Source organism: Campylobacter concisus (assembly GCF_002913225.1).
In the GTDB taxonomy this organism is placed as follows: Bacteria; Campylobacterota; Campylobacteria; order Campylobacterales; family Campylobacteraceae; genus Campylobacter_A; species Campylobacter_A concisus_J.
In genome coordinates this window covers 1-57671 of record NZ_PPAW01000040.1, presented here as the reverse complement: position 1 = coordinate 57671, position 57671 = coordinate 1, and the positions used below count along the sequence as shown (strand labels likewise).

The following is a 57671-nucleotide window of genomic DNA, read 5'->3' as shown; positions in this document are numbered from 1 at the left end:
TAACAAGCGATCTTGGTACAAAAGCTGCCGAGCTAGCTATAAAGCGCTCAGGACTTGAAAAATCACAAATCGACGCGGTAATCTGCGCTACGATATCTCCAGATCATCTTTGCATGCCTTCAACCGCTTGTAAGATAGCTGCAAATTTGGATTTAAATTTTGGCATCACAGCTTTTGACATAAGTGCGGCTTGCACTGGCTTTATCTATCTTTTAGAGCTTGCAAATTCCCTTGTTACAAGTGGTGCTAAGAAAAATGTTTTGATCATAGGAGCTGAAAAACTAAGCTCGATGATCGACTACACAGATAGAAGCACTTGCATACTTTTTGGTGACGGAGCTGGTGCTGCTGTGATAAGTGCGAGCGAAGAAAACGAGATCATTGACATCCACACTGCAAGCGACGGCAGACAGGCTGAGCTTTTGATAACTCCAGGATGTGGTAGTGCATTTCCAGCTAGCGAAGAGACGCTAAAAAATAGGCTAAATTTCATCCACATGAGTGGAAATGAGGTCTTTAAGATAGCAGTTCAAACGCTTAGCAAAAGCGTGATAGAAATTTTACATGCAAACAAAATGCAAAGCGAAGATATCGACTTTTTCATACCTCATCAAGCAAATATCAGGATAATAGATGCTGTAAAAAATAGGCTAAATTTCACCGACGAGCAGTGCGTTTTGACAGTTGCAAAATACGGCAACACAAGCTCTGCTTCGATTCCGATGGCGATGAATGATGCTTACGAGGATGGACGCATTAAAAATGGTTCAGTTTTACTTCTTGACGCATTTGGTGGCGGCTTTACTTGGGGTTCAGCGATACTAAAATTTGGCGGAAAAAATTTTAGCGATCTGTAATCAGCCGCTTTTTCACCCAAAACTCTAAATTTAATAAAATTTCTACAACACCCTCTATAAATTTTTAAAAATTTCCATTCATTTTTAAATGCATATTAAAATTACAATGTTTTAAATTTTCAGATCTATTTAATTAGAATTTAAATTTTTATGGATATAATTTCGCAATCAATAAAATTTATTATTAAGGAGAAAATATGTTAGTAACAAAAAAAGCACCTGACTTTACAGCTGCAGCAGTTTTAGGAAACAATCAAATCGTAAATGATTTCAACCTTTACAAAAACATCGGCGAAAAAGGCGCTGTTGTATTTTTCTACCCAATGGACTTTACATTCGTTTGCCCAAGCGAGATCATCGCGTTTGATAAAAGATATGACGAGTTCAAGTCACGCGGTATCGAAGTTATCGCAGTTTCTTGTGACAACCAGTTCTCACACTTTGCATGGAAAGAGACCCCAGTAAACAAAGGCGGTATCGGTAAAGTTCGCTTCCCAATCGTAGCTGACATGACAAAATCAATCGCTCGTGGCTTTGACGTACTTCTAGAAGACGCTGGCGTAGCACTTCGCGGATCATTCCTACTTGACAAAGACGGCACAGTTCGCCACGCAGTTATAAACGACCTACCACTTGGCAGAAACATCGACGAAATGATCAGAATGGTAGATACTATGTTATTTACAAATGAGCACGGCGAAGTTTGCCCAGCTGGCTGGCACAAAGGTGATTCTGGTATGAAACCAAGCACTGAAGGTGTTGCTGACTACCTTTCACACAACGAAAGCAAACTATAATTATTCAAATTTCTAGGCAACTTTGCCTAGAAATTCTCTCTCTACACAAATTTAAATATTTTTTTAATATAACTTTATATATGATAGCAATGTTTTAATAAATAACCTTTTTTGGAGACCCCATGGAGTTTAAGGGCAGGCAAGAACTTGTCGAAAATTGCGAGGATTGCATACTTGGTTTAAGAGCTAAATTTATAGATGAGGGCATCAAATTTTGCAGACAATTAACCCTTGTAGTACCGCACGAGCAGATGAAAATTTGCCTTGAGAGCATCTTTGACGCGCTACTCATTCAAAAACCAAATGCCACACAAATTCGCGACGACTTAAACAGCCTAATACCAAAACTAAACGCAAAAGACGACCTTATAAATTTCCTACTTTTAAATTTGACACTAAATTTTAGTCACGCCTGCGACGATGCAGTCTATGTGGGCTACTTTGTAAATGCCGTCTCAAGGTTGAAAGAAATTTTATATAACGCCGAAAATCATCAAGAGACCACAGTAAAAGAGATGATCGATACTGGCTCATTTTTCTACGAAGATCCGATCAACACATTTACACGCATGAAAAATGCCAAGGTCCGTCCTGAATTTTTAAATTTATACGACGGACTAAATATAAAATACGAAGCCGAAATTTTAGAGGTTAAAGAAGATAGCGTCGTTTTCCGCGTAGATATGATGCAAATTTTAGCTATGAAGCAAGATGGCAAGGGCTTTATCCTGCCAAATAGCTTCTTCTCAAAGCAACTTCGCGCCGACATCATCGACTACAATATCGCCGATAAAAGCGTCACTCTTTCAAATTTCTCGCGCACAGCGACCATGCACGCAAACAAGAGAAAATTTCAGCGCGTCTTACCAAACCGCTTTACCAAAATTTCTCTAAAAGGTGAGCAAGGTAAGCTTGAAGGTAGTCTTTACGACATCTCAGAGGGCGGCATAAGTATATTAAGCTCACAAGCTACAAATTTCAAAGACGGCGAAGAGTTGGAGGCAAATTTTGACATCTTACTCTCACCAAATGAAGTAAAAAACGTCTCCTTAAAGCTAAAACTTGTCACAGAGCTAGCATACAAGGGCTACATCAGATACTGCATGCAGCTAGTTGATGATGACAAAACGATAAAAGACTTCACGCAAAAACGCGTCAAAGAGACACTTGACGAGCTTCGCTCACGCATAAATTTATACGAATAAGGCAATCAGTGAAAACCATACAAGAGAATTTAAAACTTTTTTACATCGGACTAAAAGATAAAGAGCCATTTTTTTATAAAAACAAGGACTTAACCACTCACGCAGCCATTATCGGCATGACAGGTAGTGGCAAAACAGGCCTTGGTATCACGCTTTTAGAAGAGGCCTGCATAGACAACATCCCCTCTATCATCATCGATCCAAAGGGCGATATCACAAATTTAGCCCTCACCTTTCCGCAGATGAGAGCGGAGGATTTTTTACCTTATGTCGATGAAGCAGAGGCTGCAAATAAAGGTCAAAGCGTAGAGGAATTTGCCGCCACTCAGGCCGAGCTTTGGAGAAACGGCATAGAGTCTAGCTTTCAAGACCTCGAGCGAGTAAAAATTTTAAAAGATAGCGCTAGCTTTAATATCTACACGCCAAAAAGCTCAGCTGGTATAGGTGTGGCGCTAGTTAGCGACTTTGCCTGCCCAAATATTAGTGACGAAGAAATTTTTAGCAACTATATAAACTCACTCGCAGCGTCGGTGCTATCGCTTATTGGCATGAGTTCTGAGGATATGAGCTCAAAAGAGCAGCTGCTAATATCCACTATTTTTGAGAGCAAATTTAAAGAGCAAAAAGACGTCAGCATCGAAGAGCTTATCAATTTCATAGCAAATCCGCCGTTTAAAAAGATAGGCGTTTTTGATGTGGATACCTTCTATCCAAGCAGTGAGCGTCTAAAGCTTGCCATGAAGATCAACGCACTCATCGCAAGCCCAAGCTTTAAAGGCTGGACGCAGGGCGTTAGACTAGAAATTTCAAAGATGCTTTTTGACGAAAACGGCAAAGCAAAGTGCAATATCTTTACAATCTCGCACCTAAATGACGCTGAGAGAATGTTTTTTGTCACCCTTTTACTAAACGAGGTCATCGCGTGGATGCGCGGCACAGAGGGCACTAGCTCACTTAGAGCGATCCTATATATGGATGAAATTTTTGGCTTTTTTCCGCCAAACGCAAATCCGCCGTCAAAAACGCCTATGCTCACGCTCTTAAAACAAGCTCGTGCGTTTGGTTTAGGCTGCATTTTAAGCACACAAAACCCGGTCGATCTTGACTACAAAGGCCTTAGCAACATCGGCACTTGGTTCATCGGCCGCCTCCAGACAGCGCAGGACAAAGCCCGCGTGATCGACGGCCTAAGCGGCATCGCAGGTTCAAGCTTAGATAAAGCCTCACTTGAAAATCTCATATCAAATTTAGCCAAAAGAAATTTCTTACTTAAAAATATAAATGAAGACGGCTTAAACGTCATCTCCACTCGCTGGGCGCTTAGCTATCTAAAAGGTCCACTCAGCCGTGAGCAAATTTCAAATTTGATGAAAGATAAAAAAGAAAATTTAAGCAGCCAAAGCGTAGACAAAAGCGAGATGAAATTTAGCGCAAAACCTATCATCTCAAGTGCGATCACACAGCTTTATACCAGCTCAAAAAGCCTCACGCCAAATTTACTAGCAAGTGCAAAGGTGAGAATTTATGACGCCAAAAAAGGCATTGATAGCATTTGCGAGGTGAGCTACCTTTATGAGCTTGATGAAGATGACAAAGAGCCAAACTGGAGCGAAGCTAGCGAAGGCATGCGCGTTGATGCAAGCGAAAATGAGCCAAGCGGTGCAAGCTTTGCAGCTGTGCCAAATTTCATAACGAGCGCTAAAAATTTTGACGCTTTAGAAAAAGAATTTAAAGAGTTTTTATATAGAAATTTCAAATTTAACACCTTTGAGGCGATGGGAATTTACTCAAAAGAAAACGAGTCAAAAGAGGAGTTTTTCATAAGGCTTCAGGATAAGTGCAACGAAATTTTAGAGGAGCAAACCGCAAAGCTCACGGCTAAATTTGAAAAAGAGCAAAAGAGCTTGCAAGATAAGCTAAATAAAGCCCTTGCAAAGCTTGATAAAGAGCAAAAAGATATGACAGCAAGCGGCCTTGACGCAGCTATAAATATAGGCGCAAGCATATTTGGAGCGATATTTGGCAACAAGCTCTTATCTCGCCAAAACGCCGGCAAGATCGCATCAAGTGCCAGAAGCGCAAACAAGGTCTTAAAAGAGCGAAGCGACGTCAAGCTTAGCGAGCAAAGCGTAAATGATATAAATTTAGCCATAAGCGAGCTTGAAGAGAAATTTGCACAAGAGTGCGACGCGCTAAAAGAGGCAAATGATATTAAAAATATCACGATAAACGAAACGCAAATTTCACCAAAGAAAAGCGACATCTACGACGAAAAAGTCGTGCTTTTGTGGAGATGATTTATAAAAAAATTAGAATTTTTTTAATATCATTTCTCTTTAAATTTAAAAGGTAAAATATGCAAAATTTAATACTTTATGCCGTTAGTTACTTGCTTGGTAGCATCCCATCAGGGCTCATACTAGCAAAAATTTTTGGACATGTTGATATAAAAAAAGAGGGCAGCAAAAGCATAGGCGCGACAAATGTTTTAAGAGTTTTAAAGCAAACAAATCCAAAACTAGCCAAAAAACTGGCCATTTTAACCGTAGTTTGTGACGTGTTAAAGGGCGTTTTACCACTCATCGTAGCCTCTTTGCTTGGAGCTAGCCAAAGCGTGCTTTGGACGATGGCGGTTTTAAGTGTGGCAGGACATTGTTTTTCTATATTTTTAGGCTTTCAAGGTGGCAAAGGCGTGGCAACTGGGGCTGGCGTGCTCGCATTTTTCTTGCCAGTTGAGATAATAATCGCTCTTGTCGTTTGGTTTTTGGTCGGTAAATTTTTAAAGATAAGCTCTCTAGCATCACTTTGCGCGCTGATAGCTCTCATCGCATCAAGCTTCATCATCCACCCAGAACTTGATGAAATTTACACTCACGCGCCGATCCTTATCATCGCATTTTTGGTAGTTTATAAGCACATACCAAATATCGTTCGCCTGCTTTCAGGCAAGGAGCAAAAAGTAGTATGAAAAGTGAAATAACAACGATTATTAAGGATTACAAATTTCAAACCGTCATCGGGATGTTTGACTTTGAGCGAGTTGCAAAGCAAGAAGTAAAAGTGAGCTTAGAATTTCGCTCAACTAGCTTGATTGATTATGTTTTGGTGGCTGATTTTATAAAAGAATTTTACAATGAAATGAAATTTCAAAGTGTAGAAGAGTCACTAGAAGCAACCTGCAAAGCGCTAAAAGAGAGGTTTAGCTCGCTTACTAGCTTGGATATGGAGATTTTAAAAACCGAGATTTTACCAAATGCAATTGTCGGTGCAAAAATCAGCACTGTTTTTTAAAAATTTATTAAAGTATCTTGAAATATTTCTTAATTTATGATACAATCGACCATAAATTTTAGTTTAAGGAAAAGAAATGCGTATTTTAATAGTAGAAGACGAAGTAACGCTAAATAAGACGATTGCTGAGGGGTTGCAAGAGTTTGGTTATCAGACAGATAGCTCTGAAAATTTCAAAGACGCTGAGTACTACATCGGCATCAGAAACTACGACCTAGTTTTGACTGACTGGATGCTTCAAGATGGTGACGGTGTCGATCTTATAAACATCATAAAACATAAATCTCCACGCACCTCAGTCGTAGTTCTTTCTGCAAAAGACGACAAAGAGAGCGAGATAAAAGCACTTAGAGCTGGCGCTGATGACTACATCAAAAAGCCATTTGATTTTGACATTTTAGTAGCTAGACTTGAGGCTAGACTACGCTTTGGCGGTACAAATATCATCAAGATAGACGAGCTTATCATCAATCCTGACGAAGAGAAGATCACATATCTTGGCCGCGATATCGAGCTAAAAGGTAAGCCATTTGAGGTATTAACTCACCTTGCAAGACACTCAGATCAGATCGTATCTAAAGAGCAACTACTTGACGCTATCTGGGAAGAGCCAGAGCTTGTAACTCCAAACGTTATCGAGGTTGCTATCAACCAAATCCGCCAAAAAATGGACAAACCGCTAAATATTTCGACAATAGAAACTGTTAGAAGACGCGGATATAGATTTTGCTTTCCCAAAAAAGCTTAAGAAATAGATTTATACTGCAATTAGCATCTGGTGCGATGATGCTAATTGCCGTTGTTTCGGTGATGCTCTATCACTACATAAGAGTCACCGTTTTTCAAAGTGTAGTTAGCGAGCTAAACCAGCAAGCCATATCTTACAAAAACAATCCTCAAAATTTCAATCCTAACAATCTAAAAACTTTTACTATAGAAACCCCAAACAAAACTCTAGCCACCATAAAAGCAGGCGAGCTTAAAGGCGAAAAACCCTACCTAGTGATGCAAAAGATCAAAGATAAGAGCACAACCACGCTAACAACAAGGCTAGATGATAGTAACTACTTAGTCCTAGAGAAAGAGACGACGCTTCAAAGCCAGATAGTAGAAGAAATTTTTATAGATATTATAATCGTAAATGTCACAGCGATACTTTTGGTGCTATTTTACGCACTGTTTTTATCAAGAATGCTTTTAATACCTATAAAAATTTTAAGTCACAAACTTACAAATTTAGATGAGAAATTTCTAAAAGAGATCGATATCAAAAGCCTGCCAGATGAGTTTTTGCCACTTGGTAACAGCATAAATAGGCTAATTACTCGCATACAAACTTTCGTTTTATACCAAAAAGAGCTCTTTGTAGGCGTTGCTCACGAGCTAAAGACGCCACTTGCCGTTATGAAAACAAAAAACGAAGTGACACTTTTAAAACCAAGAGATAGCGAAAAATACATAGAAGCGCTAAAATCAAACAACGAAGCGATCAACGGCATGAACGCTATGATAGGCTCAGTCCTTGAGATAGGCCGTCAAGAGGGTGCGCAGTTTGAAGAGCCAGTAAATACCGACGTGATCGCATTTTTAAAAAAACTAGGTAAAAACTACGAAGTGCTCGCAAAAGGCGAAGAAAAAAATCTCACACTTGATCTAAAACCTGAAATTTTTAATCTAAACATCCAAACCAGCCTGCTAACTCACATCGTGCAAAATTTCGTCCAAAATGCTATAAAATTTTCTCCAAAAAATAGCACGATTACGATTAGCTCGAAGCTTGAAAAGAGCAAATTTATCATCGAAATAACCGACGAGGGCGTGGGCATAGACGAGAGCAAGGACCTGTTTGCTCCATTTAAAAGATACGGCAACAAAGGTGGTGCTGGACTTGGACTATTTCTCGCAAAAGGTGCAGCACAGGCACTTGGCGCTGAGATATCTATCAAAAATAGAGAGGGTGCAAACGGAGCAGTTGCAAGCCTCGTTTTAAATTTAAAAGGATAAAAAATGGCAAAGAGAACCGCAGTGATCGATCTTGGCTCAAATTCTATGCGTATGGCAATATTTGAGCGCACATCACGCTTAGCATTTTTTATACTAGCTGAATACAAAACCAAAGTGCGACTAGGCGAAGGTGGATACGGCTCAAACAACGAAATTTCAGAAGCTTCAATGCAAAAAGCCATCAAAGCTTTTAGCGAATTTGATAACATCATAAAAAGCTATAAATGCTCTAAAGTCCTATGTGTCGGCACTTCAGCGCTTAGAGATGCTCCAAACTCAGGCGTTTTAATCTCGCTTTTAAGAAAAAAACTTGGCATAAATTTAAAAGTCATTGACGGCAAGGAAGAGGCCACTTTTGGAGCGATAGCGGCTAAAAATTTGCTTCATAATCTAGCCGAGTGCGTCACTATCGACATCGGCGGAGGCTCAACTGAGCTTGCTAGGATAAGTAACGGCAAGATAGTAGATGTCCTCTCGCTTGATATAGGCACAGTGAGGCTAAAAGAGCTATTTTTTGATAAGAAAAATTTAAACAAACTACCCAAATTTCTATCACAGATCACAGCGCAGATAGATGAGCGATTTAAGTGTCCAAATTTAATAGCGATCGGCGGCTCTTTAAGAGCGATCTCATCGGCCATAATGAGCAAAAATTTATATCCGCTCTCATCACTGCATGGCTTTTGCTACAAGCTTAGCGACGAGCAAGCCTACATCGAGAGCATCGCAAACGTTAGCGTGCTAGAACTAAATAAATTCCCTATAAAAAAAGATAGATATGACACCATCAGAGAGGGCGCACATATATTTTTAGCCCTTGCCAAGGCGCTAAATGCCAAAAACGTCATCACAAGTGGCGTTGGCGTAAGAGAGGGCGTCTTTTTAAAAGACTTTTTGCGTCCAAGTCTTAAATTTCCAGAAAATTTTAACCCAAGCGTTAAAAGCCTACAAGATCGCTTCATCCTCTCTTGCAACAAAGCCGTGGCAAGATACGCAAAGGATATTTTTGTGGCGCTTAAAAAGCTTCATGGGCTAAATGAGAGCTATCTTGAGACGCTGCTAATTGCCGCAAAGCTTCACAACGTCGGTCAAGAGATAGGCTTTTACGGCGATCACAAAAACTCAGCTTATATCATACTAAACGCCCTAAACTACGGCTTCTCACATGAGCAAAAGGCACTAATAGCCGCGGTCATCGGTACAAATGGCAAGAAAAATATTTACGAGTTTGAAAAGTATAAAAATTTATTACCAAAGGCTGAGTGTGTAAGGTGGCTAAGCTTCATCCTTGCGCTAGCCAAGGCACTTGATATAACATGTGAGAAGCTAAATTTAAGCTTTGAATTTAGCGGCCACACACTAAAAATAGAGGGTGCAAAAGAATTTGCAATGGCAAAAGAAGAGATAAAAAAGATCGCAAAACCTGAAATTTTCGCCATTTCGTTTGTGTAGAGTAAAAGTAGCTGACAATTTTAAAAAACGCTAGTATATTTGGGTAAATTTTAAAATTTCATGAACGAGTAATTTCGGCTCTGATTTTAGTGGCAAGCTTTGCGAGGCCTAAAATCAGTAGTCAATTCTTGCGAGTGAGTGGAATTTTAAAATTTGTAGGCTCGCAACTACGTGGCAGACACGAGAAATCCGTCACCTTATCCCCCTTTTTAATCCTCCAATCCCCTCGCTCGTTAGAGGTAGCATACTTCAGTGCTTCGCACTGCATGAGTCTTATTTACAAATTTTAAAATTTGCGAAAACACTCTTCTAAATTTTTAAATTTAGTAGTGAAGTGGAGTTAAAATTCCCCGCTCATTTTATCTTTGTAGTTATTTAAGCTATTTTGACGCTCTTGCAAAAATGAGCCAAGTTTTTTCTTATTTTCTTCAAAAAATACTGCAAAGTCCTGCTCATTTTGGATCTTGTCCTCGCCAAAGCTATCAAGCATGACGTTTGAGCTGCCAACTATCACTAGATAGCGCCTATTTTCGTAGCTTAGAAGCATTAGCTTGTTTGTGCGGTCAAGATATTTTTCGTAGATGATATTGACGCCGCTATTTTGATTTTTAAGTAGCCAGTTCATCGACTTTGTGTCGTTCTGCGGCTGATTTTGCGGCGTTTTAAACCCGCTAAAATCACTACTTTTTGAAGTGATATATCTTTTAAAAACATATAAAAATATAAGAAGCGCTATGAGCACACTTAGGACGATGAAGTATCTTGAATCAATATTAACCATAGGTTCATTTTCTGTCTTTGGCGTGCTAGTAGTTTCTATCTTTGCGCTTGCTTGAGGCATATTTTGCACTTGCGTTTTTGTGTTTTTTAGTGTTACGCGGATACGAAGTCCGAAGCTGTCAGTTGTCTTTGAAGCATTTACGATGATGGCATCGTTTGAGCGTAAATTTAAAACTAAGGAATTTTGCTTTGGCTCAATATCTAGCTCTTGAATGATCTTTGAGTTTATATCCTTGCTCGCACTTTGATCATAGCTTAGAGAATTTAATATCAAAGAGGTTGTGTCTTTTTCACGCTTTTGAAAGATGTTGCCCTCGTAAGGCGCATCAAAGCTAAGCATGATATCGACCCTGTCGGTGCGCTCATAGATGTTGTATGTTAGCAAGTTTGAGGCAAAGATCTGCGTAGCAAAAAGCACGAAAAATAGTATAAATTTCATAAAAGTTCTTTTTTGAAGTACTGAATAACTGACTTTGAGTCCAAAATTTCATTTATCCTGATGGCTAAATTTTTCTCATAAACCATTACTTCGCCTTTTCCAAAAATTCTATTATTTATATATAGCTCCACGCTCTCACCAGCTGGTTTTTCGAGGTCTATGACCGAGCCAGCTTCAAATTTCAAAAGCTCATTTATGCTAACTGTGGTAGTTCCTAGCTCAGCTATAAAATCAACGCTTATGTCCATAAGCTCATCATAGCTCTTAAAAAGCCCTAGCTGTTCTAGTGTCTCTATCGCACCTTCATCGTTCATTGTATCTTGTAGCCTATTTGAAATGTTCTATTTTTTATCTTATATATAAATTTTTCTTTTAGCTTTATGCCAAAATTCTCAACCTCGCCCAAAAACTCAGGCGTTCCGAGTTTATAAGCATTTGGCTCTTTTTCATTTAGCAGATTTTTAGCCTTGCCGATGATCTGATTGGCTATCTCTTTGCAAAGATCGTCCAGATCGCCACCATCAACATCTTCGTGACCAAAAAAGGCATTCATGAAAATTTTTAAAGTATCTTTTTTAAAAAATAGATAAAACTGATACTCGCTTTTACCCTTATAAACTGGTATGCTAGCCCCGTAAAATCCTTTACCAAGGCTCTTGCCAAACTCTAAATCCAACCCCAAAGTATCCTTGCAAAGATAGCTCGTGGCTTCATCTATAACTTTTCTCATATCTCTTCCTTAAGACTTGAAATGCGCGTTAATTATACTTTGGCTTTACTAAATTAGCTATAAATTTATTAAGCATTTTAAAAGAGTTTATCGACCTCTTTAACTAGCTCTTTTGCGCTAAATTTAGCGCAAAGCTTGACTATTTGCGTGCCTATGATCGCAGCGTCAGCATATTTTTTCACTTCGCTAACATCATCTTTATTTTTGATGCCAAAGCCCACAGCCACTGGCAGATCGCTCTTTTTCTTAAGCTCTAGGACTAAATTTTTTATCCTATCTTCATCGGCTCTTTTTGAACCGCTAACGCCGATAGCACCTAGCACGTAGATAAATCCTGAGCCAAATTTTAATATCTCATCCGCCCTGCCCCCAGAGGTGACACTTATAAGTGGCACAAGGCATAAATTTAGCTCCTTGCACTTTAGAGCAAACTCCTCGCACTCCTCACAAGGCAGATCAGGCACGATAAAGCCGCTAACTCCGGCTTCACGTGATCTTTTTAGAAATTTATCAACACCATAAGCAAAGATGATGTTGTAATAAACCAGAAAAACAAGTGGCTTTGTCACTTTTGCCTTGCAGCCTTCAAGCATATCAAAGACAACGTCTGTATTTACGCCACTTTGAGCTGTCTCAAAGCTAGCTTGCGCGATGAGTTTGCCATCAGCCAGCGGGTCAGAGTATGGGATACTGATCTCAAGCAGATCAAGTGTGCTCTCGTTCAAATTTTCTAAAAATTCCTTAGTTTTTTCTAGACTTGGATATCCAGCCACGATGTAGCCGATGTTTGCCTTTTTACCGTTAAATGCGCTTTTGATCTTATCCATAAATTTTTCCTTTTTCGTAGCCGATAACTGTGTTTATGTCCTTATCGCCCCTGCCTGAGATATTTACGACGATGACGCTTTTTTTATCAAGTTTTGGGCAAAGTTTCTCCAAATATGCCACCGCGTGCGCGCTCTCGATGGCTGGGATGATGCCCTCCATCTTACTTAGAAAATACAAGGCATTTATGCACTCATCGTCCGTTACGGCTTCGTATCTTACCCTTTTGATGTCGTTTAGGTGGGCGTGCTCTGGGCCGATGCCTGGGTAGTCAAGACCTGCTGAGATACTATGCACTGGCGAGATCATGCCGTATTCATCTTGTAAAACGGTCGTTTTCATGCCGTGGATGATGCCTGTTTTTCCTTTAGTAAGCGTAGCAGCGTGATAAGGCGTATCTACGCCAAGGCCGCCAGCTTCGATACCTACTAAATTTACGCTCTCATCGTCCAAAAACGCACTAAAAATGCCAATAGCATTACTGCCGCCGCCAACACATGCGATGACGTAGTCGGCCTTTTTGCCGTAGTCTGCAAGCTGGGCTTTGGCCTCTGTGCCGATGATGCTTTGAAAGTCACGCACGATCTTTGGATATGGGTGTGGGCCAACGGCTGAGCCGATGACGTAAAATGCGCTCTCTATCTCATTTACCCACGCCTGAATAGCCGCCGTAGTCGCCTCTTTTAGCGTTTTTAGCCCATCTTCTACGCTAACTACTTTTGCGCCAAGAAGCTGCATGCGAAAGGCATTTAGCTGCTGTCTAGCCACGTCAGTTGCACCCATATAGACGTCACACTCCAAGCCCAAAAGTGCCGCTGCAGTTGCCGTTGCCACGCCGTGCTGACCAGCTCCAGTCTCAGCTAAAATTTTCTTCTTACCCATTTTTTTAGCAAGTAGCGCTTGAGCAAGAGCGTTATTTATCTTATGTGCGCCTGTGTGGTTTAGATCCTCTCTTTTTAGGTAAATTTCATGTCCGTAGTGCTCGCTTAAGCGCTTTGCAAAAAAGAGCGGGCTAGGCCTGCCAACGTAGTTTTTCAAAAGATCATTAAGCTCGTCTTTAAACTCTTTTGTCTTTGCGATGCTATCATAAGCATTTTCTAGCTCATCAAGGGCAAACATCACCGTCTCAGGCACGAACTGCCCGCCAAATTTTCCAAAATATGCTTTAGTGTTCATCTTCTACCTCACCTATGATCTTTAAAATTCTCTCTATCTTTTGCGCATCTTTTATGCCGTTTTCGTCCTCGACTTTGGAGTTGATATCGACTAGATATGGCTTAAATTTCAGCGCCTCTTTTATGTTGTGCTCGCCTATGCCTCCAGCCATGCCAAATTTAAACTTGACCTCTTTTAAAATTTCCCACTCAAAGCTAGTGCCGTTTCCGCCGGCATTTTCGCCCTTGCAATCAAAAAGCGCCATGTCAAAATGCTTAAAATCAATCTCTGGCAAGCTATCTTTCACGTTAAAAACCTGCCAGATCTCAAGCCCCATGTCTTTTAAATTTGCATGCAAATTTTCACTGATTACTCCGTGCACCTGAGCCACGTCAAGCCCTGCAAACTGGCAAATTTCCATTATCTCGCAGTCGCTTTGCTCAGCAAAAACACCAACTACTTTTTTGCCCTTGCTATGAGCAAATTTCGCTATCTGCCTAGCTAAATTTAGCTCGACCTTTCTTTTACTTTTGGCAAATATCAGCCCGATAAAATCAACATCCAAAGCGCAAACCGCACTTGCCTCATCTAGGGTTTTGATACCACAAATTTTAACTAGCGCCATTACGCCTGCGCCTTTATAAACTCTTCATAAAATTTATATGCCCTGCCGCTTTTTATCACTTCAAGCACCATTTTTTTGGCCTCGTCTGGGCTCTTTGCGCCATCAGCCGCGTAGAGTGCAAACATCGCATTAAAGACCACGATGTCAAATTTCGCCCCCTGCTCCTCGCCTTTTAGCGTGCGGATCAAGGTTTTGGCGTTTTCTTCAGGTGTGCCGCCCTCTATATCGCTGTGAAGCGCTCTTTTAAAGCCAAACTGCTCTGGCGTGATGCTGTATTCAAAAATTTCGCCATTTTTTAGCTCCACAACGCTTGTTTCGCTACAAAGCGTGATTTCATCAAGTCCGTCATCGCCGCGGACGACCAAAGCGTGCTTTCTACCAAGGATTTTAAGCGTCTGGGCGTAGAGCTTTAGAACAGGCTTATGATAGACGCCAACTAGCTGGTTTGTAAGGTTTAAATTTGGATTTAAAAGCGGTCCAAGCACGTTAAATACGGTTCTTATACCAAGTCTTTGGCGCACTTCTCTCACCTCACCAACTAGCGGGTGGAAAAATGGCGCATGGAAAAAGGCTAAATTTTTACTAGCTAAATTTTCACGCTGTTTTGCCAGTGATTTTTCACTTTTTACGCCTAAAATTTCAAGCACATCAGAGCTGCCTGACTTGCTTGAAACTGCCTTGTTGCCGTGTTTTGCGACCTTTATGTCAAGGCTTGCAAGGATAAATGCCACAGTAGTTGAGATATTTATCGTCTTAAAGCCATCGCCGCCAGTGCCGCAAAGATCGATCATAGGCGTATCATCGCGGTAAGTTTGCGAGTATTTTAGGATATTTTTTGCAAGTGCAGCGAGGCTTTTTGGATAGAGGCTCTTTTCGCTAATAAGCACCAAAAGGGCTGAGAGCTGCACGATCTCGTACTCTTTGCTAGCTATTATCTCGCAAATTTGCTCAAAGTCGCTATCATCAAGCGGGATGTTTTCTTGAAGCTTGATAAGATATGGCTTAAGTGAGCGGACTTTAGGCTCTTTAGCCTCTTCTTTTGCCTTGTAATTTACAAAATTTTCAACTATCTTTTTGCCGTATTGCGTGAAGTAGCTCTCAGGGTGAAACTGGATGCCAAAGATCGGCTTATCTTTAACGCTAAGTGCCATAACTACGCCATCATCGCTCACCGCATCAGCGCTTAAGCTAGCTGGGAGCTCATCGACATAAAGCGAGTGGTAGCGCATAACCTCAAAGTGCTCAGGCAGCCCAGCAAAAAGTGGCTCTTTGTTTTTCACGTCGATGAACGAGGTCTTGCCGTGAAGCGGGTCATCTAGTCTTTTTATCTTTGCACCAAAACTAAGCCCTATGGCTTGGTGTCCAAGGCAAATGCCAAGCACTGGCACGCCAAGGTTGGCCTGCAAAATTTCTAAGCAAACTCCGCTATCTTTTGGGTGTTTTGGCCCTGGGCTTAGGATGATCTTACTTGGGTTTAGTTTTTTGATCTCTTCAAGCGTTATCTTGTCGTTTCTAACGCATCTAACCTCTTCGCTGGTGAGCTCTTTTACGTACTGCTCGACGTTGAAGACAAAACTATCGTAGTTATCTATAAGTAAAATCAATCTCTATCCTTTTAAATTTAGCGGCGGCTGCGCGGACTAAATATTATAAATTTAGGTGAGATTATAACTAAAAGAAATTTTAATTAGGCTTTTGTGCGGCTCTCGTAGGCTTTTAGGAGTGAGAGCATATCGACATTTTCTAAATTTACGCCAGTTGGCACGCCCTGAGCGATCTTGCTAAATGAAATTTCACTCATGCCAAGCTTATCCTCGACGTAAAGCATGAGCGCGTCTGAATTTAACCCCGGCGTAAAGGCAAAGACGACCTCTTTTGAGCCATTTTGCTTGATAGCGCTTCGCAGCCTCTCTATGGCGTCCTCGTCGATCTCGTCAAGCACGAAGTAAAGACCGTTGTAGATGCCATTTTGCTCAAAAACCAAGATATCTTTTGGGCTCTCAACTAGCAAGATGACCTCGCTGTCCCTGCTCTCGTCGCTGCAAATGTCGCAAATTTCATTTTCGCTTAGCCCACCACAACGCTCACAGCGCTTGATAAACCTTACCGCATCTTCGATATTTTGCGCGAGCCTTAGCCCTGCAAAGCTATCTTGCATGCAGACAAAGTAGGCAAATCTCGCGGCTGATTTTTTACCGACACCTGGCAGCTTGGCAAATGACTCAGTTAGCTCATTAAATTTCTCTAAGCCCCTTTTCATGCGCGTTTTGCCTTTGCTCGAAGTAAAATTTTAAAGACGTGATAGCCGTCTTCGTAGTCGTAAGCAAGCTCAAATTTTTGCATCTGGCAAATTTGCTCGATGATGTAAAGTCCAAGCCCCATCCCGCTTCCCGCACTCACCTTGTCGCCCCTAACAAAGGCTTGTTTGTAGTAATCAATCGGGTGATTTAGCTTTTTGCCTAAATTTTTAACCGCTATAAATTCGCTATCGCAGATCAAAATAGCTTTCTTGTCCTCTGCGTATTTTAGGGCATTATCTATCAAATTTTTAATCGCCAAACTAAAAAGCTGAAAATCCACTCTTAATATGACGTCGTCCCTGATATCACAGCTCACTCGCTCATCAAATTTATCAAGCATGAGCATATCTTGCACCTGCTCTAAAATGAGCGAGAAATGGCACTCTTGATAGTTTAGCGCGTAGCTTTTTGAAAGGAGCTGCTCGACCTTGCTAAATTCATTTATAAGCATCTCGAGGCGCTCAAAAACGTTTATGAGCCTCATCTTTTGAGTGTCGTTTGCCACCATCTCAGAGACGATCCTACCCTTGCCAATAGGCGTCTTTAGCTCATGCATGATCGCTCGTAAAAATAGCTGCCTTGAGCGGATGAGCTCTCTGATCTTGCAAACGGCGTTGTCAAATTCAACAGCGACCTGCCCGATCTCGTCTTGCTCGTTTTCATTTAGCCTAGCAGTCATCGCCATCTCCATGTTTCCGCTGGCAAATTTTCTGATATCTTTGCTAAGTCTTCTAAGCGGTAAAAGGCTTCTAAGCACGGAGACATAAAGCGATATGAGCAGAGCCGAGATGATCAAAAATGCCACCCAAAGCGGGTCATTTACGTGTCTTGCGTCGTTACTCTCAAGTAGCAGCTGAAAAGATGGATTTTTGATAAGCAGGTACAAATCGCCTTTGTAATTAACCGACTGCATCATGCCAAGAGGCGTGTGCTGTGTAAAAATGGCGTTTCCGCTTGTAGTAACTGAGGTGGCTAAATTTTTATTGCCGACGTATTCTAGGTTGAAATTTTTAAAGTAGTGCTCCAAATCTCTTGGAGGATTGCCACGCTCGTAAAGCGCCACAAGATAGTTCATGGCGCTTATTTGCTTATCTTTTAGCTTCTCAAGCGCACTTTCTTGCTGAATGTTTGCAAATGTCACAAAAAGCAAGCACATCAGCGAGAAAGCGATGGCAAAGATGATAGTTATCTTGGTGGTTATGGAGTATTTCATCCGATAAGCTTATATCCTATGCCTCTAACTGAAAATATATGTTTTGGCGCTTTTGAGCTATCGCCAATCTTTGTTCTAAGGCGTCCGATGATGACATCTAGGCTCTTTGAGTCCTTGTCTTTTAGGCTCTTGCAGTTATAAACTAGCTGCTCTCTTGATACTGAAAAGCTGTGCTGTTTGATGAGATAGGTTAAAATTTCATACTCAGCAGGTGTTAGAGCAAGGGCTTCATTATTAAAGTAAATTTCATGGCGCTTGTCGTCTATCCTAAATGCGCTATCAACGACCTCTTCTTGAACTTCGTTTGTCTTTTTATATCTTCTAATAAGACTTGTGATACGAGCATACATCTCTTTTGGATCGTATGGTTTTGGCAAATAATCATCCGCTCCAAGCTGAAGTCCAACGACCTTGTCACTGATGTCACTGCGAGCTGAGCTTATGATGATAGGGATGTCGTATTTTTGACGAATTTCTTTGCAAACCTCAAGGCCGTCTATGCCTGGTAAAGTAAGGTCAAGTATGAGCAGGTCATAGTTTTTTATCCCTGCGCTAAGGCCTAGATATGGGTCTTCAAAATTAGTCACTTTTATATTAAAGCTATCAAGATATTCAGATAAAATTTGTGCAAATTCTGGATCGTCTTCTATCATTAAAACGTTAATCATAAATCATCCTTTTCATTGAAAAATAGTAGAGATTATACGGCAAAAATGTAAATTTTTTTTTAAATTTAAACTTTTTTGGATAAAATCTCACATTTAAAATAAGCTTAATAAACAAGGAAAAATGTGGAGTTTGATTATTACGAGATCCTTGAAATTTCAAGAAATGCAAGTGGCGACGAGATAAAAAAAGCCTTTAGAAAGCTCGCTTTAAAATACCACCCAGACAGAAATGCTGGCGACAAAGAGGCTGAGCAGAAATTTAAACAGATAAACGAAGCCTATCAGGTCTTAAGCGATGAGCAAAAGCGCTCAATCTACGACAGATACGGCAAAGAAGGGCTTGAGGGTAGATTTGGCAGTGGCGGTGGCTTTAGCGCTGATTTTGACCTTTCAGACATTTTTGACTCGTTTTTTGGTGGCGGTTTTGGCGGTGGCTCTAGACAGAGAAAAAGACGAAGCGAAAAATACTCAGCCGATCTTGAAATTCCTATAAATTTAGAGTTTAACGAAGCTGTTTTTGGCTGCGAAAAAGAGATCAAATTTGATCAAAAAGTGCCTTGCCCAACATGCAACGCAACAGGCAGCAAAGATGGCAAAAACAAAACTTGCCAGCACTGCGGCGGAAGTGGCAGGATCACACGTGGAAATGGCTTTATGAATATCGTTCAAGAGTGCCCATACTGCCACGGATCTGGCGAAGTGATAAGCGAGCCATGTCCTGATTGCAACGCAAAAGCCTATAAAATCCAGCAACAAAGTGTCAAGATCACGATCCCAGAGGGCGTTGATAGTGGCATGAGGATGAGGGTCGCTGGCAAAGGCAACATCGGTGCAAACGGCGTTCAAGGCGATCTTTACGTGAGCATAAACGTAAAAGAGGACAAGCACTTCATCCGCCACAATGACGATGTTTATATAGAAATTCCAGTATTTTTTACCCAAGCCGTTCTTGGCGAGAGCATAAAAATCCCAACACTTCGCGGTGAAGCCGAGTTAAAACTGCCAGTTGGCGCGAAAGATAAGCAGCAATTTATCTTTGAAAACGAGGGCATCAAGGGTGTAAATTCACGCAAAAAAGGTAGACTTGTAGCTCAAATTTCTATCCAAACACCTGATAAACTAAGCGACGAGCAAAAAGAGCTTTTAAACAAGCTTCAAGCTAGCTTTGGCATAGTTTCAGGCAAGTCAAGCACCGATGAGAGCGTCTTTGATAAGATAAAAAGCTGGTTTAAAGGCGACGAGCCAAAAGGCAAAAAGAAAAAATAAATTTAAATTTGTGACGTTAAATTTGGCGTCACAAATCTAAACATAAATAACAAATAATTTTGTATATAAAGCATTAATAATTCTATAACTTAATTTAATAAGTTATAATCACACTTTTCAATTATTTAATAGTCTTAATCATAATGTAATAGGAGGAATTATGAAGAAAAATACGGTCAGCAAAAAAATAGCTATAAGTATGATTTTAGTCTTATTTGTCAGCTTTGCCATAATACAGTCCATCATAAGCAAAGAGTTCAAAGATACTACTTTAAATTTAAGTGAAGAAAATCTAAATATGTTAAGCTTGTCAATAGCTCAAACTATCCAAGCTACAATGAACTCTGGCGATTCTGCGATGATAAATAAATCCATACAAGAAGCAGCTAAGATAAATGGTGTAAATACAATAGACATCTACCGCGCTAATAGCGTTAGTGAGATATTTGGCTTAGAACAATTAAATATAAAAGATCAAATTATAGCTGATCAATTCAATAACCCAAAAGATTTAAATTTAAATATCGAAAATGATAATGGACATTTTTTACGACTAATTAGGCCATTTAAAGCCAAAAACGAATGCATTACTTGCCATGCAAATGCTAAAGAAGGTGATGTATTGGGAGTAATGGATTTAACGTATTCTTACCAATGGATAGATGAAGATCTTAGCGAAAAAAGAAATATATTTATAGCCACATTTGTCCTTGCTTTGCTAATCACTACCGTAGTTGTGCTCTTAATGCTTCGAAGCATAGTAGGTAAGCCTATTTCTGAACTGTCCAAAAAAACAAAAGATCTATCACAGGGCGAGGGTGATCTAACCGCAAGGATACAAGTAAAAAGTAATGACGAAATCGGACAAGTATGCCACGATGTAAATAAATTTATCGAAAAGACCCAAGATACTATAAAAACAGTCAAGGACATAGCACATAATGTAGAAATGCAGACTAAAGACCTAGGACAAAGTGCTAAAAATCTATTTGAATCTTCAAAAGAAGATAAAAAACAGGCTAAAACCTCAAATGAATTGACAAAAAGTGTTGGCAAAACTCTAGAAATATCAAAGAATATCTCAATACAAGCATCGTCATCAAATAAAGAATCTTATATTGAGCTTGAAGAGATGATAACAAATCTAAAAGACGTGGTTTCAAAAGTAAATACCGCAAGTTCAAAAGAACAAGAGATGGTTTATGGTATAAAATCAGTAGTAACTCAAACAGAAGAGATACGTAAAGTTTTGGAGATGATACAAGATGTATCAGACCAAACAAATCTCCTTGCTTTAAATGCAGGCATAGAAGCTGCACGAGCAGGAGAGAATGGGCGTGGCTTTGCCGTGGTAGCAGAAGAGATACGCACTCTAGCAGAGAAGTCAGAAAATTCTCTTGACGAGATAGGCTCTATCACTAAAAAAATAGTAGAAAGCATAAACAAGCTTAGTAAAGATCTAAATGCTAATGCGGCTAGTATCGTAACGTTAAGCACTGATGCAAATAGCCTAATGAACAAAGCCGAGAGCACTAAAGAGCGGACATTAAAATCTATAGAAATGTCAAACGATGTTGAGCATAAAGCTATCGAGATAGGTGAAAGCCTAGAAAAACTATTAGACGAAATGGATAGCCTTGTGACACTTTCTGATAGAAATGAAGAAATTTCAAATAGTCTTATGCAAGTCGTTGAAAATTTAAAAAATGCTTCAATGACACTTGAGAAGGATCTAAGTAAATTTAAGGTTTAAAATTCAAAATTTGAACTAAGCGATAAGCGAAGCCAAATTTTAGTAGTCAATTCTTGCGAGTGAGTGAAAGTTTTAAAATTTGCAAAAAACAAAAAAGTAGTAGTTTTATTTTAAAGCACATAGTTTAAATTTCAAATTTAGATCCAGCATATCACACTTCAAAATTTGGTGGCAAAAACGTAGAAATATAAATTAAGGCAAGTGCATAAAAGCGTATAAATTTAAAAGAAATTTTAGTGCCAAAATATCAGGCACTAAAAATCTATAAATTTACTCGCTTGCAAGGTCTAAGTAATAATCAAGCTGGTCGCGTCTGATGATACGTATGAGGTTTGTGCTGCCCTCTACTCCTGTTGGGTGACCAGCTGTGACGAGATAGGTCTTGTCATGCTCGACGTATCCAGCGTCGTAAGCCTTTTTGATGACATTTGTAAGTAGGACATTTAGCTTTGTCTTTTCAAGCACTAGCGCTGGCGTCACGCCCCAAGCAAGGGTAAGCATGTGAGCTGTCTGCTCGTCGTGCGCGATGGCGATGATGTCGATGTTTGTGCGGTTTCTAGCTAGTTTTATTGCTGATTTGCCAGAGCCTGTGATAGAGAGTATCGCATTTGCCTTGATACGCACGGCTAGCGATGCTGCGCTATTTGCGACCATGTCAGTCTCGTCAAAAAAGTCAAATTCGTCAAATTTATTGTATGGATAGATGCTTTGCGTCTGGATGATTGTTTTGCTCATCGCCTCTACGACTGCGACTGGGTTTTTGCCGATCGCACTCTCCTCACTTAGCATAACTGCGTCAGTGCCGTCTAGCACGGCGTTTGCCACGTCGCTGATCTCCGCTCTTGTGGCAGTTTCATGCTCTGCCATGCTTAGCATCATCTGCGTTGCTGTGATGACTGGCTTGCTGGCTGCATTTGCCTTTTTGATGATGAGCTTTTGTATGGTTGGCACCTTGTAAAATGGCACTTCTATGCCAAGATCGCCACGAGCTACCATGATACCGTCGCTCTTTGCGATGATGTCGTCTATGTTTTCAACCGCGTCAAATTTCTCGATCTTAGACAAGATAGCCGCACGTGATCCAAATTCTTTTAAGATATTTCTCGCTTTTATCACGTCATTTGCGTCTTGTACGAAGCTAATAGCGACGAAATTTACGCCCTGCTTTGCGCCAAATTCCATATCCTCTTTATCTTTTGGCGTGATGATATCGATACCAAGGGTGGTATTTGGGAAATTTACCCCTTTGTTTGAGTTTAAAATTCCGTCATTTTCGATGATGGTTTTTACGACATCTTTGCCTTCTCCTGTAACTCTTGCTCTGATTGAGCCATCGTAGAGATAGACGTACTCGCCAGTCTTTAGCATAGGTAAAATTTGAGGCTGATTTAGGCTCACTCTATAAACGCCCTTTTCGATCTTTTCGCCCACGATATCCTCTGCGTAGATGCTTAGCTCGTCGCCAGCTTGCAAGTAAAATGGCTCGCTAAGTTTGCCAACTCTGATCTTTGGACCGCAGATATCTTGCAAGATGCCTATGCGTTTGTTTAGTCTTTTTTCGATGTTTCTGATCTTGTCGATGTTTGATTTGTGGTATTCGTGTGTTCCGTGGCTAAAATTTAAACGAAAAACATTAACACCTGCTTTAACCATCGCCTCCATCGTCTCTTCGTTGTCACTTGCTGGCCCTAAAGTCGCTACAATTTTCGTCTTTTTTATCATTTTTATGCCCTGTAATTTGATTTTTGCGATTATAACACAATTTAATAATGTAAATTTTTTGTATAATATGCAAAATTTTTAAAGGAGAGAGTATGAATAAATTTTTATTAGCATCTCTTGGCCTAGCAGCTCTTGCTTGCGCTGCCATGGGAGATGACAAAGTCTATAAGCTCAAGCTTGCAAGCTCATGGGAGAGCACTATGCCAGTGCTTGGTGACGTGCCAAAAGAGCTAAAAGATAAGGTCGAAAAGATGAGTAACGGCCGCATCGAGATCAGGATCGACTACCCGTCAAAGCACAAGTCACCTTTTGCGATGCTTGACTTTGCAAAGAGCGGTCAATACGATATCGGCTACACAGCTAGTTACTACTACAAGGGCAAAGATCCTAAGACAATGTTCTTTACAGCGACACCATTTATGATGAATACCGATGAGCAAACAGCTTGGTATGAATTTGGCGGAGGCAAAGAGCTAGAGGCGAAAGTTTTTGACCCATATAACATCAAAATTTTTAGAGCTGGCAACACTGGCATGCAAATGGGCGGCTGGTTTAAAAAAGAGATCAAGTCAGTTGATGATATCAAAGGCTTAAAGATCAGAATTCCAGGCTTTGGCGGTGAAATTTACGCTAAACTTGGCGCAAATATCAACACTATCCCAACTGGTGAGCTTTACATGGCTCTTGAGATGGGCACGATCGATGCGGTAGAGTGGGTTAGCCCAGCTTACGACATGGCACTTGGCTTTCACAAAGTGGCAAAATACTACTACACAGGCTGGCAAGAGCCAGATGGCGAAACTCAGTTTTTCTTCAACAAAAATGCGTATGAAAAACTTCCAGATGATCTAAAAGCGATCTTTGAAGCGGCTGCTGCTGAGGTGGCAAGAGATGTGAATACTAAGGTATTTTACGCAAACGTAGAGTACTGGGACAAGATGAAGGCTGAGTACCCAGACATCCAAGTAAAATCTTTCCCACCAGAGGTCATCGCAGCTCTTAAAAAGGCTACAAACGAGCTACTTGATGAAGAGAGCGCAAAAGATCCACTATTTAAAGAGATCGTCGAGTCTCAAAGAGCTTTCCTCAAAAAAGCAAGAGAGTGGACTAAAATTTCTGACTACGCTTACATCAAAACAAACGAAGAGAAATAACCACAGCAGGGAGCTCTCCCTGCTTTTTAATCTAAATTTGCCAAAGCAACTCTGGCAAATTTAAATTTACCCTTAGCAAGGCATCTTTAAGACTTCAACCACTTCGCCTTTTGCGATAAATTCCGTCTCTTTAGGGATGATAAGCAGTGCCGCTTCGTTTGTTAGGTTGTTTACGATCGCTGAGCTACCTAGCTTTTTGCCGTTTAAATTTACAAAAATTTTGCCATCTCTGTTTTCTAAATTTACCGCTGTAAATTCCAAAAATGGCGAGCGTTTTTTGTAGTCTTCGTCCATTATCGCCGTGATCTTTGGCTCTTCTTGGCTAAACCAAGTGTTTATAAGCACTCTTACATATAGCACGCACATAACCATAGCCGAGTACGGAAATCCCGGCAGCGCAAAGATATATTTGTCACCTGACTTTGCCACTCTGATGTGGCGGCCTGGTTTTATCGCAGCGCCCTCGATGATGAGGCTAAAATTTTCATTTAAAGCGCCCTTTACGAAGTCATAATCTCCCATGCTGATACCGCCAGTCGTCACCAAGATATCGGCTGATTTTAGCGCATTTATGATCGCTTTTTCGACAAGCTCGGCCTTATCTCTTACGATCTCGCAAAGGATCGGCTCTGCGCCCATTTTACGTATCTGCATAGCGATGCCCACGTGGTTTGAGCTGTGAATTTGCGCTGGGTTTTCTAGTGGCTCGCCAAGGTCTTTTATCTCGCTGCCAGTTGCTAGTATCGCCACTCTTGGGCGGATAAAGACGCTTACGTGAAAGACGCCAAGCTCGGCAAGAAGAGCGATCTCAGAGTATGTTAGGCGTGTGCCTTTTTTTATTAAAATTTCGCCTTTTTTGTAGCTTTCCCCTACTTCACGCACAGCAAAGCCCTTTGGCACACTCTTTTTGATGATTATTTTTGAGCCGCTAACCTCGACGTTTTCGACTGGCACAAGAGTGTCAGTGCCTTCGCTCATTAGCGAGCCAGTGAAGGTTTTGACGCATTTACTGCCCTCTATAACTAGCCCTTTGTCGCTACCTGCTGGCAGATCAGTGATGAGTTCAAGCTCGCTTAAGCCCTCTTTAAAGGCAAAAGCGTAGCCGTCCATCGCCGAAACTGGCTTTGCTGGGTAGTTTTCAGCGGCTGTGACATCATAGGCGATATTTCTATCAAGCGCATCTGTGATCGCTACTTTTTCGACCTTCTCCCACGCATTTATCGTGTCTTTTAGAATTTTCAGACTATCTGCATAGCTCATAAAATCTTTCATCATTTATCCTTTTTATGAAATTTTTGCATATTTTATCCACTTTGCTCTTAAAAAAATTAATCTTTGTTTTATTTAATGATTATTAAAATATCGTTTAAGAAACCGGTCTGGTTTTACCCTTACACAGGAATTTACATGAACAAAACATTGCTTTACATCATCGCAGGTGCGAGCCTTGGCATACTTGCTCCGGTGCTCGTTCATTTTGGCAACCCAGCAAACATGGGCGTTTGCGCGGCTTGCTTTTTACGAGATAGCATGGGCGCGCTTGGCTTTCACCAGGCAAAAGTCGTGCAGTATCTAAGGCCTGAAATTTTAGGGCTTATCATCGGAGGCTTTCTAGCTAGCATGCTTTGGAGTAGAAATTTCACTCCAGTATCTGGTAGTGCGGCATTTTCTAGGTTTTTTCTAGGCGTGTTTGCGATGATAGGCTGCCTCATATTTTTAGGCTGCCCTTGGAGGGCGTTTTTGCGCCTTGGAGGCGGAGACATGACCGCTATTGCTGGCGTTGTTGGCCTATTTGCTGGAGTCTTTGTGGGACGAACTTTTAAGAAAAACGGCTACGTTTTGCCAGAGAGTGAAATCACTACAAAGGCGATAGGATTTTTGCCACTGATCATTGCGGTTTTGCTTTTGATGGCACTTATCTTTGGGCTAAAACTTGGTGAAAATGGCGCATTATTTAGCTCAGAAAAAGGTCCAGGCTCACAGCATGCAAATTTATTTATCTCGCTTATTTGTGCCATCATCATCGGCGCATTTATGCAAAGAAGTAAATTTTGCTCAGTTGGCGCAATAAGCAAAATTTTCGAGCGTGACTTTTCGATGTTTTATGGCGTCATCTCTATCATCATCTGCGCAAGCATCACGAATTTAGTGCTAAATCAATACAAATTTGGCTTTGAAGCTCAACCTATCGCTCACAATGATATGCTTTGGAATTTCTTGGGTATGACGCTCGCTGGCCTTTGTTTTAGTCTAAGCTACGGCTGCCCTGGCAAACATCTAGTGCAGATGGGAGCTGGAAATTTAAGCTCAGCAGTATTTGTTTTAGGCATGGGAGCTGGAGCTGCTATAAGTCATAACTTCGTGCTTGCAAGCTCAGGAGCTGGCATCACACCTTTTGCTCCGTATGCCGTAGTGATCGGCTTTATCTACGCTATTTACGTTGGATTTTTCACTAAAAAAGCTTAAATAAATTTGGCTGCCTTTGCAGTCAAATTTGCTTTTTTATATATAAAATTTATGTGAGATAAATTTTAGCTAAAAATAAGTTCTTAGGTTGTATAATCCAAAACTTATTTTAAGTTGTCAAAGTAGCTCAGCTGGTTAGAGCGCTGGTCTCATAAGCCGGAGGTCGGGAGTTCAAGTCTCCCCTTTGACACCATAAATACCTAAACTACAATGTTTCTACAATATTATATTGCAGTCACCTTTCATAAAATATAGCTTAATATTTGTAGCAAAATAAAATTTTATGTAGCAAATTTTTAAGCTCGCAGTAATTTTAACACGTTTTTTGTAAAATTTTACCAAGACACCAAAAACCATTTGAGCTTATGCGGAAATTATAAAAAAACCAACTCATTATATCTATTATTTAAGTAAATATTAAAAATAAATTTTAATATTAAAAAAATATTTATTTTATTTTAAGTTACCAAGAAACCATTTTTCCTTCTTGACACACTCATAAAATAATATCATCTATCAATATACAAGCATCAAGTAATTTTTTCATAGTATGTATGATAATACTTACTTAGCAAACTCAAATTGAGTTTGCTGTAAGGTCTTGGCAGACGGCCGATATTTTTCTTTGTCTAGGCAAAAGAAAAATATAAAAACTTAGACGCTCCAGTCTCGTTACGTTTTTGCCGTCCTTTTCAAAGGTTACCGCGATGTATTCGCCATCTTCATGCAACCCACCGGCTCCGTGCCAGTGTTTGACGCCCGGTGGACAAAGCACTACGTCGCCAGGACGAGCGATTTGCACGATTCCGTCCGCGGTACCGGTGTAAATTTTACCCTGCGTTACTATTAAATTTTGCCCCGCAGGATGCGTATGCCACGCCGTGCGAACTCCGCGCGGAAAATGCACCAGCGCAGCGCCTGCATTTGCATAAGGCGTCGCAGCAAAAAGTAGCGCGGTATTCAGACTGCAAAAATTTTATCGCTCACCTTATCATAAACTGCGAGCCCGTCTTTTCTAACTAAAATTTGAGCGTGCTGCATAATTTTATACTTTGATCGCACTGCTACAGGCTTAAATTTAACGCACGCACCATCGTCGCTAGCTATAATTTTAAATTTATCTGCCCAGCCTTTTTTGTTTTAACCAATTTTCCATATGATCAGCCACCTCTATATTGTTTAGATCCGAAAATATAAAGTGCGTATTGCCTTTGATGCCTATTTTAGGTAGCTCCACCACAGTCGCGTCGCCGCCGTGTTTGTTTACGACCTCTGCCCATTGTTTAGCGAGCGACAAGCGGATTCGCCATTGATCTTCGCCTTGATTATCGGACGGCTTATCGCTGATAAAATCGCCAAAATAGATCAAAATCGGCATTTTGGTAAGCTTGTCGAAATCCGCTTTACTTGCCATAGCAGGTTTGATATCGCCAAATTTGCTAGTGATATTTGCAGGAATTTCACCTTCCGGAAATGGAAAGTTGCCGGGCTCAAAAGAGATAATGCCTTTGATATGCGGATTTTTCATTCCGGCTAGCCAACCAACAATACCGCCTTGCGAGTGAGTGACGAGCACGCCATCGCCGATGCGATCAAAGAGTTTACTCATGCTATCGCTGATTACCGCGCCGTCAAACGCTCCCGTGTTTGGTGTCATCTGACGAAAGAGCTGATCTAGCGAGTTTTTATCTTGCGGGAATGCCACGCCTTTATTGAAATTTGGGTAGGTGCCTATGCGAAATTGAGCAAACCAGAACTGATCGTCAGGCGTTGCAGAAATTTTACCTTCTACCGTACTTTGTCCGGATTGCCCGCGGCGCGGTTGATCTACTAAATAAACAGAAAATTGCCTGCGTAAAAAGATATTTTGAAAACCTTCTCTGCCGTCCGGGGTAGTTTGCCATGTTCGCATTGATTGCCCTGCGCCATGTAAAAACACAAGCGGATACTTGCGGGGGCTACTTGGAATTTGATAAAAAACGGTTGCATGATCGCCGTGTAAGGTTTGCCCGCCCGCTTGGATAGATGCTTCATAGACATCCATAAAGCTATTGCTTTCTTTGCCTTTTACAGTGTCCGGAAAGGGGTTGTAAATGCCTTTGCTGGTTTTTATCGAACCACCCACGGCAAAGCTGCCTTGCTCTTCGATGGAAAGCGGCGCTGCGTAAGTTTGCACGGCTAGCCCATAAGCGATTAAAAATATGGAAAGTTTTGTAAATTTTTTCATGGTTTATCCTTTTTATGATCTCTTAAAATTTCATTTCCGGAGCCAATAAACGCTGCAACTTCGCATCGTGATGTTGTTTGATCTTGATTTCGTTATCAAATATCATCACATTGCCGTTTTCGCGAGTATAAGCGTCCCATTGCGGCAAATCGCCGCCGTTTGGATTGCCTGTTTTGGCAAAATTTACCCAAGCCGTGCTCATTTTTTTCGCCAACTCGCGCGCCTCTTTGCCGCCACCCGTGGCTTGTTCCATTTTATCGATATTGTTAAAGACAAAGGCGATTTCTGCGGTATGATAGCTCATCGGTACGCCGTTAAACACGGGAGTATCCCAGCTAAATATGTAGTTATACACCGGCGCAGCGTGCTGATCAGCTTTTAAACTCGCAGTTTTTAATGCCGGAGCACGCAGAAAACTATCCACATAGAGCGCATCGGCCAAACGGCGTTTTGGATAGGCTTCACGGAATGCCTCTATGACCTTGGCGGTCTTATTGCCATATTTTGCTTTTAGCTTTTCCTCCACTTGTGAGTCGCTCCATGTAAAGCGGTTATCTTTTTGTGTATTGGCTAAATCTAGTTGCAGCGGGAAGCTCTCTCCCATTCTGTTAAATTTGAACCGATCAAGAGCGGAATATCTTTTGATAATTCTGGATATTTTTCGCCTACAGGCTCTTGCGGGATATAATCGCCGTCCATTGTCGGTGCCCACGATAAACCATAGCCTTGTCCGCGAAGAGGCGTAAGTTTTTGTTCCTGGGCCGTTTGCTTTAGAGCTTTATTTGCCGCCTCGTTAATTTGCGCTGGTGTAAACACTTTGAGCTTCTCAAGCGCGGTTGGTTTTACGCTCAAATTTGCAAGCGTTAGCTCTGCTACGCGCCTGCCTGCTTTAGGAGAGGTGAGCGTCATTCCCATTTTTTCTACTGCGCCACTTTCGACGATCGCTTTGCTAAATAAACCTTTGGCTGCCGGCGTTCCCATTAACGTAAGCACTTTTGCTCCGCCTCCGCTTTCGCCAAAAATAGTAACGTTTGCCGGATCTCCGCCGAATTTATCAATGTTTTCTTTAACCCACTCCAGTGAAGCCACCAAATCTTGTACGCCTAAATTTGCCGAGTATTTGTACTGCTCGCCGTAAGCGGATAGATCCAAATGCCCCATCGCATTCAAGCGGTGATTAACAGAAACCACTACCACATCGCCCGAGCGGGCCAAATTTTCTCCGTCATAGCTATGTAGATCGTTAGACGCTCCAGACTGAAATCCTCCTCCGTGAATCCATACCATTACCGCACGTTTTTTGCCATCATTCTTCGGCGCCCATATATTTAAATTTAAGCACTGCTCGCTCTGCGTCATTTCCGGGCCGGTAAAGAAAAACGAACGTCCGCCCATCGGAACTTGCGGACATACATCGCCGTAAGTTAAAGCCATTTTTACGCCCTGCCATTTTGCCACTTTCTGCGGCGGCATAAAACGCTCAGCCATGGCATACGCGATGCCTTTGTAGGTCAAAATATCGTTATGGATATAGCCTTGAATTTTACCAGCTTGAGTATGAACTACAGCGATGTCGCTACCGGCTTGGATCGGATCTTGACTCGCTAACGCTGGCGCTATAAAGCCCAAAGCTATAGTTAGCAATGCCGTTCGTGCAAATTTGGTTGATAAATTTGGTTTCATGACATCCTCCCGTAAGATTAAGGTATGGTCTTATTGTAACAAACAACGCTAAAGCGCAAGGTTTTCCAAATTAGGAAACTAAAATTTAAAAATAAATCAAAATAGCGCTCAGATCGCCTAAAATTTCGCAAGCCACTCTTTTATCTCTTTTTCGCTTGCTCTCTCGCCAAAAGACTTTCCTGCTAGCCACTCGCCGCTTCCCGCCATTTTGGCTAAATTTTTATCGCTATTTTCTAGTCCCGAGCTAAAAACGGTGCAAAATGGGATCACCTTTTTGCCGCTAAAATCGTTATTTTTTATAAACTCGTCGATCGGCCACGCAGCATCGTGCCACCAGATCGGATAGCCCACGAAAATAGCCTCGTAGCTCTCCCAGCCTTCGATTTTAGCGTTAGCTAAAGGCACTTTCCTAAGCGACGTATCATCATGCTCTCGACTAACGCGACTTTTTGGATCGTTGTAGTTTAGATCAGCGTTCGTGTAGGGCTGCACGGGCTTTAGTTCAACTATCTTAGCACCTAAATTTTGTGCTATTAAATTTGCCGCTCTAGCCGTATTGCCGCCTGCTGAAAAATAGACTACGAGCGTCTTTTGGGGCTCAAATTTTATATTTCCTGCTGCACTTTCGCTCGCCGCGAAGGAGCACATAACAAGCGCTGTAGCCATTATTTTGCTTAATTTTTTCATTTTATTTTCCTTTCTTTCATCTCATCTGTTCTTGCCAAAATTTGACCGCCTCATCTAGCCAGCCCTGTGCTGCCGTGCCGGTGCCTAAGCCAAATCCATGACCTAAATTTGCGTAGCTACGAAACTGCGTTTTAACGCCCGTAGCGGCTAAATTTCGTATCCGTCTCTCCATCACGCCTGGGCTTGCGATCCAGTCGTTTTCGCCAACGACGGCAAAGGTCGGCGGATCGTTTCGCGTAAAATCCGAATAGCCCGTATATTGCATTATCACGGCTGCAGGTCGCGGATGCGAGCCCTGCTCAAAAGCCTGCGTGCCGTAGCTTCCCAGCATCGCCGCAAGCCTAGCTCCGGCCGAGCCGCCCCACAGCGAATAAAACTCCACTCCCACCTCAAGCTCCTTTGCGTGCTCAAAAATAAAGCTAATCGCACGAGCAAGGTCTTGCGCCCCGCTCCTAGCGCCCGGGCGGTAGATCAACGCAAAGGCGTTGTAGCCCTTTTTAGAAAGCTCAAGCGCGTGCGGGAAACTATCATGCATCGCGCCCACATAGGCAAAGCCGCCTCCGGCGACCACCACTGCAAACGGCTTGCCCCGCTCGCCTTTAAAATAAAAAAGCCCAGTATCATTTTTGCGTGGATCGGCGGCTTTTTCGGTATTTGAGTAAATATCGTAAAATACCTGCTTGCCGGCTTTGGCGCGATCTTTTAGATAGTTTAAAATTTCAACCGTTTTATCGGCATCGATATGCTCGTACCACGTCAAATTTAGCTCGCCGAGCCTACCGCCGCTAAAGTAACCAGCATCTGTAGGAAAAAGCAGCCTGCCGTAATCACCAAACGCCGCATCATGGACGACGTCTGAAATTTTGCTCTCTTTTGTAAAATTATCGTTCATTTGCCCTCCCGCTAACGCTGCCGCAAATAGCGCCGAAATCAAAAACTTTTTCAAATTTGACCTCTATAACCAAAAACCGCTAAAGACTTTTTAGGGCATCTCTTGCGTTTTGCGATTTTACTTCGCCTACGCATTCACCTAAAATTTTAAAAATCCTCTCGAACTGCTCGCCCGTGACGCCTAAATTTTTTAATATTCCAAGATGCGATTTTAGCTGCATATTTACGTTATTTAGCGCTACTAGCGTGGAGGCCGTGACGATCTCGCGCTCGACGAAGTCGATGATGTCTCTGCTAAAAAGATAGCCGAAAAGATAGGCTTTAAGCCCGTAATCGGCTGCGGGAGCCTCGAAAAATACGGCATTTACGGAGGCTACGTCTCTACCCGTTAGATACATCAAAGTCTGTTTGCCTCGCTCGTAAAAGTCGGTATCCGCCGGCGTAGGCGTCGCGTCCTTGCCGGCCTCGTCTTTGATGCCCGCCGCCTCGCGCTCTTTTATGAGATTATTAAAAACGATCAGCCCGTTTAAACCCATCGGAAAGCCGATGTAGGCGCTTTGATGCGACAGCGCCTCTTTGATCTGGCTCACGCTAAGTCCCGCCTTTAGGGCATTTTGCAGCGCGACTTTTAGTTTGTCCGCATCGCCAGCCGCCGCATAAGCAGCCAAGCTAACGAGCGCTAGCTGTTTGTTGCTAAGCACCCCGCTAAGCTTTGCCGCGTGCGGAAGCTCGTTAAAATTTATCATCGCTTGCTCCTTTGCCGAGCTTAAATTTAAAGCGAATAAAATAGCTAAAACAATTCTAAAAATTTTTACCGCATACCATTTGTTTTATTCGTTTTTACAAATTTTCTCCGTAAAACTGGGCTAGCTTTTTCATCACGACGTCCACATATTCTGGCTTATAGTAAGTGTCAATATGTAGCGCTCCGTCTATCTTAAAGTACTCCTTCTTCTGCGTACCGCTAGCGCCCGCGAAAGCTCGCTCGCTCATATAGGCGCTGTCGGCTTTGGAGCCTACCATCATCAAAAGCGGCTGATTGATTAGATCCATATTGCTCGCAGCGTCGAAGTTCATGAGATCTAGCAGACTACTTTTGGTGTAGGCGAAGGTGGAGTTTGGATGCGCGTGCGTGCGGTGGTAGTATTTTAGCCCCTCGCGGTAAAGATCGTTGGTGATTTTGGCTATCTCCTCGTCGGTTAAATTTGGATCCGGCACGTATTCAACCTCGCCCGTTAGCACCTCTTTGGCGCGTGCGTCGCTAGCGTCTTTTAGTCGTTGCTGGATAGTCGAAATTTGCGCATCCAAAAAGCCGTTTCGCCTAGCTAGTCCGCTATCAAAAGCACTTAGCGTCGCCACGGCTTTGAAAATTTTATCAGTCTGCGCGGCTTTTAGCGTATATCCGCCGCCTCCGCAGATGCCTAGCACTCCGATACGGTCGCGATCTACGCCTTTAAATTTAAGCAAAAAATCGGCTGCCACGCGGATATCCTCGATCCTGTTTGCAGGCGTATCGACGTTGCGCGGCATGCCCCCGCTAGCGCCCTGATAAGCCGCGTCAAAGGCGATCGCGACGTAGCCAAGCTCCGCTAGGCGCTGCGCATAAAGACCCGCTACCTGCTCCTTCACACCGCCGTTTGGATGCGCCACGACGATGGCCGCGTAACTCTTGTTAGGATCAAAATTTGCGGGCGTATAGACGTTGGCCGCGATATCTAAGCCGCGAGATTTATAACTTACCGGCGTCAAATTTACCTTGCCCTCCTCGTTTTTGCTTATCGCGTCGCCGTAAACCAGGCCGAACGGATTTTTAGCCGCATTTGCGGCAGCCTCTTTGCTCGGGTTGGCGAATGGGACTTTGAGTTTTTCTACCCTCTCGCCAGCATTGTTTTCTTTTGCGTTTAAACTGCTCATAGCTACTGCTCCTTCTACTGAAATTTTCATAAAATCGCGTTTTTTCATCGCTTGCTCCTTATTTATAGTTATTTAGTCTTTTGACCCATTGCGGGTCGCGGTGATCGAAAAATAGCGTCTTGCCTGTATCCAGCGCAGCGATAGCAGCCATATCATCAGGCGCAAGCGTAAAATCAAAAATGTCGAAATTTTGCTTCATTCGCTCGATTTTAACGCTTTTTGGAATGACGACGATGCCGCGCTGAATTAACCAGCGCAAAATAACTTGAGCCGAACTTTTGCCGTATTTTTCACCGATACCGCTTAGTACGGCGTTTTTAAATATATCGTTTTTACCCTCGGCGAAGCTAGCCCACGACTCAAACGCTATGCCGTAGCCATCAAGCACGCGCTTTAACGCTTCACGCTGAAAAAATGGATGACACTCAAGCTGATTTACCGCAGGGATGACGCCGCTGTTTTCGCACAGATCGACGATCCGATCGGCGTAGAAGTTGCTAACGCCGATAGAGCGGATGCGACCCTCTTTTTTAAGCCTACTCATCGCTCGCCACGCGCCGTAGATGTCGCTATATGGCTGATGGATGAGATACAGATCGAGATAATCAAGCCCTAGCTTTTTCATCGACGCATCAAAGGCTTTTAGCGCTCTATCCTCGCTTACGTCGCTCACCCAAAGCTTTGTGGTGATAAAAAGCTCCTCGCGTTTCACGCCACCGGCTATCGCCGTTTTAACCGCCGCGCCAACACCATCTTCGTTGCGATAAGACTGCGCAGTGTCAATGAGGCGGTAGCCCACGCTAATTGCATCCTCAACACATCTTTGAGCCTCCGCAGACTCCACCTGATAGACTCCGTAGCCTAAAATCGGCATTTTGTTGCCGTCGTTTAAGGTTAAATACTGCATTTTTGCTCCCTGCAATTTTTATTTTTAAACTGAAATGATTATAGCGGTTTTTAAAAAAAGGAGGTAGAACGATCCTACAAAATCATTGCCTATTTCTGCAAATGTTATAAAAAATGCAAAATTTAGATCAAAATTTGTAGTTATGGTGGGTCAAAAATGTAAATTTAGATAAAAGAGGCTTAGAAGATAAAATCAACGAAAGAGACAGAAGGTCTGCTCGCACTAAATTTAAGCGCCCGTTATGGCTAAGACGTGCGCCTTAGGAGGCATGCCAAACATCTTGGAGTACTCTCTATTAAACTGCGACGGGCTCGCGTAACCGACGGCAAATGCAGCCTCTGCGGCGTCTAAATTTTGATTTATCAAGAGATTTTTTGCCTTTTCGAGACGGATCTTTTTTTGAAACTGAAGCGGACTAAGCGCCGTAATACGCTTGAAGTTATGATAGAGCGACGATGCGCTGATGCCGAGCTTTTTGGCTAAATTTTCGATATTTATCGCCTCGGTGTAGTTTGATTTTATCTCTTTGGCAGCGCGCGTAACGCGGTTTTCTATGGTTTCTAGCATTGCGTATTGGCTTAGGAAATCGCCGTTTTCGCCCTTTAAGAGTATGTATAAAATTTCCTTTATCGCGAGCTTTGCTAAAAATTTAGCATCGTTTGGACGCTCTAGCAAACGGATAAATTTAAATACGGCTTCAAGCAGCTCATCATCTACCGCTCCAAGAGCCAGCCCTGCAAACTCGCCCTTTTTGCTCTCGGCGCCGCCTATACTCTCGATCACGCCCAAGATATCTTCTAGCTCAAAGTTGATCTTTATGGCTAGATACGGGCAGCCTTTGATCTTTGCAACGGCGGGGATATGCGTAGCGGCTAGCAGATAGCGTTGCTCATCGTACTCGTAAAAATCATTACCGACTTTGGCCAGTTTTGAGCCTTTAAAAACCATACAAAGCGCCGGCTCGTAAACGCCGCTTAAAAACTCGGTCGGCACGCTTGCTCGGTAGATAAATAGCTCCTTTATATCGCTTTGTATCTTGCCGTCTGAGCTAAATTTAGCGTCCAAATACTTGCAAATTTCATCTATCTTGCTCATTGTGCCTCCTTGATTTTTTTAAATTTTAGCAAAAATTTCAAAATTAGACTATTTTTACGCCCAAGCACCCAAAACTCCTTTAACTACATCTCCATCTCACCTCTACTATACATCTTGCCTTTTATCTCATTTTTTATCTCTGGTGCCTCATTGTCTAGCAAGCTGCTAAAATTTGGTATTAAGCTACTTATTTTGGACATGAAATTAAGCTTTCGTTTTAAAGCTCTCTAAGATAGTCATCTTGTCTTCTAGGGCATCTATTTTGCTATCTTTTTGGGTAATTTTGTTTTCAAGCTCAGATATCTTTTGATCTTTGTCTTTTATTGAGACTTGTAGTTCAGCAATTTCTTTTTGTTTTGTATTATTGTCTTCCCTTAAGATCTCTTCATTGCTTAGCGACATTTCCAATTCACTTTTTCTTTGTAATAAGATTTGATTTGTCATTTCTACACTCTCTATTTTTTTATTAGCCTCATGAAGCTTACCTTGTAATATATCACTTTGATTAGATTTTTGTTTTAGAGCATCTATTTGGTCTTTATCGGCTTTGAGGCTTTTTAATTCATCCTGCAGCTTTTTGTTTTCATTTTCTTTTTGATTTAGCTTGGATGAAAGATTATTTATTTGCAAGGTTTTGTCTCTTATAGCCTCATATTGATTATTTAGAGTTGCATTAGTCTCTTTTAGTTTTTCATTTTCCTGCATCAGATCTTCATTTAACTGCCCTAACACTCTATTTCTTACCAATACTTCACCCTTGTCTAGCAGTTGTTCTTTTAGCACTTCGATGTTTTGTTTTAACTCGGCATTAGTAACTATTTTTATCTTTTCTCTTGCTTGTTCTAGGACTAAATTTGTAAGAGCATCTAATAAAGCCTTTTTGCTGTCAACTTTTAACTTAAAATAATCAATTTTGTCACCAAAGAATTTGTTTACTATTTCTGCATGATCTATTATTTCTTTATCTATAAGCTTTCTAATGCTATTTCTTAACTCCTTTTCACTCTTATACTCTCTTTCTGTTTGGTGCATTTGCTTTAAATTTTTATGTCTAAGCTTACTGCCCTTTAGCCCACGATTTGCAATACCATCAAATGCTTCTGCACCCATTTCTTGTAGCCCTCTACCAAAGGCGCTAGTCTTTCCTTTACCATCAAATCTAATATTTTTATGCTCCTCAAATAGGTAGTTTGTAAAAATAAGCTGGTAATGCCTAGTCTTCTCGTCATTATGCTCAGCTATAAGCAGGCACTTTACATTGTATTTCGCACAGTATAAATTTGCAAATCTTTGTACTCTATCTAGCGAAACTTTTGCATTTATAAAATTTACTTCAGTAGAATTTAGCCCCTCTTTTGGCTCTTTATCACGCTCAGTGCCAAAGCTTATGACCACCTCAGAAAAACCGACCATATTATCTCGCCAATGATTTTTAACAACATTGCCATTTTTATATGTTTTTGTTTGGGATTCATAATCATCTTTCATCATCTTATAATATTGCATTATAAGTGACCTTATATACTTCTTGTCGTTAAAGTTTTTATCGGAGCTATTAATCTCCCGCATATTTCCATTATTATTATATTCGCTTAGGACTATATATCTATTGTGCGTACTCTTGCCCCTAAGATATCCTATCTTGCTAGCATGTTTGGCCTCTCTTGTATTATGTTCATATCTTATAATGGCCTTTTTGGATGTTAAGAATTCACTTCTAACACAAAGGTTTAGACTAGGCTCATCAACTTTAGGAGTACTCACGCTTCCCCTCCTTGATAAAAATTTACCTCCTCGACTAGATCCTTTAGAATTTTAGGAGTTACTGGCTCTCCATAAGTATTCATGGTGATCTTGTATTGTTGTTCATGTCCCACAAGAGCAGCTATATGCTCAACTCTTTGGCCACTTTGGATGAGCTTGTTTATGAAAGTGTGTCTAAATGAGTGAAATGTTCTTGTTTTATCACCATCTTTTATAACTTTAGTATTGATCTTTTTCTAAAATACTCAGAGAAGTCTTTATTGTCACAGTTAAATAACCTAACTGCTTTGCCACATTTCCTAGCTAGCTTCTTTTTACTCTCTATAAACTCAAACAGCCCAATGCTATTTAGCTTAGAGTGGATAGGCACAATCCTTAGTGTTAGTTTTACTAATATCTATTAAATACGAGTTTTGTGTTATATAAAGAAAGAAAATCGGAGTAAGAAATTCCTCTCCGATTTATGATTGAAGTTTAAGCTGTTTTGATCTCTTGTAATCTATACCATGCGACAATTTGTAAAACAAATGCCACAATCAACAAGATGTAACCAATGATTATAAATAAAGTAATAGTTCCAACAACCGAACCTATAAAATAGTAGAGGAAAAATTTATCGCCAGATATGTTTGAAAGCTCGTTATAGACTTGAAATTCTTTGAAAAATGCATAAACCATACCTACAATGCCCGCCAATCCTAAAATGATACCAAAAATAGAACCTGTTCCACCAGCATTCGCATAGCCAGAACCCATACCAGCAAAGCCTAATGCTCCAATTGCTGCACCGACCGAGATCAGGATAGTCGATGCTACCGCGACAACTAGATATAAGATATAGTTTTTCTTTAGTGTAGGACTACCGACTTTATCTGATAGCTTAAATATGGCAAACAACATACATAAAAATCCAGCGATAAAAAAGATAAATCCGATGAATGGGATAATACCCAAAATAGGCAATGCAGAACCTGCTAATCCTAGTATTCTAATAGCAGATAAATCATTGCTTTTAATATCAAAATTTATGTTATCTAAATTTAGATTCATGGATTTTGCTTTTGTGAGATAGATTTGTTTTGCAGTTTGTCCATCTGCGATAAAATCAACCTCATCGCCTTGTTTTAAAACTATGGCAGCTCCGTCTTTTGCCACCGAAGCTACATCTTCTTGTAGATAAGTAAAACGCTGATCATCAGCATTTAATATTATGCCAGGAGCTAATACAGTCCCTTTCATGTTTATTCCTTTGAGATTAAGATAAAAAACGCTTATTATAAATTTGTTAAACAAAGTGTTGGCTTAAGTTTATAAGACATAAAAGATAATTTTATAGAAACTAAATAATGTGGAGGGATTATGTCAGTGACTACTTTATAGCATTAGCTTCTCTTTTTAGTATAACTGGCGACAAAAGAACTTATATAATAGGTAAATTTCTAATTAAATTTTTGAAAAGCAATTAATTTAATTGCGAGAATCTCAGGCTAAAAAGTGGATTATGTTTTTAAGGATTGACTCTTTCTCCTTCTTTCCTCTCCCCAACCATCTCTATAACACTATCATCATAGATCTAAATAAAACAGCAATATAGATACTACTAGAGCTAACTGATCGCAATTGTGATAAAGTAGCTATAAAGTATCTTAAATAGGCAAAGAAAGAGATCATGTTATTTATGATAAAAAATTAATAGGAAATAGTTTTTAAATTTTTTGGATTTGCGACGTAGTTGTAAATTTGAATAGTAAATATTTTAAAATTTTTTGTCAAGCTTTTGCCACTCCTTTAAAGCACTTGGCAAGAACTCTAACTCATAGCTCATCTAAGCTTACTTTTACTGGTTTTTCGCCACTTGTATAAATCTAAATTTGTGTCAAATAATAATTTTTTAAATAATAAGAAATAGCGAAGAGAAAAACTCTTCGCATAATTGATTATAGGTGATCTTCTGGTGCAGTTGTTGGCATAAAGAATGTAGTCGGCGTAAGATCAAGTGTCTCACCTGATGGGTTGGTAGCTTTTGCCTCAACTGTGTGGTAGTCAAGCATAGAGTCTTTATAATCAACTTTTGCCTCTACGCTCCATTTGCCATTCTCATCAGCTCTTGTTGTTAAAATATCTTGTATCTCAACTGGAGTTCTCGTTTCTGTATTAAAATCATAACCATGATGCTTAACAAGTAATGTTATCTCAGCATTTGCTTCTGCTGTACCCTCAAATGTTGGCTTTCTATCCCCCTCAACAGGTCTATAAACAGGACTATAATCGCCTTGCACTTCTGTTAGATCACTAAATTCATCATCATATATGCGCTCTATTGAGAATGCACCATTTTTTGGTGTATAGTTTTTAGGTAATTTTGTAAAACTTTCATTACCAGCAGGATCAAATACCTGTGTTGTGAAAGAGTATTCGCCAGGTGTAAAGTGCTCTGGGAAGCCATCACCCATTGTAGATTTATCTACTGTAAAGTTACCATTATCGTCAGCTTTTACCTTGCCTTCAAAAACTGTATGCGTTCCACTATCTTCTATTTTGCCTATTTTTACATTTATTTCAGAATTTGGTTCAGTCTTACCACTCATTGATGGTTCAGGATCACTATCGCTCATAGAAATTACATTTTTTCTTATAATGTTATGTGGTAAATCTGTCCACTCTACTGTTGGATTAGTTGCATCAATAGTAACCTCAGCCCCTTTGCTGCTAAGGCTTCTCTCGCCATCAACAACAGCCACAGTTGTGATAGTATGCTTTCCATCAGGAAGGTCATTTTGCACCACATACTCCCAAGTGCCATTATCATAGGCTCTTGTTTCATCTATCTTATTACCATTGTCATAGATTTCAACTATTGATCCAGCCTCTGCTGTTCCTTTGATAAATGGTCTATTATCATTTGATAGATCATCTATTACATCAGCATTCCTTTTACCACCATACTTGCCATCTATTATTGTTGTGATTGCTGGAGTTGGAACATTGCTAGTTGGATATATCGCGTCAATAGCAGCTGCAAGGTTGTCAAGTGTAACTGCACCACCTACACCTGTTTGAACTGGGGCATTTGCGCTTGCTTGAGATGAGAGGTTGTTAAAATTCGCATTTATATTTGAGTAGTGACCACCCTGTGCAAAGCTAGCAGCACCAAGACTTACGCCGTCACCTCCAGCGTTTCCACCAGCTTGATTTCCACCAGCTGCAGTCTCTTCTAAACCAGCTAGACCTTCACCACTTAAGATCGCTTTTTGAAGTGAAGTTATGTCTGCTGTTGTTTGAGAATTTTCGCCAACACTTTGGTCTAAATTTATTGAGTCTTTACCTATTAGGCTTATCTCTTTTCCATCTGCTTTTGCTATTACTACTTTTGCGTCAGTTGATTCAGTGACTATCTTTTCTCCTTGATATACTATGTCACCTACTTTTAATTCTCTGCTTTCGCCTGTTAGACTTACAGCTTTTACGCTTCCTTGCGTTACATTTTTTACTACACCTATTTCCTTTGACATGCATCTCCCTTTTTAAATTTTTTCCTAAATTTAACGGTTTTATTAAAATCAAACCATTGTACTTTGGTACAGTTGTGACATATTTATGACTTGGAATTTTGTAAATTTAGATTTTGTGGGGATTTGAAATAATTAGAAATTTTAGATATTGCAAAGAAATTTAGAGCAAATTTCTTTGCAAATTTAAATTTACTTCACAAAAAACTCTTGTGCTAGCTTTTTATCTTCAGGTTTGATGATAAATTTCTCATTAGCGATGCTAACTTCAAATTCATCATCTTTGCTAGCTTTTGTATAAGCTAGCGCGAGCCTTGCAGCAAGCTCTTTGTCGGCTTTGCTTGCGTTTTTACCTATGAAGCTAACAGCTCCTACGATGTCATCGCTCTCTTTAAATTTCACCTGCTCAAATTTATCATTTGGATGAGATAAAAGTGCATTGTTATCGCTCTCGTCACGGCCTATTATCATTTTAGCTCCATCAACCAAGCGCAAATGCCTACCAAGTTTTAGCCACGTAACGTCGATATCTCGCATCTCTTTATCAAATTTCAAGTAGTCTTTTATCTTTACAGCAAAGCTCTCAATAGTAAGCAAACAGCCACCTCCAGGCGTTGCAAAGTCCTCAAAGCCAAATTTCTTCGCCAAAGCAAGTTGCGGCTTTCTATCGCGCCCGCTTATATCAAGAAGCTTCTCTCTATCGACCCAGCCCTCGCGCTCTGGCTTAGTTGGTGGCAAGAGCTTAGCACACATCGGACGAAGCACTAGATCATCCTCGTCATCAGCTAGGCGCTTAACCTGAAAGAGTGCGTCTCTGCGCTGGCTCATCGGCCTTTGTCCTACGACTTCGCCAGTGATTATAAAATTTGCATTTTCGCTTTTTAGCATATTAAGAGCGGTTTTAAACATATATCCGTGGCAGTCGATGCAAGGGTTAAACTGCTTGCCGTAGCCGTATTTTGGGTTAAAGAGCACATTGCGAAGATACTCGTTTCTCATATCAACCACCTTTAGGCTAGCCCCAGCCAAGGCTGCACGGCGCCTTAAAACTTCGTGCTTCTCCTCATCCATGCCAAATCCAGTATCCATATAAAGTGCGACCACTTCGATACCCTGATCGCTTATTATTTTCATAGAGAGCATGCTATCAAGCCCTCCGCTAAACAAAGCTAAAGCCTTCATTTTTGTCCTGAAAGTAAAATTTAAAGCCTAAATTTACTAAATCTAGGCTTTTATGAAGTTTATTTAGCAGCGTTAATTACGATTTTTTTGATCACTTCGCTTGCGGCTTTTAGGCTGCTAACTGGCAAGTACTCGAAGACGGAGTGAAAGTTATTTCCCCCTGTGAATAAATTTAGCGTTGGTACACCCTTTGCAGAGATCGCAGCACCGTCGTATCCGCCACGCATAGGCTTTATGTTTGGCGTGATATTTAGCTCGCTAAAGGCATCTTTTGCTAGTTTTATAGGCAGTGAGTTTTCGTCTTTTAAGAACTTAAAGACATTTTCATAGCGTGTTTTTAGCGTGATCTCACAGCACTCACCATAAATTTTGTTAAAAGAATTTGCCATATCGCTTAAAAAATCAAGCCTTTTTTGAAATTTCGCCTCGTCAAATTCTCTTATGTCGATCTTGAGAGTCGTTTTTGCGCTGTTTCCGCTAAGCTCTTTCACCCAGAAATAGCCCTCTTTGCCTTCGGTGCACTCTGGCACTTCGCCACCTGGCAAAAGCGAGATAAATTTATGCGCAAGAAGTAGCGAATTTACTAGCTTGCCCTTTGCGTTCATCGGATGAGCCGAAACGCCTTTAAAGACCATCGTGCAGTCAGCCGCGTTCCAGTTTTCGTATATTAGCTCGCCTATCTCGCAGCAGTCTAAGCAGTAGCCAAAACTAGCCCCAAGCAGATTTACATCAAGCGCCTTTGCACCAAGCAAGCCCTGCTCCTCATCAGGCACGAAGCAGATCACGATCTTGCCATGCTTTACATCGGGATTTTGCATGAAAAAGCTAGCCATATTTACGATACTAGCGATCGCTGCTTTATCGTCAGCGCCAAGCAAGCTAGTACCGTCAGTTACGACTATGTCGTCACCAACGTATTTTTTAAGCTCTGGATTGTCGCTAAATTTAAGATATATGCCCTGCTCTTCGTTTAGGCAGATGTCGCCGCCTGTGTATTTTACTATCTTAGCTTTTGTGTTGTTTTTTTGCTCGCTACTTGTATCTAAGTGCGCAAAAAAGGCGATACTTGGGGCGTTTTCACAGTTTGCAGGGATCTTTGCTATCAAGATAGCATTCTCTTGCAAGATGATATCTTTTATGCCAAGCGAGCTAAGCTCATCTTTTATAAAAAGAGCCAGCTCATACTCGGTTGGATTAGAAGGCATAATGCCTTTTAATCCATTCTCTTTATTTGTCGTGGTGTTAAATTTCGTATAGTTTATAAATCTCTCTACGATATCCATCTTTCATCCTTAGATGACGAAAAATGCGATCGCCACAACAGAGAGAAACATTCCCAAAAACGTTCTTTTTGCAAGCTCGACTGGGCTAACCATAGCGATACCAGCACAAACGATAGCTGCACCAGCGATCGGAGAAGCTGAACGTCCAAGTGAGCCAGCGATGGCTGCAGCCATACCAAGTTTATCTTGCTCAAAGCCAAGAGCAGCAGCATTTGTTGTGACAGCTTCGTTAAATGCAAATGTAGCAGCGTCGCCTGAACCTGTAACTATACCCATGATAAATGGCACAAATGTTCCGCCAAATTTAACGTAGCTTTGATCTGTTTTTAGCCACGCTATGACCACATCAACAGCTCCGCACGCCTTTAGACCTGCGACAAAGACGCCAGCTGCGATGATGATACCGATAACATCAGCGTAAGCGTGACCCATGCCGTTAAAGAACTCTTTTGTGATCTTTTGTGGGTTTGTAAGCGTAGCAAAGATAGCTATGATAGCACCAAGTATCATCGCCTCGGCAACGCCCATCTTTGTCCATGCCAAAAAGCTATAGTCTTTTGCAAGGCTTGTTCCGCCGATAACCAAGATGACAAGTGGGACAAGTGGCATAATAGCGTAGATCAAATTTACTTTAAACGCTGACTTCTCTTCGCTAGCTGCGCCATTTTCAAGAGTGAAATTTGTACCTTTTTGATAGTCTTTAAAAAGTATTGCAACGATAGTTAGCATGACAACTACGATAACAAGAGCTGTAAATGCGCTAGGAATTTGCACTTTTATGATGTCTTGAACTGTGTAGCCCTCAACTGTCTTTTTAACAAGGTCAGCCACATATATGTTGTGCGCAGAGCCTGGGCTTAGGACTGAGCCAAATGTACCTGCAAAAACAGCCGCACCAGCCATCGCAGGGCGAACGCCTGAAGCCATTAGAAGCGGTATAAGTGTCGCACCAACAGCAGCAGAGCAGCCAGCAGCTGAAGGAATGGCTATGTTTATAAAGTAAGTTAGCACGGTTGTTACAGGGATCAAGATAAATCCCACGTTTTTAAGTGGCTTTGTAAGAAGCGCAACAAGGTGCTTATCGCACATTGTGTATTTCATAACAAAAGCAAAACCCATACTCGCACAAATAGCTTTTATAAGCCCTGCTTTAGTCATATAGTCAGTAAAAGCACTTAGTGCCCCCATCGGTTTTAGTGCGATTATACAAAGCACCAAACCAACACCTATTAGCACCGTTCTTGTCTCTTTTTTTAAGACTAGAAGTGCTACAACTGCAACGATGCCAAGAATGGCAGCAATTAGCTTGAATGATTCCATACCTCTCTCCTTGTTTAGATTTTAAATTTAGTTCCAACTTCTATTTTTTCTATCTCTTTTTGATACTCAAATTTTAAAATTTCGCTGTGTCCTATGACCTCAGCCTCGCTATCCTCTATAAGCAAAGCCGTGCCCTCAGGCAAAGCGTAGATAGTCTCTTTTGGATTTGCTATTAAAAACTCCTCTAGCCTCTCCTCCCTGCTCTCGCCGTTATGACCTGCTAGTTTGCCACTTATAAAGTGCGGGTTGATCTGATATGGGAAGATGTTTAAGCTATCAAATGACTTTGGCATGATGATAGGCATATCATTTGTCGTCATCATCGTCTTGCCAGCGATGTTTGCGCCTGCTGACCAGCCAAAGTATTTTGCGCCGTTTGCCACAGCCTCTTTTATAGGATCAATCAAATTTAGCTTATAAAGCGTGTAGAGAAGCATAAAGGTATTACCGCCACCAACTGCGATACTGCTAGCGTTTTTGATAGCTGAAATTTTATCCTCGTAGTGGTGGATCGACTTTATATTTTTATTTTTTAGGCGGTCGATCACCTTTTGCTCGTATTCGTCATTACTTCGTCTAACTCCAGCGTAAGGGATAAATAAAATCTCCTCCTTGCCACTCTCGCCCAAGAAGTCCTTAACCCAGTTTTTGCAGTGTCTCAAGTAGCCAGTATCTTGGTAACTTGAAGCACTGATTAGTAAAGCATTTTTCATTTTTTAGCTCCGTTTAGTTTGTAAGCAGCCCTTAGATAGATATCAACCCCAGCGACCAAGCACTCCTCGTCAAAGTCAAATTTGCTGTTGTGATGGCCTGCTTTTAAATTTGTACCGATCATCATATATCCGCTCTTTGCACCCCTATCTTGCAAAGCTCTCATAAAGTGAGCGAAGTCCTCGCAAGCGCCAAAGTCAAGCTCTTTAACGATCTTATCATCATCTATAAATGGGCTCTCTTTTGCTGCTTCATAGAAAATTTCAGTCACCTCTTTGTCGCTATTTGCCCCGCTTGTGCCCCCTGTCATCACAACCTTGCTCTCGACGCCGTAAATTTTACTCACGCCTTTTACGATATCCATACATTTTTTATACATAAACTCATTTAAATTTGTATCCTCGCCCCTTGTTTCGCAGGCTAGATAGCCGTTTGGTGCTATGACGTTTCTGCCCTCACCTGCTCTTAAAACACCCACATTTATCCTAGTCACACCCTTTGCGTGTCTTGTGATACCATGCATATTTAGAGCCATTTGAGATGCTGCTAAAAGGGCATTTGCGCCGTCTTGTGGTGCTCCTGCTGCGTGAGCTGAGCGACCAGTGATATGCACGTCAAATTTAGAAGTTGCAAGCAGTTTGTTCGTGCCACAAACTATGCCCCCATTTGTTTCTGCTTGAAAGCCGATGTGTCCGCCAAGTAGGTACTCAACCCCGTCAAGCACCCCAGCAGCCTCCATAGCCACAGCGCCTCTTGTGCCCTCTTCTGCGGTTTGAAATATAAATTTAAATTTGCCATTAAAATCATCTAAATTTTTAGCGATCAGCTTTGCAAGCGCTAGACCCATCGCCATGTGTCCATCGTGCCCACAAGCGTGCGTGATACCAGCGATATCTGAGCCAAAACCCTCTTTGCAAGGTCTATGAGCAGCCTCTGCACTCTCTGTCACATCAACGCTATCGATGTCAAATCTAAAAGCGCTAAATTTACCAGGTCTTTTTGTGTCGATGAAGGCTGTTAGCCCAGTTAGGCCATCTTTCATGCATTCAAGGTATTTTGCCTCGTCAGGATTTAAAAGACTTTTTGCTCGCTCGATCGCCTTTTGACACTGCTCTTTGCTGCCAACGCCTAGCCTTGCATCGCTTTTTACGACCTCTTCGCCAAGCTTCACCTCATAGCCTAGCTCGCTAAGCCTTTTTGCCAAAACCGCAGTCGTAAAAAAGGTAAACCAGCCAGTTTCTGGGTGCGAGTGAAAGTATCTGCGATCTTTGATCATATCCTCTTTTAAAGATAGTGCTAAATTTGCTATTTTGTCCATGACTACTCCTCGTTTGAAAGTCTTATTAGCGCATTTGTTAAAATTTTTGTTGCGGCTACTGCGTCTTTGAAATTTATCGCCTCTTTGGTGTTGTGGCTGATGCCATCCACGCAAGGGATAAAGAGCATGCCAACGCTACTTGCGAGCTTTGTTAAATTCATCGCATCATGCCCAGCCCCACTTGGCAAAATAAGCGTTTGTATGCCAAGCTTTTTGGCTTCATCTTCAAGTAAATTTATGGCGTGTTCGCTTAGTTTTACTGGCTCGTCGCTACTTAGCTCTCTTATCTCGTAGCTAAATTTAAGCTCACGGCTTAGCTCATCCACAAAATTTCTAAGCTCTAAATTTAGCTCCTCTAAGTTAGCCTTATCGATATCTCTTAGATCAACGCCAAGCCTTGCCTCACCTGGCACGACATTTAAAACGCCTGGTTTTGCATGCACGTAGCCAACGGTCGCGACAGCTGTTTTTTTGTTTTTGGCAAATTTATTTGCTGCAATTATGATGTGTGAGGCGGCAAGCAGGGCGTCACTGCGCATATTCATAGGAGTTGCGCCGCTGTGATCGGCCTTGCCCTGTATTGTGATCTCAAATCTAATAGGTGCTGCGATCCCGCTTACCACGCCAACGCTTATGCCGCTTCGCTCAAGCACTGGGCCTTGCTCGATGTGAAGCTCAAGATAGGCGTGTAGGGAGTTTTCTTTTAGGATGGCTTCGTCTAAATTTTGTGGTTTAAACCCAGCCGCACTCATCGCCTCAAAAAGCGAGATGCCATCTTCATCTTTTAGCTCATGAAGTCTTTGCTGGCTTAGTTTGCCGCTTATTATCTTGCTGCCGATAGTGGCTGTCTTAAAGCGGCTTGACTCCTCACAGCTAAAATTTATGAGCCAAAGTGGGCGCTTTAGCTTGATGCCAGCCTCTTTTATTGCAGTTAGCGCCTCAAGACCAGCCATAACACCAAGTGTGCCATCATAAAAGCCACCATTTGGCACGCTATCTATGTGAGAGCCCACGCAAACTGGCTTCGCGTCTGCCTCGCAGCCTTCATCATAGATGGCATAGATGTTGCCGACATTGTCAATTTTAAGTTTAAAGCCATTTTTTTCTATCAAATTTATAAGAAATTTTCTTGCTTCAAGGTCCTCTTTGCTAAAGGCTAGCCTTGTTAGCCCACCACCTTTTAGCGCTCCAAACTCGCTTATAGCGTTAAAATTTCTCTCAAATCTTTTAGCGTCTATCATCATAAATCCTTAAAATATAAAGCCAATCTTAAAAAGATTTATTACTTTAAGCATTTTACATTTTGTTTTATGATTTGAAGCTGAAAAAGTGTGAGTTTTTAAATTTTAGGCTCTATGTGCCAAATGTATTGCTAGATAAGAAAAAAACAAAAGTGCCAAAATGGCACTTTTGGATAGATGGCTATTTATTTGATTTTGTTCTGTTACAATTTTTACACAACATTTGACAATTATCAGGCTGTGTTTTTCCGCCCTCGCTCCAAGGTATTATGTGGTCGGCTTCCATTTGTTCTATCTCAAAATACTTTTTACATATCGCACAAATTCCATTTTGCTTTTCATAGACTTCACGCTTTTGATTATTGTCAAATGCCCTTATATTTAGATGCTTCTCATTGCCGCTCAATAAATAAGGATAAATTCCTCCCTTGCTTCCTACATCACTATCTTTCATTAGCTCACTTATGATTGTTTCTAACTCATCTTTGTCTAAATTGCTATTTTTAAACTCATTATAGTAGGCTCCCCAAGGCAATCCTTTCATTTCCTTACGGTATCTAGGGAATTTCATTTCTACCCAGTCTATTACGCCACTAAAATATCCCCATAAATCATCAGCGTTTTTACTATCTTTTGCATTTTTTGCCATATATTCGCATATATCTTTATCATCGCCTACTTTATCGTAGCTTTTAGCAGTTATCCACTTTATAGCAGTTTCTAAGTATTCTTGTCTTATAGGTGCACCAGTTAAGTATTTTGAACCCTTTTGATACGCTAAGCAGTTATTTTTTGAAAATTTCACTTTTGCATCGCTCAGCCACGCACTTGTATATACAGCGTTTCTTAACTCTTGGTCTTTTAGCTGTTCACCTGCTATATTTATGACCTTAAACCAGTCTAATTTTTCGCTATCGCTACCCTCACATATATAGACCATTAGTTTGTAGTTTAGGATTTTTTCTTGTATGTCTTTTGTAAGATTATCAAATAGTTTTGGCTGACCATTTATTTCTATACTAAAACTTCCTTTTACATATTCGCAAATTGAGATAGTCCTTTGTTGCCCATCTAGCACTTCAAATTCTGCTTCATTGCTAGACATTGTTTGTCTAGCCCAGTAAATGGTATTAAGCGGAAAGCCTTTTATAACAGTGTCAATGACCGCATTTCGCTTTTTATCATCGTAGACATACTCTCTTTGATATTTTGGGCGGATATTTAGTCTGCCACCATATCCGCTAACTTGACTACTCTCATCATCACGAAAATAATCCTTTACTAAATCAACTACCTTTATAGGCTGCAAATCTATTTTCATTTTTTTCCTTTTTGTGGGTTTTTGTTTTTGATAAGAATTCTTGCGTAAATTTTTTTGCCATTTACATACGGATAGCCGAAATTATATTCATCAACTTTTGTTGTTGCCATTTCTGCTATAATTTCAAACTGCTCAGGATTATATTTATCCAAAAAAGTTATCGGCACACCCATAACACCGTCATAATCAAGCGGAATTTCTATCGTTTTATCCACATTGATAGCATTGTAGTTGTCGTATTTTGGGTAATGATTAGGGTCTTTGTGATAACTTGCTATTGTTTCAAATTTTTCATGGCGTTTTTTATAATCTAAATTTGTAAACCAACGAACACCTTTAACTCTTATAAATTTATTTCCCTTTTCATCAATACCACAACCTGCTGCACTTAATGGATAATCATTAGGAACATTAAATTTTCTATCACCACTATGAATACTTGCGCCAATCCAAAGGCGATTTTGTTTTATTAAACTAAAAATCTCTTTATAAGTTATTGCATTAACATTGCCGATAATTAAAAAATCTTTTTTATATTCAATAAGTTGTGCAACATACTCACGAAAGAGCGAAAAAGGGGGATTAGTTACTACGATGTCAGATTGTTTTAGTAGTTCTATGCACTCTGCAGTGCGAAAGTCGCCAGGCTTATGCGAGAGAGAGAGAGAGAGAAAGAAGTGTCGCTAGTTTGTGTCTTATCGCCTTTTAGCACCGATAAGACATTTTCATCACTATCTTTTAAGGCTTTTTCAATAATAAACCTAGCATCGTCTAAATCAATACTTCCGTTGTTATCAAAATCTTTCATCTCATTGATTATTATTTTATGTGCTTTGTCTTTGCCTGTTTTTGTTTGAGATATAGGGCTATCATAATAGCAAGTGCAAATTAGCTTTTTAAGCCCTAGTCGGTTGAAATTTAAGACAAAATATCTAAAAAAATTGCTCTCATAGGGGTCATCGCAGTTACAAAAGACAACTTTATCTTTAAAGTGTGTTTCGTAGTGTCTTAGTTCATTTTCTATATCTCCAAGTTGAGTATAGAACTCATCTTTTTTCGCATTTTTTGCCTGATGTAAGTTTTTATTTTTTGCCATTTATATCCTTTCTAAAATGTTTTTGGTTTATTACACCACAAGTAGTGGCACACTTGATCTATCTCCTAGTTTATCAACCTTACTAATACAATCAGTATTTAATATATGATTAAATAGTATCTGCTCTTTATCCATTCTACTTTCTTTTGCAAAATTTACAAAGTTGTGATAAACAAGATAATTATTAATATATTTTTTAGATACATCTTTGAAATTATACACTAGGATTGATTTAAGACAGCTATGATAGTTATCAACTACTTGAATATTAAAACTTCTATTAGAATATTTATTGTGTGGTATTCTAATATGATTTAAGCTCATCTCATTTGAGAGCTTAGGTAGCTTCTAAGGCTATCAGTTACAAATACGCTTTCACGCTCAACTTTGCCACCTATTACGCTATTAAGTGCCTTTACATTTGGCTTACCAAGATTTGCTACTTTGGCTACTGATTTGCCGTTTAGATTAACAACGCAAGGCATACAAACTAATTCTTTTTATAATCCACGCTTCGTATTTGCCGTGCCACGATGTTTTGCCGAGCGTTGAAAATTAAAATCCTTACGACAACATTTACACGAGATAGGCACAAATGTTTCGTCAGCTTCTACTATGCCCTCAGTTTTACGCTATTTTACATTTCTTTCAGAGTATCAAGGATTTTGTGTTGCTAGTTAAAAGCTCTGCTTAAATTTTATAAAGCTGTGTCTTGAGATCTTTGATGATAAATAGCAGTTTTTCTAAAATTTCTATCTTATTTGGGTTGTCAGAGCCTTTTAAAATTTGCTGTTCATTCTCATAAAAGGCGATTTGCATATTTAAAATAGCCTTTTGCAAAGTGGTTGGATCAGTTATCTCATGGATCTTTTCGTCCATTAAAATTTCTCTAACCATCTGCTCATCGCTCACGTCGTATCTATAAAGGATGGCGTTTAGGTACTCAGGATGCTTTATGAAGTATCTAGCCCCAAGCTTTGAGAGTATCTCATCTCTGTAGTTTGGGTTATTTAGCATGGTTTTAAAAAGTGCAAACTCAAGCGGGTCTTTGTTCATCACAGCTGGCACCTCATCTACCATGACAGAGTTGCTAAATTCATCTTTATCTTTTTTTCTAAACTCTTTTTTAAATTTATATTCATTTTTTGGCTTCTGCTTTAGCCCAAATCTATCTGCCACGCTTTGTGGAGTGAGGTTAAATCTTGCCGCTACCTCTGTTACATACGAGCTTGCTATCTCCTCTCCAAGCTCGTCCATATAGGCTTTTATCTCGCTTAGGCAGTTATCTCTTTGCATTGAGCGCGCGATGTCATACTTTTGCATGATCTTTTCTATATAAAATTTCACCGCATCCTCACCTGAGCCAAAGAGCTCATTAAGCTCCTTTATCTTACCTGCAAAGACCATATCAGCAGGATCTGCACCGTTACTTATGATGACTACTTTTGTATCTATCTTATTTATGCTTAGCAGGTGAGCGGACTTTATAGCTGCATTTATGCCAGCTCCGTCGCCGTCAAAGCAAAGCACTACGCTTATCTCGCCCCTTTTTAAAAGCGGCAAGTGGCTTGTAGTAAGCGCTGTGCCAAGCACAGCAACAGCATTTGTAAAGCCAGCATAGTGAAGCATGATGACGTCAAGGTAGCCCTCAGTGATTATTATCTGATTTTTCTCAAATATGCTTTGCCTAGCTAGGTGGTAGCCATAGAGCAGCTTTGACTTATCAAATACCCCGCTTTGGGGAGAATTTACATACTTTGCAGGGTGGTCTGAGATCGTTCTGCCACCAAAGCCAACTAGTCTTGTGGTGTGCGAGTAGATGGGAAATGTTATGCGCTCTATGAAACTAGCATAAATTCCCTTTTCATTTTGCTTTACGATACCAACTTCAAGCGCCTCTTTTGGCTCTATGTTTTCATTTTGCAAAAGCCTAATGGTACTTTTACTATCCCCAGCCCAGCCAAGCTCAAATTTCTCGATCATCGCGTCATTTATACCGCGCGACTTGATATATCTAAGCGCTGCTTCGTTTTTGTAAAATTCGCTTCTATAAAAGGCATTTACCTTTTCTAAAATGTGCTTATTTTCTTTTTGCGTTGGCACCTTGTCGTTTGTGTATTCAAGGCTGAAATTTGAAATTTGAGCGATCTTTTCTATCGCCTCTGGGTAGGTTAGCTTTTCATAATCCATCACAAATTTAACCGCATCTCCGCCAGCCTTGCAGGCAAAACAGTGATACATCTGCTTGTTTTGATTTATGCTCATGCTCGGGTTTTTGTCGTCGTGAAACGGACATACGCACTTGTAGCTTGAACCCATCTTTTTAACAGGGATATACTGCTCGATGATATTAACAATGTCTATTTGGTTTTTTAATTTTTCAATGGATTTTGGATCTATCATAAGCAAAATTATACAACTGCTTTGTTATAATTAAAGTAAAATTTTATTACAAAGTGTTAGCGTGGATATTTTTTTCATTGGACACAGAGATCCGATATTTAGCCTTATTATTCTATTTAGTATCATCTTGATGATCGCAGCTTTAAGCTATGCTTGGGGCATATTTTCTAGCAAAGATGAGAAAAAGCGTATCGAGAAATTTATAAAGAAATTTGACAGCAAAGATGGCATAAGCGACGAGCACAAGCAGATGTTAAAAAGCCCAGAAGTAGATATACCAAGCCTTAGCATGCTAGGTCAGACCTTCGCTAAAAATGGCGACTTTGAAAAATCGATCGGCGTCTATCTAATCGCACTTGAAAAGGTAAAAGATAAAAACGAAAAAGAATTTATCCTAAACGAGCTTGGAGAGGTCTATTTTAAGGCTGGATTTTTAAAAAAAGCTAGCGAAATCTTTGAAAAAGCGCTCGAGCTAAGCCCTAGAAACGTCCTCTCACTGCGCTTTTTAACGATGATAGATGAGAAGCTTAAAAACTATAAAGAAGCCCTTTATGCACTAAATTCTCTTGAAGAGCTTGGGACAAATGTAAAAGATCAAAAGGCCTATATAAAGGCGATTAGTACGCTTGATGATAGAAATTTAAGCTTTAGCGAAAAGGTGGAAATTCTCTCGCATCTTAGCCAAAATTTTGAGCTTTTAAAGCGCATGATCTTAGCACTTTTCATAAGACACAATGAAAATTTAGAAAATTTAAAAGATTTTGCCAAATTTGAAGATGTGCTAGACCTGCTTTACAACCTAAAAACGCCTATAAATTTAAGCGATCCAAAATACAAATCCCTCTTTTACGCAAAGGGCGATATAGATGAGCCATGTGAAATTTACGGCTTTGAGCTAAATGCCATAAAAAGGCTAAAAGACGCTAAATTTGACGCGGCTGGGCTAAGCTTTAACTACGTTTGCAAAAACTGCAAAAACTCATTTCCTATGCACTTTTACCGCTGTCCGGTCTGTCACGAGCTTGGAAGTGTGAAAATTTTATCCCACATCACAGAAAAACCAAGTGAAGATAGTAACACTTTTTAGCGACGGCTCGTGCCTTGGAAACCCTGGAGCTGGTGGCTGGGCATACATTTTGAGATATAACGAAGCGCAGAAAAAAGAGAGTGGCGGCGAGGCCTTTACTACAAATAACCAAATGGAGCTAAAAGCTGCGATAATGGGGCTAAAAGCGCTAAAAGAGCCATGCGAGGTAAGGCTCTTTACCGATAGCTCATACGTGGCAAATAGCATAAATGAGTGGCTTGCAAACTGGCAAAAGAGAAATTTTAAAAATGTAAAAAATGTCGAACTTTGGCAGGAGTATTTAGAAATTTCAAAGCCGCATAAAGTCGTGGCTAGCTGGGTCAAAGGGCACGCTGGACACCCTGAAAATGAGGAGTGTGACCAGATGGCAAGAGACGAGGCATTAAGAATAAAAGATGAGAATAAAATATGAAAAATTTAGAAGAATTTGAACGTGGTCTTGGCTATAAATTTAAAAAATCTGAGCTTTTAGAAGAGGCGCTAACACACAAGAGCACTAAGCAGGCGTTAAACAACGAAAGGCTCGAGTTTTTGGGCGATGCGGTGATGGATCTGCTCGTGGCTGAGTATCTTTTTAAGAAATTTAGCAAGATCGCAGAGGGCGACATGAGCAAACTTCGCGCCGCACTTGTCAATGAAAAAAGCTTTGCAAATATGTCTAGACGACTAAAAATGGGCGAGTTTTTAAGGCTTAGCCAAGCTGAAGAAAACAACGGCGGCAGAGAGAAAGATAGCATTTTAAGCGACGCATTTGAGGCGGTGATGGGGGCTATCTACCTAGAGGCTGGACTTGATAAAGTGCGAGAAATTTCGATCACTCTGCTTGAGCTTTGCTATCCGCAGATCGACTTTGCGCACCTTGAAAAGGACTACAAAACGGCCCTTCAAGAGGTCACCCAAGCAAACCTTGGTGTCATACCAACATACGAGCTCATCGGCTCTTTTGGCCCTGATCACAAGAAAGAATTTGAGATAGCTCTGCTACTAAATGGCAAGGAAATTTCACGTGCCGTTGGAAGTTCCAAAAAGCAAGCCCAGCAGCTCGCAGCAAAAATTGCACTAGAAAAAATCAAAAAATAGGATAAATTTTGAATACATTTGGCAAAAAACTAACCTTAACTAGCTTTGGCGAGAGCCATGGGGTGGCGATAGGCGGCGTGATAGACGGCCTGCCAGCTGGGCTAAAGATCGATGCAGACTTCATCCAAAGTGAGCTTGACAAGCGTCGCCCTGGACAAAGTAGCTTTACAACGGCAAGAGATGAGGCTGATAAGATAGAAATTTTTAGCGGCGTCTTTGATGGCATGAGCACTGGCGCACCGATAGGTTTTGCCATTTTTAACAACAACCAAAAGTCAAATGACTATGAAAATTTACGTGAGATTTTCCGCCCTGGGCATGCTGATTTTACATATTTTAAAAAATATGGCATCAGAGATCATAGAGGTGGCGGGCGTGCAAGTGCCAGAGAGACTGCAGTGAGGGTCGCTGGCGGAGCATTTGCGCAGCTACTTTTAAATGAGCTTAAGATAGAAGTTTTAAGCGGTGTGCTTGGCATCGGCAGGGTCATTAGCGAAAAGGTTGATTTCGAATTTGCCAAAGAGTCGCAAATTTACGCCCTTGGCAACGAAGAGGCGATGAAAGAGGCGGTTAGCAAGGCTAGAAGCGAGCACGATAGCGTCGGAGCTGTAGTTTTAAGTGTCGCTAGAGGCGTGCCAGCTGGTCTTGGCGAGCCACTTTATGATAGGCTAGATAGCGCTCTAGCGGCGGCCTTAATGGGCATAAACGGCGTAAAGGCCGTAGAGATCGGCGCTGGCGTAAATGTAAGCTCTATGCTTGGCTCAGCCAACAACGACGAGATGGACGAGCTTGGCTTTTTAAGCAACAACGCTGGGGGCATACTTGGAGGCATAAGCAGTGGGGCTGAGATCGTGCTAAAGAGCCATTTTAAGCCAACACCTTCGATATTTAAAGAGCAAAAGACGCTAAATTTAGCTGGCAAGGCGGTGGATTTTGAACTAAGAGGCAGGCATGATCCTTGCATAGGCATACGTGGCAGTGTTGTCGCAACCGCGATGATAAGGCTAGTTATCGCTGATATGCTACTGCTAAATGCAAGCACAAAGCTTGAAAATTTAAAGAAAATTTACGGATAAATTTGATTTGCCCCAAAACGAGGGCTAAATTTCTATAAATTCTACAAAGATTGCAAAATTTTTGGTTTAGAAAAAACGGTGATCTGTTTCATCTCACCTTTATATTTTTATAAATTTGCTAATACCCTGCGTCCGCACTTGCTTGAGCGATGCCAGATGTGCCTTTGTCGCGAGTTAGAATTCTCCTCTAGCACTTCAGGGTCGCACCATGCGCCCTCGCAGATAGCGATGACGTGCTCTGGGATGATGTCGGTGACTAGCGCACAAACTAAATTTCACCAATGTCGTTAAATACTCTCACCACGTCGCCAGTTGCTATGCCTTTTGCTTTGGCGTCATTTACGTTTATTAGCATTGGCTCGCGCGCGCATACTTCAGCGTAGTTTCTGATTATTGAGCTATTTAGCTGTGAGTGGAGGCAGTATCTTTAGTGCTGGGTCTTTGCACTCAAATTTAGCCTTTTTCTAAAAGATTTTTATTAAAATTTTAAGCCATTTCAAACAAAATTTTACAAACTAACTTTTACCAAATTTCATCTATAATCCCCTTATGAAAAACCAAAATTTGCAAGAGAAAATTTACGCCGTTATCGACCTAAAGTCCTTTTACGCCTCGGTCGAGTGCGTAGAGCGCGGGCTTGATCCATTTAAGGCTGATCTTGTCGTGGCTGACGCTAGTCGTGGCAGTGGTGGCATCTGCTTAGCTGTTAGCCCTGCGCTTCGTGCAAAAGGGGTGAAAAACCGCTGCAGGCTATTTGAGATACCAAGGGATATCAAATTTATCGCTGCACCTCCTAGGATGCAGTTTTACATCGACTACGCCGCAAGGATCTATGAAATTTATCTAAAATATGTCGCCAAAGAGGATATCTACGTCTACTCGATCGACGAGTGCTTTATCGACCTCACTTCTTACTTGAAATTTTACGCTCTTGGTGCAAAAGAGATGGCAAAGATGATGATGGATGAGATATTAAAAATGACTGGCGTGACGGCGACTTGCGGTATGGGGACAAATTTATACCTCGCAAAGATCGCGCTTGATATACTAGCAAAGCACAGCGACGACAGGATCGCCTTTTTAGACGAGCACATTTACAAAAAGCAGCTCTGGACGCACCAGCCACTAAGTGACTTTTGGCGTATCGGTAAGCAAACTAGGCTAAAGCTCGAAA

Annotated in this window: 50 protein-coding genes, 1 tRNA gene and 4 pseudogenes (1 of these 55 running past the window's edge); 19 read left to right on the top strand and 36 right to left on the bottom strand. The window is 40.9% G+C overall.

The features are described from left to right. The 9 genes from CYP26_RS06775 to CYP26_RS06735 form a co-directional block, all read left to right on the top strand. On the top strand, nt 1-857 hold the 3' portion of the coding sequence (locus CYP26_RS06775) for a beta-ketoacyl-ACP synthase III (RefSeq protein ID WP_103630858.1). Its footprint begins 148 nt before the window's first position; 857 of the gene's 1005 nt are visible here — the last part of the coding sequence; its start codon lies off the left edge, out of view; it ends in the stop codon at nt 855-857. Between the two features lie 197 nt (nt 858-1054). Beyond that, entirely contained in the window at nt 1055-1654 is a 600-nt protein-coding gene (locus tag CYP26_RS06770) for a peroxiredoxin (protein ID WP_021086863.1), read from the top strand. A gap of 122 nt (nt 1655-1776) precedes the next feature. Continuing rightward, nucleotides 1777-2859, top strand: a complete 1083-nt coding sequence (locus CYP26_RS06765) for a PilZ domain-containing protein (RefSeq protein ID WP_103630857.1) — start codon at nt 1777-1779, stop codon at nt 2857-2859. 8 nt (nt 2860-2867) lie between these two features. Continuing rightward, the gene (locus CYP26_RS06760) at nt 2868-5156 is read left to right on the top strand and encodes an ATP-binding protein (protein ID WP_103630856.1); all 2289 of its coding nucleotides are present in this window, start codon (nt 2868-2870) and stop codon (nt 5154-5156) included. A 59-nt stretch (nt 5157-5215) separates the two neighbouring features. Next, nucleotides 5216-5827 (top strand): glycerol-3-phosphate 1-O-acyltransferase PlsY, encoded by a 612-nt coding sequence (plsY, locus tag CYP26_RS06755; RefSeq protein WP_103607835.1) that lies wholly within the window; start codon nt 5216-5218, stop codon nt 5825-5827. Further along, nucleotides 5824-6150, top strand: a complete 327-nt coding sequence (locus CYP26_RS06750) for a dihydroneopterin aldolase (protein WP_002942574.1) — start codon at nt 5824-5826, stop codon at nt 6148-6150. Before plsY ends, CYP26_RS06750 begins: the two co-directional genes overlap by 4 nt. 76 nt (nt 6151-6226) lie before the next feature. Then, on the top strand, nt 6227-6898 hold the full coding sequence (hsrA, locus tag CYP26_RS06745; protein WP_002942555.1) for a homeostatic response regulator transcription factor HsrA: 672 nt from the start codon (nt 6227-6229) through the stop codon (nt 6896-6898). Nucleotides 6899-6936: 38 nt separating this feature from the next. After that, the gene (locus CYP26_RS06740; protein WP_181000883.1) at nt 6937-8154 is read left to right on the top strand and encodes a sensor histidine kinase; all 1218 of its coding nucleotides are present in this window, start codon (nt 6937-6939) and stop codon (nt 8152-8154) included. Between the two features lie 3 nt (nt 8155-8157). After that, entirely contained in the window at nt 8158-9606 is a 1449-nt protein-coding gene (locus CYP26_RS06735; RefSeq protein WP_103630855.1) for a Ppx/GppA phosphatase family protein, read from the top strand. A 340-nt stretch (nt 9607-9946) separates the two neighbouring features. Here the strand turns inward: CYP26_RS06735 and CYP26_RS06730 are convergent, their stop codons facing one another. From CYP26_RS06730 to CYP26_RS06685, 10 genes are all read right to left on the bottom strand, one after another. Next, on the bottom strand, nt 9947-10825 hold the full coding sequence (locus tag CYP26_RS06730) for an excinuclease ABC subunit A (RefSeq protein ID WP_103607850.1): 879 nt from the start codon (nt 10823-10825) through the stop codon (nt 9947-9949). Further along, nucleotides 10822-11139, bottom strand: coding sequence for a flagellar motor switch protein FliN (fliN, locus tag CYP26_RS06725; protein ID WP_002942551.1), 318 nt, complete (start codon nt 11137-11139; stop codon nt 10822-10824). The genes CYP26_RS06730 and fliN overlap by 4 nt, the downstream gene beginning before the upstream one ends. Continuing rightward, entirely contained in the window at nt 11136-11555 is a 420-nt protein-coding gene (locus CYP26_RS06720; RefSeq protein ID WP_002942548.1) for a chemotaxis protein CheX, read from the bottom strand. Before CYP26_RS06720 ends, fliN begins: the two co-directional genes overlap by 4 nt. Before the next feature lie 77 nt (nt 11556-11632). Next, complete coding sequence (gene trpA / locus CYP26_RS06715) at nt 11633-12382, bottom strand: tryptophan synthase subunit alpha (RefSeq protein WP_103630854.1); 750 nt, start codon at nt 12380-12382, stop codon at nt 11633-11635. After that, nucleotides 12375-13556 (bottom strand): tryptophan synthase subunit beta, encoded by a 1182-nt coding sequence (gene trpB / locus CYP26_RS06710; protein ID WP_103630853.1) that lies wholly within the window; start codon nt 13554-13556, stop codon nt 12375-12377. The genes trpA and trpB overlap by 8 nt, the downstream gene beginning before the upstream one ends. Continuing rightward, nucleotides 13546-14160, bottom strand: a complete 615-nt coding sequence (locus tag CYP26_RS06705; RefSeq protein ID WP_103630852.1) for a phosphoribosylanthranilate isomerase — start codon at nt 14158-14160, stop codon at nt 13546-13548. The genes trpB and CYP26_RS06705 overlap by 11 nt, the downstream gene beginning before the upstream one ends. Continuing rightward, entirely contained in the window at nt 14160-15764 is a 1605-nt protein-coding gene (trpD, locus tag CYP26_RS06700; protein ID WP_103630851.1) for an anthranilate phosphoribosyltransferase, read from the bottom strand. Before trpD ends, CYP26_RS06705 begins: the two co-directional genes overlap by 1 nt. 83 nt (nt 15765-15847) lie before the next feature. Continuing rightward, a complete protein-coding gene (recR, locus tag CYP26_RS06695; protein WP_009294391.1) occupies nt 15848-16420 on the bottom strand; it encodes a recombination mediator RecR in 573 nt (190 codons plus the stop codon). Continuing rightward, the gene (locus CYP26_RS06690; RefSeq protein ID WP_103630850.1) at nt 16417-17673 is read right to left on the bottom strand and encodes an ArsS family sensor histidine kinase; all 1257 of its coding nucleotides are present in this window, start codon (nt 17671-17673) and stop codon (nt 16417-16419) included. Before CYP26_RS06690 ends, recR begins: the two co-directional genes overlap by 4 nt. Continuing rightward, a complete protein-coding gene (locus CYP26_RS06685; RefSeq protein WP_009294394.1) occupies nt 17670-18341 on the bottom strand; it encodes a response regulator transcription factor in 672 nt (223 codons plus the stop codon). Before CYP26_RS06685 ends, CYP26_RS06690 begins: the two co-directional genes overlap by 4 nt. Nucleotides 18342-18464: 123 nt before the next feature. Between CYP26_RS06685 and dnaJ the strand changes: the two genes are divergently transcribed. After that, nucleotides 18465-19607: a molecular chaperone DnaJ gene (gene dnaJ, locus CYP26_RS06680; RefSeq protein WP_103596171.1), complete on the top strand. Its 1143-nt coding sequence runs from the start codon at nt 18465-18467 to the stop codon at nt 19605-19607. A gap of 160 nt (nt 19608-19767) precedes the next feature. Further along, nucleotides 19768-21360: a methyl-accepting chemotaxis protein gene (locus CYP26_RS06675; protein ID WP_103630849.1), complete on the top strand. Its 1593-nt coding sequence runs from the start codon at nt 19768-19770 to the stop codon at nt 21358-21360. A 270-nt stretch (nt 21361-21630) separates the two neighbouring features. Here the strand turns inward: CYP26_RS06675 and pyk are convergent, their stop codons facing one another. Further along, nucleotides 21631-23082 (bottom strand): pyruvate kinase, encoded by a 1452-nt coding sequence (gene pyk / locus CYP26_RS06670; RefSeq protein ID WP_103630848.1) that lies wholly within the window; start codon nt 23080-23082, stop codon nt 21631-21633. A 92-nt stretch (nt 23083-23174) separates the two neighbouring features. Between pyk and CYP26_RS06665 the strand changes: the two genes are divergently transcribed. Beyond that, the gene (locus CYP26_RS06665) at nt 23175-24236 is read left to right on the top strand and encodes a TRAP transporter substrate-binding protein (RefSeq protein ID WP_021093548.1); all 1062 of its coding nucleotides are present in this window, start codon (nt 23175-23177) and stop codon (nt 24234-24236) included. Between the two features lie 72 nt (nt 24237-24308). On the opposite strand, the gene CYP26_RS06660 is transcribed toward CYP26_RS06665, so the two are convergent. Beyond that, on the bottom strand, nt 24309-25508 hold the full coding sequence (locus CYP26_RS06660; RefSeq protein WP_103630847.1) for a molybdopterin molybdotransferase MoeA: 1200 nt from the start codon (nt 25506-25508) through the stop codon (nt 24309-24311). Nucleotides 25509-25643: 135 nt separating this feature from the next. Here CYP26_RS06660 and yedE point away from each other — a divergent pair, with 135 nt between their 5' ends. Then, a complete protein-coding gene (gene yedE, locus CYP26_RS06655) occupies nt 25644-26702 on the top strand; it encodes a YedE family putative selenium transporter (RefSeq protein WP_103630846.1) in 1059 nt (352 codons plus the stop codon). Nucleotides 26703-26818: 116 nt separating this feature from the next. Then, nucleotides 26819-26895: transfer RNA gene (locus tag CYP26_RS06650), tRNA-Met, on the top strand. Nucleotides 26896-27279: 384 nt separating this feature from the next. Here the strand turns inward: CYP26_RS06650 and CYP26_RS06645 are convergent. The 23 genes and pseudogenes from CYP26_RS06645 to dnaG form a co-directional block, all read right to left on the bottom strand. Further along, nucleotides 27280-27609 (bottom strand): cupin domain-containing protein, encoded by a 330-nt coding sequence (locus CYP26_RS06645; RefSeq protein WP_258031442.1) that lies wholly within the window; start codon nt 27607-27609, stop codon nt 27280-27282. A gap of 210 nt (nt 27610-27819) precedes the next feature. Next, a complete protein-coding gene (locus CYP26_RS06640; protein ID WP_103630845.1) occupies nt 27820-28929 on the bottom strand; it encodes an alpha/beta hydrolase in 1110 nt (369 codons plus the stop codon). Nucleotides 28930-28951: 22 nt separating this feature from the next. Continuing rightward, nucleotides 28952-29533: a carboxylesterase family protein gene (locus CYP26_RS10360; protein WP_219809007.1), complete on the bottom strand. Its 582-nt coding sequence runs from the start codon at nt 29531-29533 to the stop codon at nt 28952-28954. Next, nucleotides 29506-30612 (bottom strand): carboxylesterase/lipase family protein, encoded by a 1107-nt coding sequence (locus CYP26_RS06635; protein WP_219809006.1) that lies wholly within the window; start codon nt 30610-30612, stop codon nt 29506-29508. The genes CYP26_RS10360 and CYP26_RS06635 overlap by 28 nt, the downstream gene beginning before the upstream one ends. Before the next feature lie 117 nt (nt 30613-30729). After that, nucleotides 30730-31299 carry a flavodoxin gene (locus CYP26_RS06630; RefSeq protein WP_103630844.1) on the bottom strand — a complete coding sequence of 190 codons (570 nt, stop codon included), beginning with the start codon at nt 31297-31299 and terminating at the stop codon, nt 30730-30732. A gap of 16 nt (nt 31300-31315) precedes the next feature. Then, complete coding sequence (locus tag CYP26_RS06625; RefSeq protein ID WP_103630843.1) at nt 31316-32191, bottom strand: alpha/beta hydrolase; 876 nt, start codon at nt 32189-32191, stop codon at nt 31316-31318. 79 nt (nt 32192-32270) lie between these two features. Further along, nucleotides 32271-32936 (bottom strand): carboxymuconolactone decarboxylase family protein, encoded by a 666-nt coding sequence (locus CYP26_RS06620; protein WP_103630842.1) that lies wholly within the window; start codon nt 32934-32936, stop codon nt 32271-32273. A 94-nt stretch (nt 32937-33030) separates the two neighbouring features. After that, the gene (locus CYP26_RS06615; protein WP_258031440.1) at nt 33031-34152 is read right to left on the bottom strand and encodes an alpha/beta hydrolase; all 1122 of its coding nucleotides are present in this window, start codon (nt 34150-34152) and stop codon (nt 33031-33033) included. A 10-nt stretch (nt 34153-34162) separates the two neighbouring features. Beyond that, nucleotides 34163-35011 carry an aldo/keto reductase gene (locus CYP26_RS06610; protein ID WP_103630841.1) on the bottom strand — a complete coding sequence of 283 codons (849 nt, stop codon included), beginning with the start codon at nt 35009-35011 and terminating at the stop codon, nt 34163-34165. 228 nt (nt 35012-35239) lie between these two features. Next, complete coding sequence (locus CYP26_RS06605) at nt 35240-36106, bottom strand: AraC family transcriptional regulator (protein WP_103630840.1); 867 nt, start codon at nt 36104-36106, stop codon at nt 35240-35242. Between the two features lie 204 nt (nt 36107-36310). Next, nucleotides 36311-37870, bottom strand: coding sequence for a hypothetical protein (locus CYP26_RS06600; RefSeq protein WP_258031439.1), 1560 nt, complete (start codon nt 37868-37870; stop codon nt 36311-36313). A gap of 474 nt (nt 37871-38344) precedes the next feature. After that, nucleotides 38345-39109: a DUF996 domain-containing protein gene (locus CYP26_RS06590; RefSeq protein ID WP_103630839.1), complete on the bottom strand. Its 765-nt coding sequence runs from the start codon at nt 39107-39109 to the stop codon at nt 38345-38347. Between the two features lie 698 nt (nt 39110-39807). After that, on the bottom strand, nt 39808-41382 hold the full coding sequence (locus tag CYP26_RS06585; protein ID WP_103630838.1) for a retention module-containing protein: 1575 nt from the start codon (nt 41380-41382) through the stop codon (nt 39808-39810). A gap of 189 nt (nt 41383-41571) precedes the next feature. Beyond that, the gene (locus CYP26_RS06580; RefSeq protein WP_103630837.1) at nt 41572-42561 is read right to left on the bottom strand and encodes an argininosuccinate synthase domain-containing protein; all 990 of its coding nucleotides are present in this window, start codon (nt 42559-42561) and stop codon (nt 41572-41574) included. 59 nt (nt 42562-42620) lie between these two features. Beyond that, nucleotides 42621-43844 (bottom strand): peptidase T, encoded by a 1224-nt coding sequence (gene pepT / locus CYP26_RS06575; RefSeq protein ID WP_103630836.1) that lies wholly within the window; start codon nt 43842-43844, stop codon nt 42621-42623. 9 nt (nt 43845-43853) lie between these two features. Further along, complete coding sequence (gene dcuC / locus CYP26_RS06570; RefSeq protein ID WP_103630835.1) at nt 43854-45164, bottom strand: C4-dicarboxylate transporter DcuC; 1311 nt, start codon at nt 45162-45164, stop codon at nt 43854-43856. Nucleotides 45165-45178: 14 nt separating this feature from the next. Then, nucleotides 45179-45877 carry a dipeptidase PepE gene (gene pepE, locus CYP26_RS06565; protein WP_103606150.1) on the bottom strand — a complete coding sequence of 233 codons (699 nt, stop codon included), beginning with the start codon at nt 45875-45877 and terminating at the stop codon, nt 45179-45181. Continuing rightward, a complete protein-coding gene (locus CYP26_RS06560) occupies nt 45874-47193 on the bottom strand; it encodes an amidohydrolase (RefSeq protein ID WP_103630834.1) in 1320 nt (439 codons plus the stop codon). Before CYP26_RS06560 ends, pepE begins: the two co-directional genes overlap by 4 nt. A 2-nt stretch (nt 47194-47195) precedes the next feature. Further along, nucleotides 47196-48434, bottom strand: coding sequence for a M20 family metallo-hydrolase (locus CYP26_RS06555; protein WP_103630833.1), 1239 nt, complete (start codon nt 48432-48434; stop codon nt 47196-47198). Between the two features lie 181 nt (nt 48435-48615). Then, entirely contained in the window at nt 48616-49755 is a 1140-nt protein-coding gene (locus tag CYP26_RS06550) for an HNH endonuclease family protein (RefSeq protein WP_103630832.1), read from the bottom strand. Beyond that, nucleotides 49752-50851: pseudogene (locus tag CYP26_RS10615) on the bottom strand (adenine-specific methyltransferase EcoRI family protein). The gene CYP26_RS06550 and the pseudogene CYP26_RS10615 overlap by 4 nt, the downstream one beginning before the upstream one ends. A gap of 30 nt (nt 50852-50881) precedes the next feature. Then, nucleotides 50882-51524 (bottom strand): annotated as a pseudogene (locus CYP26_RS06535) (IS1595 family transposase); the annotation flags it as partial. 17 nt (nt 51525-51541) lie between these two features. Continuing rightward, nucleotides 51542-53254, bottom strand: a complete 1713-nt coding sequence (gene dnaG, locus CYP26_RS06530; protein WP_181000878.1) for a DNA primase — start codon at nt 53252-53254, stop codon at nt 51542-51544. Between the two features lie 61 nt (nt 53255-53315). On the opposite strand from dnaG, the gene CYP26_RS06525 reads away from it, so the two are divergent. From CYP26_RS06525 to aroC, 4 genes are read left to right on the top strand one after another with little or no spacing between them, the layout of a single operon-like run. Beyond that, on the top strand, nt 53316-54341 hold the full coding sequence (locus CYP26_RS06525; RefSeq protein ID WP_103630829.1) for a tetratricopeptide repeat protein: 1026 nt from the start codon (nt 53316-53318) through the stop codon (nt 54339-54341). Then, entirely contained in the window at nt 54319-54753 is a 435-nt protein-coding gene (gene rnhA, locus CYP26_RS06520) for a ribonuclease HI (RefSeq protein WP_103630828.1), read from the top strand. The genes CYP26_RS06525 and rnhA overlap by 23 nt, the downstream gene beginning before the upstream one ends. Continuing rightward, nucleotides 54750-55421 carry a ribonuclease III gene (gene rnc / locus CYP26_RS06515; protein WP_103630827.1) on the top strand — a complete coding sequence of 224 codons (672 nt, stop codon included), beginning with the start codon at nt 54750-54752 and terminating at the stop codon, nt 55419-55421. The genes rnhA and rnc overlap by 4 nt, the downstream gene beginning before the upstream one ends. Before the next feature lie 8 nt (nt 55422-55429). Further along, on the top strand, nt 55430-56497 hold the full coding sequence (gene aroC, locus CYP26_RS06510) for a chorismate synthase (RefSeq protein WP_103630826.1): 1068 nt from the start codon (nt 55430-55432) through the stop codon (nt 56495-56497). Nucleotides 56498-56538: 41 nt separating this feature from the next. On the opposite strand, the pseudogene CYP26_RS06505 reads toward aroC, so the two are convergent. Beyond that, nucleotides 56539-56924, bottom strand: a pseudogene (locus CYP26_RS06505) (molybdopterin dinucleotide binding domain-containing protein); the annotation flags it as partial. Between the two features lie 122 nt (nt 56925-57046). Between CYP26_RS06505 and CYP26_RS06500 the strand changes: the two are divergent. Beyond that, nucleotides 57047-57671, top strand: a pseudogene (locus CYP26_RS06500) (DNA repair protein); the annotation flags it as partial.

Coding starts and splice junctions, on each gene's coding strand:
- CYP26_RS06770 (WP_021086863.1), top strand. CDS start 1,055: ATGTTAGTAACAAAAAAAGCACCTGACTTTACAGCTGCAGCAGTTTTA.
- CYP26_RS06765 (WP_103630857.1), top strand. CDS start 1,777: ATGGAGTTTAAGGGCAGGCAAGAACTTGTCGAAAATTGCGAGGATTGC.
- plsY (WP_103607835.1), top strand. CDS start 5,216: ATGCAAAATTTAATACTTTATGCCGTTAGTTACTTGCTTGGTAGCATC.
- CYP26_RS06750 (WP_002942574.1), top strand. CDS start 5,824: ATGAAAAGTGAAATAACAACGATTATTAAGGATTACAAATTTCAAACC.
- hsrA (WP_002942555.1), top strand. CDS start 6,227: ATGCGTATTTTAATAGTAGAAGACGAAGTAACGCTAAATAAGACGATT.
- CYP26_RS06740 (WP_181000883.1), top strand. CDS start 6,937: ATGCTAATTGCCGTTGTTTCGGTGATGCTCTATCACTACATAAGAGTC.
- CYP26_RS06735 (WP_103630855.1), top strand. CDS start 8,158: ATGGCAAAGAGAACCGCAGTGATCGATCTTGGCTCAAATTCTATGCGT.
- CYP26_RS06730 (WP_103607850.1), bottom strand. CDS start 10,825: ATGAAATTTATACTATTTTTCGTGCTTTTTGCTACGCAGATCTTTGCC.
- fliN (WP_002942551.1), bottom strand. CDS start 11,139: ATGAACGATGAAGGTGCGATAGAGACACTAGAACAGCTAGGGCTTTTT.
- CYP26_RS06720 (WP_002942548.1), bottom strand. CDS start 11,555: ATGAGAAAAGTTATAGATGAAGCCACGAGCTATCTTTGCAAGGATACT.
- trpA (WP_103630854.1), bottom strand. CDS start 12,382: ATGGATAAGATCAAAAGCGCATTTAACGGTAAAAAGGCAAACATCGGC.
- trpB (WP_103630853.1), bottom strand. CDS start 13,556: ATGAACACTAAAGCATATTTTGGAAAATTTGGCGGGCAGTTCGTGCCT.
- CYP26_RS06705 (WP_103630852.1), bottom strand. CDS start 14,160: ATGGCGCTAGTTAAAATTTGTGGTATCAAAACCCTAGATGAGGCAAGT.
- recR (WP_009294391.1), bottom strand. CDS start 16,420: ATGAAAAGGGGCTTAGAGAAATTTAATGAGCTAACTGAGTCATTTGCC.
- CYP26_RS06690 (WP_103630850.1), bottom strand. CDS start 17,673: ATGAAATACTCCATAACCACCAAGATAACTATCATCTTTGCCATCGCT.
- CYP26_RS06685 (WP_009294394.1), bottom strand. CDS start 18,341: ATGATTAACGTTTTAATGATAGAAGACGATCCAGAATTTGCACAAATT.
- CYP26_RS06675 (WP_103630849.1), top strand. CDS start 19,768: ATGAAGAAAAATACGGTCAGCAAAAAAATAGCTATAAGTATGATTTTA.
- pyk (WP_103630848.1), bottom strand. CDS start 23,082: ATGATAAAAAAGACGAAAATTGTAGCGACTTTAGGGCCAGCAAGTGAC.
- CYP26_RS06665 (WP_021093548.1), top strand. CDS start 23,175: ATGAATAAATTTTTATTAGCATCTCTTGGCCTAGCAGCTCTTGCTTGC.
- CYP26_RS06660 (WP_103630847.1), bottom strand. CDS start 25,508: ATGAAAGATTTTATGAGCTATGCAGATAGTCTGAAAATTCTAAAAGAC.
- yedE (WP_103630846.1), top strand. CDS start 25,644: ATGAACAAAACATTGCTTTACATCATCGCAGGTGCGAGCCTTGGCATA.
- CYP26_RS06640 (WP_103630845.1), bottom strand. CDS start 28,929: ATGAAAAAATTTACAAAACTTTCCATATTTTTAATCGCTTATGGGCTA.
- CYP26_RS10360 (WP_219809007.1), bottom strand. CDS start 29,533: ATGGGAGAGAGCTTCCCGCTGCAACTAGATTTAGCCAATACACAAAAA.
- CYP26_RS06635 (WP_219809006.1), bottom strand. CDS start 30,612: ATGAAACCAAATTTATCAACCAAATTTGCACGAACGGCATTGCTAACT.
- CYP26_RS06630 (WP_103630844.1), bottom strand. CDS start 31,299: ATGAAAAAATTAAGCAAAATAATGGCTACAGCGCTTGTTATGTGCTCC.
- CYP26_RS06625 (WP_103630843.1), bottom strand. CDS start 32,191: ATGAACGATAATTTTACAAAAGAGAGCAAAATTTCAGACGTCGTCCAT.
- CYP26_RS06620 (WP_103630842.1), bottom strand. CDS start 32,936: ATGATAAATTTTAACGAGCTTCCGCACGCGGCAAAGCTTAGCGGGGTG.
- CYP26_RS06615 (WP_258031440.1), bottom strand. CDS start 34,152: ATGAAAAAACGCGATTTTATGAAAATTTCAGTAGAAGGAGCAGTAGCT.
- CYP26_RS06610 (WP_103630841.1), bottom strand. CDS start 35,011: ATGCAGTATTTAACCTTAAACGACGGCAACAAAATGCCGATTTTAGGC.
- CYP26_RS06605 (WP_103630840.1), bottom strand. CDS start 36,106: ATGAGCAAGATAGATGAAATTTGCAAGTATTTGGACGCTAAATTTAGC.
- CYP26_RS06590 (WP_103630839.1), bottom strand. CDS start 39,109: ATGAAAGGGACTGTATTAGCTCCTGGCATAATATTAAATGCTGATGAT.
- CYP26_RS06585 (WP_103630838.1), bottom strand. CDS start 41,382: ATGTCAAAGGAAATAGGTGTAGTAAAAAATGTAACGCAAGGAAGCGTA.
- CYP26_RS06580 (WP_103630837.1), bottom strand. CDS start 42,561: ATGAAGGCTTTAGCTTTGTTTAGCGGAGGGCTTGATAGCATGCTCTCT.
- pepT (WP_103630836.1), bottom strand. CDS start 43,844: ATGGATATCGTAGAGAGATTTATAAACTATACGAAATTTAACACCACG.
- dcuC (WP_103630835.1), bottom strand. CDS start 45,164: ATGGAATCATTCAAGCTAATTGCTGCCATTCTTGGCATCGTTGCAGTT.
- pepE (WP_103606150.1), bottom strand. CDS start 45,877: ATGAAAAATGCTTTACTAATCAGTGCTTCAAGTTACCAAGATACTGGC.
- CYP26_RS06560 (WP_103630834.1), bottom strand. CDS start 47,193: ATGGACAAAATAGCAAATTTAGCACTATCTTTAAAAGAGGATATGATC.
- CYP26_RS06555 (WP_103630833.1), bottom strand. CDS start 48,434: ATGATAGACGCTAAAAGATTTGAGAGAAATTTTAACGCTATAAGCGAG.
- CYP26_RS06550 (WP_103630832.1), bottom strand. CDS start 49,755: ATGAAAATAGATTTGCAGCCTATAAAGGTAGTTGATTTAGTAAAGGAT.
- dnaG (WP_181000878.1), bottom strand. CDS start 53,254: ATGATAGATCCAAAATCCATTGAAAAATTAAAAAACCAAATAGACATT.
- rnc (WP_103630827.1), top strand. CDS start 54,750: ATGAAAAATTTAGAAGAATTTGAACGTGGTCTTGGCTATAAATTTAAA.